The organism is Deltaproteobacteria bacterium (assembly GCA_019310525.1).
Taxonomy (GTDB): Bacteria; Desulfobacterota; DSM-4660; order Desulfatiglandales; family HGW-15; genus JAFDEE01.
On the sequence record JAFDEE010000031.1, the window covers coordinates 1 to 57671 of the forward strand.

The following is a 57671-nucleotide window of genomic DNA, read 5'->3' on the forward strand; positions in this document are numbered from 1 at the left end:
GGAGCACGTCATGGAATCGTCCGACCCAAATGATTACCTTTGGCTTTTCAAAGAGCTATGCGTGATTGTTTATTACCCGACTACGGTCCGGTAACCTCTGTGAACCGCCCCGTGCGGACCCGCATGCGGGGTGGTGTGGGGGCTGGGGGGTTAAGACCCCCGGCTACCCGATTGGACGGTATGATCGCGCCATTGCTGTAGATCGTGATAGTGAGCTTCTACTCTTGGGCTAGTGTTTTGTTGACAGCCCTGAATAGCGATTCGAAGTTGTCGAACGTCTGCTTACTAAAGTTAGGCAGGATGCTGGTCCGGTCACGTAGCAGCACGTCAGCCGGCTTGCCGTGGTCGAACCGATCAATGCCGTCCAGCCGCGCAAGTTGGTGCACGATAGGGTCGGTGCCTGTCAGGTCCGCTACCTTGTGACTTGTTCCAAACGCTTTGTTATAAAGACCCAAGTAGTCGCCGGGCGAAAAGAGGTCTTCAATGTCCGCAGAGCGCTTCCCGAGTACCTGACCGATGGTGATGATGCGTTTCTCGGCCAGATATCCCTGCGCCGCCAATTGAGACAGTCGCTGGTGGCCCTTCCTGCGCGCATCTATGACCACGGTGATGTCGAGATGCTGCCCAAGCAATGCGACAAACGTGGGAACCAAGTCCACGCCACCGACAGGTACCATTGACCAACGCTCGTCAAGCGGTTCGCGATCACCATGTTCCGCGAAAAAATCCGAGATCACTCGGAGGTACGTGTAGTCCGACGTACCCTCGACGACTAGATTGTGGGGCGCGATAAACAGGTGCTGTGCGAGGTCGTATCCGAGAGCACCTTGGAGAGGGAACAGCGTGTCCCGGTCAGTGGACATGATGTCCGCCCATATCTTCGCACCATTTTCGCGGTCTTTGTCTTCTACCATCCGCACACGCTCCAGCTTTCCCGGTTGAATCATGAACGACGAATGCGTTGTGTAGATAACCTGATGCCGTTTGGATAGGCGTTCGTCGATGAAGCGTAGGAAGTCCGCCTGGGCCCGCGCGTGCAGCCCCAAGGCAGGCTCGTCCAACAGAATAACCACGGGCGTTTCAGCGAACTCGTACTCGGAAAAGGCAGCGAGGAAGGAGAAGAACCATCGGAAACCGCTGGAGTGCTCCTCAAACGGCAGCGATAGTTGGTGACGGTTGTCCCATATCCGGATCTTTAACTCGTCGGCGTCGGGGCCTGGCTGCCCTTGCGGAGTGGCTCTTTCAATGTCTGGCAGCACTCGCAACTCGGGATTTTGGCTCCAATACTTAAGTACGTCGTTGGTAAGCGCGTTTGCGACATTCTCTAACTCGCGCTTGCGCCGTTCGTAATCCGGATTCAGCAGGTACTCGTCGGCTGCGGCCGCCATCCGCAGCAGGGAGCGCGCGGTCAGCTCACCGTCCGTCAGCTCCTTGTCCGCCCCCTGCAGAACCCGCTGGATTCCCACGGTATACGGCAGGGTGCTGTACTCGTGGAAATAGAAAAACTTGGGCACCCGAGGCTTCAGAACGTCCCACACGGCCTTGCTTACACTTTCGGTGCCATACACTTCTTGGATCTTACTGGCCAAGACGGCGCCCGCATTGACCGCGTCTTCGTCGTCGGCCGTCCCCGACAGTTCGGTAGCAAGCTCACGCAGTCCAGCGAGGCTCCCGACCGAGCCTGCGCGCTCCGCCTGCGCATCTGGAAGGTCGAGGCTATCGACCAAGTGACGAACTGCGGCGGATTCATCAATATCCACCTTGTGGTACAGGGTTCCGTCGTAGCTCCTTTCCAAGTGGAGTTTGTCACTGGAGAGAATTTCTTTACCAAGCGCGTCGGCGACTGCAGCCATGTCGGCCCCGTCTAACTGGAACGTCGCCTGAACTGGCCGGACATCGTCGAGGTTTATTCCGCGCAGCCGATCACGCTTTTCCAACCAGGCAGGATATTGGTCATGCACAGAGAAAGCGACATTGCCTCGCGCGGGCAGCAGACGATAGAGCGCGTGGAGGAACGCCGTCTTCCCTGACTCGTTCTTACCGACGAGGCACGTGACGTCGGACTGAATCTGTACCAATTCCGAGTCTAGGATGTTCCGAAACTTGGTAATCTGAACTTCAACTAATTTCATCGATTTCTCCATAGCTCAACGCTGAGACGGCGAGGTTTTCACCTCTCTCCGCCCAACGGCAGAGATGACCTGTTGAAAATGCGCTAGCATTTTCAATCAGAGTCCATCTTTTTGTTCGACGATTCAGAGCTCTTTTGACTATCAAGTACCTTTTTTACAGCACTTCTCAATAATATCATGGATTGTGCCCCCATAACGACATGCCAACAGTCGCGTAAGGAGAGGCTAATCATAAAATATAGAAGTACTTCAATAGCATTATATGCAAAATCTAATGGCAGCTTGCCCCTAAGCGGTTCGAAAACATTTAGCCCTGCTAGTCCCCAAGCAATCATGGTAATCAACAAAACCAAAATTGCAGATTGAAATTTGAAAACATATTCTTTAAGCCCCCCCGACCTGTAATTAGCAAGCATATCAATTTCTTCAGATTGCATTAATGAAACTGCATTACCGCCCCAAGCAAATGTTAAACCAATAAATATTCCGGCTAGCGGTAACAGTATTGATTTGGCAGCTTCATTAATTCTTACTGGAACGATAAACATTAGGATTATCCCAACGGACATATGAAAAACTAACCACCAGTCCAGGTATGCTAAAATTCCGGGCCTTTTAGTGGCAGACTGCTCAAAATATTTGGAATTAGGAGCTGTATCACCTTGGAAGAACCATTTCCAAAAATTCATCATTCTTTCTGTTCCGTTCTTATTGCTCTATAGGTTTCACGAATTGCCTCAATAAAACTCTCAGGTGACTCATCTGGATCTTCATCATCGTAATCAAGAGTTACCGCTCGTCCTTTGAGACGTCTTGTCCTAAATCGACTTCGTTCAGTGTCCTTCATACGCGCTGAAACATCGTTACCTGATACTGCACAGGAACGAGTAACTTCTTCAAGAACATCTCTATTAAGGTCTTGTCCCTTAACTGAAGCTTTGCCTTTGTTCCCTTCTGTAGCTCGAACAAAACGTTGGAAAGGTTTTTCAAAATCCTCATTTGAATCAAATGGATTGGGCAGTGTTATTTCTGCAGTAAAGCTTTGAACGATGGCCGCTTCTCTAATGTGAGTCAGAAAATCTCTCGGATCATTTAAAGGGGATATGTCTGCTGTAACATCGAATTTTCGCAAAGCATCCTGCAAATTTAGTAACTTTTCTAGCTGCTTGGCAATAGTCTTTGTATATTGGGATAGACGTGGTTTATATGCAATTGCTAATACCTGGAGGGAAAAATCAATATACGCATGTGTGTATGGGGACTCAGGATGTTCATCTATAATAAAATCCCTAGTTTTTGTATCGTATAGTTCAACAATAGATTTTGTAGTTCTTCCCAGAGCAAAATATGCGCTGTTGTCATCCAAATTTTTTACATTGCCAATATGCCACCAATAGCCGTGACGCACTTCTGCAGAAGGTTTCTCAAAAATCACATCACGCAGGAGCTGGATACGGTCCAAATTTTGATTGAACAAAGTAGGATTTACGAAGAGCCGTAATCTGAAAAGCTGAAAGCGAATCATTATTGCTCCTCCATAATATTAATTTGTACCTCGAACTTGTTATTCTACCCAATCTCCGTTTATCCGAAATGGCTCCTTGTCAATCCACGGAACCTAGTCCCATTATATTGACTGCTTCCCCCATAGTCAATTGAAAATAAAAGGAAAAATCACTTGGCCAGCATGAGGTTGCGAACTACCATAGCATTAGTATTTTGATGTTATGGAGATTGTGTATAATCAGGACGGAATGATGAATCGAGCCGAGGGAGAACTTGAGCGGAAATTTCGTTGTTAAGCTGTGTTTCTGCGGAAACGGCAACTGGCACCGCCCAAGCACCAGCCACACTTGGTTCGCTGGGTGCGGGAGTTCCTGGTCTTTGCGACGTGAAAAAATGGGGACGTGGGCACGGCCATTAAATTATAATCTAAACTGAGCGTTTCAAAATTTTGATGAGACCTTTTATTTAGATATATCTAAAGAGTACATGGGCATTCCTGAATCCTCGCGCGCCTTGCATCTCCAGAAAACTCGAAAATCGCTCAATTTATGTCAATGGCAGTATGTCTTTCCAGCCAAGAAATTGAGTGCCGATCCCCGCAGCGGGATATGGCGGCGGCACCACGTGCTGGAATCAGGATTGCAAAAAGCCGTAAAAACCGCTGTCAAGCGGGCCGGTATCACCAAGCGGGTCAGTTGCCATACATTCAGGCATTCATTTGCCACCCACATGCTGGAAAACGGCGTTAACATCCGTGTAGTGCAGGAACTGATGGGACATGCCGATGTAAAGACAACCGAAATTTACACCCATGTGATGGAAAAAGATTTGACCGCCGTGCAAAGCCCCCTGGACAAACTGGCAGGCAAATACCTAAATTGAGCTTTCAGAATTTCGGTTAGACCCACCCGGGAAGAGAACGGGAAGGATCATGAGATATGAAGGCCCTATCTACAGGCCCCCGAGCGAGGCCGACAGCCTGCTTTCGTCTCCTCTCTCCCCACCAGGTGCTGGAAGAGACCCGTGACCTCCTGGAGAGGCTCTCTTGCCGTTGCAGACTCACAAGCGATCACTACACCAACTACATCAATCTCGATTGGGAGATCCCCCGGGAGAAGGAAAGGCTCCTCGCCGAGATCGACCGGTCCTTGACCTGGAGCGAAGACCAGTTCAGACCCTTCTTTATCGGTACCCAGTAGGCCCTCTCCCGCCTCCCTCCGGCCTCCCTACTTTTTTCATGCAAGAACGAGGGGAACCAGCATTTCCTCGGGGGTGAGTCCTCCGTGAATGCCCTCGTTGTAATACCCGTTTTTCACCGGGGGCCAGGAGCAGAGGGCGGCGGGACCGAGGGCGATGCCGATGAAGGTCCCCAACCTTCGGTTCATGAGGGCCGAGATTCCTTCGGGCCCGAAGAGGCCCAGGGATTCCGTTTCTTCCGGGCTCAAAAGGGCGAAATGTTTCCCGAAGCGATTGCGAAAGGCCTTGCAGAACCTTTCCTCTTTTCCTCTCAGGACATGGAAGATCGGCACGTTGGATTCCCCCGTGGGATGGGTGTGAAGGAGGGTGAGGAGCGGGTCGAGCCTTTCAAGGAGAAATTTGCGTGTCCCGGGCACCAGGCACTGGCCGTGATCCGCGGTGATGATGATCCGCGCCTTGTTTCCGATGGATTCTTGAAGGGAGCGGAGGCTCGTATCGATTTTTTGGAGGAGGTTCGGCACCTTGGGGTGATTCGGCCCTTTTTCGTGGGACAGTGCATCGAGTTGGGGGAGGTACAGGAAAAGGAGTCCGGGTTCCGGGCTCCCGGTGATTGCCCCTTTTACGATCTCCATGGCATGGTCGATGTCCCTGTACCCGGCGGTAGGGGCGCCTCCGCTCACGTAGCGGGAGAAAGGGGTATGGGCGATCTTTTCGGGCAACAGGCTCAGGGATCCCCCCTCCATGGAGGACCAGAAACTCCGGATGGGAAAGAGATCCTCCAGGGTGAGACCGAGGTCTTCAATGGGCTTGCCCGTGAAGCGGCCCTGGAGCCGGACCGTGACGATGCTGATCCTCTTCTCCTCGAGGTATGTCCACCAGCCGGGAACGGCATGGCGGCCGGGCCACCTGCCGGTGGCGAGGGTCGTCATGGCACAGGCCGTGGTGGAAGGGAAAACGGCCTGAAGGGTAAGGGGCTCCATGGACCTCAGGAAACTGTTCCCAGGGAGGCGTTCAAGCAATGGAAGGCCGAGTCCGTCGACCAGGATGAGCACATGGTGATCCGCCGCTCCTATCATCCGGCCGAGTCGCTCCACAGCGGCACCGCCCCCGAGGCCTTTGACTCCCCTTAGGAGCCCGATCGCCCTTACCAGGTCCACGAAATGGAATCTACGGGTCGGGGAGGGTCTTAAAAGGATTCCGGATTCAAATGCCTCCTCGATTCTTTCAAGGTCATCCGATGCCATGATCGACCCCATACAGCACACAGTAAAGGATCCACGGCCCTGCCGGTTCTGCTCGGGATTCTGATTCGCCATGGTCTTCACCCTTTGATGCCTGAAATGGGAGGGAATTGCAAACGGGAATTTCCTGCAATCTTTAAGGAATTTTTTTCTTCTTCCCTTGAACCTAAATTGAGCGATTTCCGAGTTTTCAGGAGATGCAAGGCGCGCAGGCCCGCCAGAAAGCTGGCGGGCAGGGATTCAGGAATGAGACGTACATATCAGTACGCCGCAATGACGGAATCCGAAGCGCCTGTCTGCGTGCCTGCCTGTCCCGTTGGGACGGCAGACAGGCAACGCACAGGCAGGCAACGCAGCAGATCCTGTAAAATCGGAAATCCCGAAGGGTTTCAAAATTTGGTGATTTGAAAAATATACATATGGTATGTTCTTGACCTTACAGGTTATGATACCTTACCGGACACTACCATGTACTCTTTTGATATATTTAATAAAAGGTTTCATCAAAATTTTGAAACGCTCAGTTTAGGTTGAAAATTCTGCGAGGTTTTCCTCCGTCAGGCCCGCTCCCGGCGGATAAGGCCGGGGGGTGTAGGGCATGGGACCTGGAGTGTCGCCGGTATCCCTGAACCGGATAGGGGTGGCTGGAAGATGTGCGGGAAAAGGAGAGAGCAATATGGGTACGACCCTGGACCTTTCGGAACTGAAACAAAAGATCGGTCAGCTTTTCATGATCGGGATTCCAGGACCCCGGCTTGACCGCGATACCGATGCACTTATACGAGAATACAACATCGGGGGCGTCATCCTTTTTTCACGGAATATCCAGGAGCCCCTGCAGTTGACCGCCCTTTGCCGCGATTTGCAGGAAAGGGCCCTGAAATACCACGGAACTCCCCTGTTCCTGGCCGTCGACCAGGAAGGCGGCCCTGTGGCCCGCCTGAAGGAACCATTCACCGTCTTTCCGGGGAATCGGGCGATCGGCTCCGGGGATTATCCCGAGAGGAGGGCCGATGAATTCGGCCGGGTCACGGCCCGGGAGATGAGGCTGGTGGGCCTCAACATGGATCTTGCACCGGTGGTGGACGTGCCGGAAGGAGAGCCGGAAAGACATCTTCGTGGAAGGACCTTCGGGGAGGACCCTGAAAGGGTGGCCCGGCTCGGCCGGATCGTCATCCGGGCCTTACAGAAAAACGGGGTCATGGCTGTTGCCAAGCATTTCCCGGGCCTGGGGAGAGCGGAGAGAGACCCCCACGCCGAACTCCCGCGAATCTCTCAGGACTTGAGCGAAATCAGATCGGTCAACCTCCATCCCTTCCGGGCGGCCATCAAAGAAGGGGTGTGCGGTATCATGACCTCCCACGCCCTTTATCCGGCCCTGGATCCCGTGTGCCCGGCGACCCTTTCCCCGTCCGTATTAACAGGGCTTTTGAGGGAAGAGATGGAGTATGACGGCCTGGTCCTGACCGATGACCTGGAGATGGGCGCCGTTGCGCGCGGTTGGGGGGTCGCGGAAGGGGCTGCGGAGGCCCTGGAGGCCGGTGCGGATATCCTCCTGGTCTGCAAGGACCAGGAACGGGCAAGGGAAGGCCTGGAGCTTGTGTGTAATCGTGTGCTCCAGGGCCGCTTATCCAATGAGCGGCTCGAAATCTCCCGCCGGAGGATCATCCGGGCCAAGGAACGGTTTCTCTCCCGCTGGGAACCTCCGTCTTATTCCCGGGTGAAGCAGTATTTCAGGCTCCAGGGGGCTGGAGCCGGTTGACCTTCGCCGCCCTGCCTGGAATCTCATCCTGCCTCAGGCAGGTCTCCTGAAAACTTGGAAATCGCTCAATTTAGGTCCTAGTAATAGTACCAAATCGAACGATAGTCGCGGACATCCTCTCCGGCGGCCTTCAGCTTCCTGAGGTAATCATAGATCGACACGTCGGTATAAACATAGGTGTCGACCAGAGCGAGTTTCTTTTCCCAGGGGTGGAACTCGTAGACACGCCGCCCGTCGGGCAGGATGGAGATCACGTTGTGATGCTGGGAGGCGTCCAGGTAGTTTTTCCCAAGTCCCGGTACGTTGAAGACCACCTTGTCGGTTCGGACCGTTCCGGGGAGAATACGGGCCTCCTCCTTCTGCTCCTGGAGCAACCGCGCGATGGGAACCCGGAAGTCGTCGGTCTCCTCTTTACCCTTGGTGTTGAAGGTGTAATAGGGGGTGACCCCGATCAACCGTAACATCTGGCGTAAGGCCGCGGCCTCGAACTTGCGGGAGTTGAAGAAGGTATATACCAACTGGTTGTAAACATCGATGCCGTGGCGCCGGAATCTTTGAACCGCCTCCATGGCCTCGGGGGTGATCTCGTAAGGATGCTCGAAATGGGTGACGATGACCACCTCGCGCCGGCCGGGGATATGGTAACGGTCGATGGCCTTGACCAACGCCTCGGTGATGCGCTGGGGAAGGGTTACCGGGGTGCGGGTGCCGATCCGGATGCGGATGATGTTAGGGTTGCGTGCGAGCCGACTCAGCAGGCTTTCTATTTTGCGGTTGGAAAGCAGCAGGGGATCGCCGCCTGTGATCAGAACCTCGTTGATCTCCCGGTTTTTTTCGATCCACCGAAGGGCCCGCTCCAGGACCTTGGGCGGAGTGACGGCGCTTGGCGAATAGACGTCCTCGATCTGCCAGTTACGCTGGCAATAAACGCATATCTGAGGGCATGTGAGGACCGGCTTGAGGATCACGATGTTCGGATAACGCCGGGTGACGGCCTCGATGGGCGAGGTGTCCCGTTCGAGCATGAAATCCATGGAAGCATCGCCGGACCGGCGCTGTATCTTCATGGTTTCGACATAGTGACGGCTCGGGATGACCTGGGCCCGGACGGCGCGGTCGGTGTCGCCGCCAGGCCTTTGGTCGAACAGGGTCAGGTAATAGGGGGTGATTCCAAAAGGGATACCTTCCGCCTTGGCCATCCGTACCGCCTCGAACTGGTCGTTGCTCAGTCCCACCAGGGCGCTCAAGGTCTCGACGTTTCGAATGATGTGGCGGGTATGCCATTGCCAGTGATTCCACTCCAGGTCCGTTGCCCCAAAATATTTCATGATTCTTTGTTTGTTTCGGCTTCGCCTGCGGATCACCTCGGGATCCAGCCCGCTCGGATAGCGTTCCATGAAAAGGCGGGCGCTCTTGGCCAGCCGTGAGAGGTCGGCCGAACGCAATTGGGCCGCCCGGGTGCCGTGGTACTTGAGAAAGGCAGGTACGGCCTGCGGATAGATTCCCGTGTTGCGGGCGATGCCGCGCACCAAGTGGTCCACCTCGGCGAAAAACCCGGGTTCGGGCCGGGGAAGGTCCTTCGGGGGCCGGTTTTTCAGCAGATCGTTCAGGTATCCAAGGAAGCTGAAACGGGCCAAGGACTCGTTTCGTTTGGAACACAGGTTACGCCATGCCTCTACCGCATCGTGGGTGAGGACCCACTCGAGGGATGGAAGGTTGGGATCTTGTTCGTAGCTGGTAACAAGGATATCGGTCAGGGCCCTTCGAATCTTGTCCCTCTTGGTCTCAAGGTCCTCTTCGGTGGTCAGGATCGCCTGAATGCTCGGCACGGGCGAAAGGAATTTCAAAAGTCGATTTCTATAGTTGGCAAAATTTTTCATGGCAAAGTCTCTTCGATCTTTTTGTGTTTTCCCCTCGCATTCATGTTGTTCGACCCCTGGCGGGTCGGATTCCCCCGTGAGAATCTCTGCCTCTGATTTCCGCTGTTTGGGTTGAATATGAATCAAAAAGTGGCTGTTATGCATAGGATCCCCCTTGTCCAAAATAGGATTTGCGGTTTCAGGCAGTGAGCGGCATGTTCTCTTGACCCCTGCTTTTCGCTGGCCTGCAAAGGAACCTGAACTTGATAACAGCCGTTATCTGCGGGTAATTGTCACGTTTTATTAAATACGAAGCGGAAAATGATTCAATTCCGTATACCAGAGGCGGCCCCCTTTTACATTGAAATGGGCCTACAAGTCAAATCGGACAGCCTCCTTGCTGGCGGTGCTCCAGAAATCGTTTCTCATTTCCAGACTCCTTTCCTCGGCCCCTTGAATCCTCAGGCCATTCCGAACCGGAATGGACGTTTACTTCAGGTTTAAGACATGTCTCGGGTTTTCAATCCCGATCTTCCGAGCCAGGCCGGGCGGCAGCAGGTTCATGAGCTGCCTCGTGGTACTCGTCTTCTGGGGGCCGATCCTTCTGGAGCCGGGCGGAACATAGAACTGGTCCGTACCGATCAAGAACCGGTCGGGATAGTCCTGAAACAGGGTAAGCCAAGCCGGTTTGATCGATTTTTGGTCTTTCGTAAGGATGCGGGTCGCTGGAACGCTTTCAGGACTGAGCTTGATAGTCATGAAGAGATTGGGATGTTTCTGGAGCAGCTTTCGGCACAAGGCCGGGGTCCGGTATCCCGTGTTGCACCAGCCGACGTGCGCCCAAATGATTTTGGCCTCCCGGTTGTGGTCAAGCAGCCTTTCAAAAGCGGACAGGTTTTCATGGAGCATTGCCGGATTTCGCCCCGAACGGAGCAATAGGTTTCTTTTTGGAAGCGGCATGTCTTGGGGGATCGCCTCCATGTGGATATCTAAGGGTACATGGTGCCTGGCCGCCAGATCGGCCAGCATCAGGAAGAGTGGATGATCGGCCGGTGCGGATTCGTAAGGATGGTCCCAGTTTAAGGAGAAGTGTTCCACGGAAAGTTCTCCGAATCCGATGGCGCCCCGGGAGAGGATGTTGAGGGCCATTTTCTCGAACTTCCTCTTCGTATCGGCGCCAATTGTTCTTCGAGTTTTGTTTTCGTGGATCATCACGTTCAGGGTCCCGCCGCCCCCCAGACAGGCAAACCGGTTCGGGTATCTCTTGACCACCGGGATCAGGTCAGATACATCGAATGATCCCGGCTGATCAGGAACCCGGGGCGGAGGCATGATGACCATTTTCAGGATTCCGAGTTGGTCCATCTTTTTCAAGGCGACGCGGGCTGCGGTAAGGTAGTCCTTCCCGGGACGGTTAAAGCCGACAAGATGATTGTGAGCGTCAATAAAGGAAGGCCCGCCTGTCTGGGCATCCTGGTTCGCCGTTTGGGTGAACCGGCCTTGACCTGGAGGGGTACCGTCGCTGCGGCATCCCATCAGAGACATAAGAAGGACCAGGGCTATCACCCATCCGATTCGTCTCGCCTTCATGGCCGAATCCTCCATTTCGAAAAATGGGGGTCATTGAAAACATGTGTTTCAAAGACCTCAAACCACGAACAAAGACCCCTGCCAAATGTTTTAATCGGAAACCCGGCAACATACCTTGAATTACCTGTCATAACCGTAATACACAGAGAATTTAAATGGCATTTTATGCCGACATACGCTATTTTTACATGGGATATTCCTCATCTTCCAGGTTTGTTTTTCCCGGGGAGAGAGGACATGCCACTACCCGGAGCGGCTTGTCTCCATATAATGTGGTTCGGGGGATGCTGCGAAACCCGCCGTGGGCAAGGTGTGGTCGGCTTTATCCGGGGAATGGAGGTGATATTCAAGCATGAAAAGGGTATGCGCCTGGTGCCGGAAAAAGATGAAAGGGAAAGAGCCGGAGTCAGTGGATACCGATATGCCCGTTACCCACGGTATCTGTCCTGATTGCTTAAGGGAAATGTTGTCTCATGAGGCGGTGACGTTACGGGAATACCTTGACCGGTTTCCAGGCCCAGTGTTTTTGGTGGACGCCGAAGGCAGGATTGTCACTGCGAACAAGGAGGGCCTGAAGGTTCTTAATAAAAGAGCGGAAGATATAGAGGGGAAGCTCGGGGGTGATGCTTTTGAATGCAAATATGCCCCAACCTGTCGGGTGGGTGCGGCAATACCATTCATTGCAAGACATGCACTATCCGAATAACCGTTACCGATACTTTGGAAACCGGCCAAAGCCATACGAAAATTCCCGCCTATCCGGATCTCCATCACATGAGCGGAGAAAACAGAATACGGTTCCTCATTTCAACCGAGAAGGTGGGAAAGGCCGTTTTGCTCAGGATAGATGAAATCTCCATGGAAAAACGAGAGTTGCGGGATGCATGCCATGATCTCGTTTTTTAATAGGTGAATGCCTTGGGGCCCATCGCCGGATGAAAGGAGTGGAGGATGGAAAAGGAGAAAGAGGAAAGGTCGGGTACCATCAACCTTGTCGTAAACGGAACCTCCTACCGACTGGAAATCGGGGACCGGAAATACCAGGTAGCTCCTTCCCACACCCTGGCTGAAACCCTCAGGGAGACCCTCGGCCTTACGGGCACCAAGGTGGGTTGTGACCAGGGGGGCTGCGGTTCCTGCACGGTTCTCATGGACGGAGAACCCGTACTCTCCTGCATGATGCTTACCGTGGAATGCGACGGCAAGCGCATCACGACGATCGAGGGCCTCGAGGACCGGCGTACGGGCGAGCTGGACCCGCTCCAACAGGCCTTCATCGATCATACAGCATTTCAGTGCGGATTCTGCACTCCGGGGATCATCATGGCCTCGAAGTCATTGCTGGAAAAGAACCCTTCTCCCCGGGTGGAGGAGATCAAGGAGGCCCTTTCGGGGCACTACTGCAGGTGTATCAGTCACTACCACGTGGTAGAGGCGGTGGTGGAGGCCTCCAGGAAGGGGAGGGACTAGGCGTGTCCGAGAAGAAATACCGGTTCATAGGGAAATCCATGCCGCGCAAAGACGCCCTTGAGATCGTTACGGGAAGGGCAAAGTACATCGATGACTTGAGAATGCCGGGCATGCTTCACGGGAGGGTGCTCAGAAGCCCTTATCCCCACGCGGAGATCCGCAGGATCGAGACGGCCGAGGCGGAGAAGCTGCCGGGTGTCGAGGCGGTTTTGACCCACGAGAACGCGCCCGACTGGAAAGCGGGAATGCCGCGCCACATGCCTGTTCTCGATCGCAAGGTGCGATTCGTCGGAGACGCGGTAGCCTTAGTGGCCGCGGAGACCGGGGAGATCGCAAGGGAGGCCCTGGACTTGATCCGGGTGGAATACGCCTCGCTCGATCCGGTTTATGATGTGGAGGAGGCCGTCGGGGAGGAGGCACCGCTCGTCCATGAGGATTTTCCCCGAAATCTGGTCCCGCCCTTTCATGCATTTGGACCGAAGACCATCAGGGAAGTTGTGGCAGGGGATGTGGAAAAGGGATTCAAGGAGGCCGATTTCGTCGTCCAGGGGACGTATCGATATGAAAGTATACCCAATCCCTTGCCTATCGAACCGCCCGGCGTAATTGCCGAATGGGAGGACGATGATCGGCTCGTGGTCTGGTCGGGAACCCAGAGCGCCTCCTGGCACCGCTTTATCATGCAGTCCAAGATGGGTTTTCCCGACATACGCGCCATCAATACCCAGTGCGGAGGGAGTTTCGGTTCAAAGAATTACGCTCCGCTCCCTCTATTTTACGCGGCCGCCCTTGCCAAGGTTACGGGGCGGCCGGTAAAGGTGTGTTACGACAAGGAAGAACATTTCGGCGCCTTCGTCCTGAGGCTGGGATCCAGGTTCCGCGGAAAGATCGGGATCAAGAGAGACGGGACGGTAACGGCCGTATCGGGGGAATGGTTCGTGGATACCGGAGCGTTTTCTGACATGGCCCAGGCGCAGGTAGCGGTGGGTTGCGGCGAGGCTCAACTGATGCTTAAGTGCCGAAATTGGGACCTGAAGACCAAGCTGGTCTGCACCAATCGAAGCGCCTCCGGGGTCGTCCGCGGATTCGGGGGCCAGGAGTTGGAATCCGCACTATATCCGCTCCTTTTAGAAGCCATGGAGAAGGCCGCCATCGATCCGGTCGAATTTTTCAAGAAGAACTTCGTGAAACCGGGCGAGGGATACGTCTGGCGGGAAGGCAATTACTGGATCTGCCGGGGAAAGGACTATTCTGAGGCCCTGGAGAAGGGTGCCGTGGCCTTTGGATGGCGGGAAAAGTGGAAGGGATGGCTTCAGCCGACCGAAGTGCGGGGGCCCCTGCGTAAGGGCGTGGGTGTGGGGGTCCATGGAAATGCCGACGTGGGGGAAGACGAGTCCGAGGCCTACGTGAGGCTGAACCCGGATGCCACGGCTACCATCCACGTAAACATTTCGGAATCGGGAATGGGCCAGAGAAGTAGTCTTTGCAAGATGGCCGCCGAGGTGCTTCAGCTTCCCCTTGAGAAGGTCTCCATCACCCCCGCCGATACCCTGGTCAATCCCTTCGATTTCGGGCTGGTGGGCTCGCGGGGGACCTATGCCGTGGGGTCTGCGGTGATCCAGGCCGCGGAGGAGGCGAGACGGAAACTGCTTGAACTGGCCGCTTCCCGGCTGGGGACGGCCCCTGAGGACCTGGACACCAAGGACGGCAGGATCTACCCCCTGGGGAGACCGAAGGAAGGTATCTCCTGGAGCAGGGCCATGGGCCTCATGCAGACATGCGTGGGCTTCGGGCGATTCGAACCTGACTATTCCGTCCCCAATTTCCTGGCCCTGTTCGTGGAAGTGGAAGTAGACACCGAAACCGGAAAGGTGAACCTCCGGCGGGTCCTCGGGGCAACGGATGTGGGGCAGATCATCGATCCCCGCTCTCTGGAGGGACAACTATACGGGTCCCTGGGCTCAGCGGGAATCGACACGGCCCTGTTCGAGGAATCGATCCTCGACAGGCGGAACGGCCGCATCCTGAACATCAACATGATGGATTACAAGTGGCGCACCTTTCTCGAATTGCCGGAATTCCGGAACGTGATCCTGGAGACTCCTTTCCCGACACACCGGTTCAAGGCCGTCGGGGTCGGAGAGATAGCCACGTCCCCGGGACCCGGGGCCGTTCTCATGGCCCTTTCCAACGCCTTGGGTGTGAGGGTCACGGAGTACCCCATGACGCCCGACAGGATCCTTGAGGCCCTGGAAAAGAAAGGGGGGAGGTAAACCGGAATGAGACCCTTCAAGCATTACAATGCCCGATCCGTGGAAGAGGCACTCTCCCTGTTGAAGCGCTATGAAGGAAGAGCCTGTCTGATAGCCGGAGGAACGGACCTTCTCGGGGTCCTCAAGGGCGAAATCCTGCCGGATTACCCCAAGGCCCTTGTCAACATCAAGACCATTCTCGGCCTGAACGAGATGGGGGAGGACGAGGAGGGATTGAAACTGGGCGCCCTAGTGAGGCTGGTGGAGATTGCCCGTTCCCCCATGATTAAGGGGCGATATGGAGCGCTGGTGAAGTCGGCCGAGTCCGTCGCAACACCCGAAATCCGCAATATGGGGACCGTGGGGGGAAATCTGTGCCAGGACAATCGCTGCTGGTACTACAGGTATCCCCACCATATGGGCGGGCGGATTCTTTGCTACCGGAAGGGAGAGGGACCATGTCACGCGATCAAGGGAGACAACCGCTACCACGCTGTCATCGGAGGCAAGGGGTGCTTCGCCGTCTGCCCCTCGGACATGGCCGTGGCACTGGCAGCCCTGGACGGAAGGGTCAGGATTGCGCAACCCGATGGCGGAAAGAAGGACCTTTCGATCCTGGAGTTCTACACGGCACGGGGGCACGTGCTGAGGTCGGATGAGATTCTGACAGAGATCCGGGTGCCCCGGCCACCGGACAACGCCCGGCAGACATTCCTCAAGTTCCGTTTGCGGGAATCCGTGGACTTCGCCGTAGCCAGCGTGGCATCCCTCATCTCGGTTGAGGATGGGGTCTGCAAGGATGCGAGAATCGTCCTCGGCGCGGTGGCCCCGACACCTTACAGGGCGATGGCCGCTGAAGCCGTGCTCAAAGGGAGACACTTAGAGCAGAGGGTGGCTGAAGAGGCAGCCGAAGCGGCCCTTTCCGATGCCAAGCCCCTCGCGAAAAACGCTTACAAGGTTGAGGTAACCAAAACACTGGTGAAAAGGGCTATCCTCTCATCCTGAACCTACCGAAACGGCAGCCTTTTTCACCTCACCCGGTTGAAGGGGGACGAGATGGAAAAGGAATTGAAACTGCTCGAGGGATTCACTCCTTACAGGAAAGAAGATGCTGAGCGGTATGACCGGCTCAGGTGGTGGTCGGGGTTGACCTTCGGGGATATCCTGGACAGGGCCGCGGCGGTCTATCCCGACAAGGAGGCCTTCGTGGACGGGGAGACGCGTCTCACTTACGCCCGGGCAAAGGATGCCGCCGACAGGCTCGCGGTCAGCCTGATGGACCTGGGTATCGAGCCGCTGGATCGGGTACTCGTCCAACTTCCCAACTGGAACGAGTTTGTTTACACCTATTTCGCACTTCAAAAGATCGGCGCCATCACTGTCCTCCTGATCGACCGTTATCGGCAGTACGAGGTCCATCACCTCCTCCGTTTGACGGACGCCGTTGCCTGGATTCTGCCCGAGAGATATCGCAAGACCGACTACCTCCCCGTGATCCGGGACGTCCTGAGAGAGAATCCCCGGGTCAAACAGGTCATCCTCGCACGAGGGGGGTTCCACGAGGCATACTTGAATCTGGAGGAACTGATTGAGAATGCCGAGCTGTCGCCCCAAAACAAGGTGAGGTTGGAGGCGAGACGGCCCGACCCAAGGCAGGTGGCCCACATGGGACCCACGGGAGGGACAACGGGCCGTCCCAAGATCGTCCCCCGCACCCACAACGACCTGATCTGTGGATCCGAGTACGCTGCCAGGGCGTGGGAGATGAACGTCCACGATACTTGCCTGCTTGCCGGCCCTATCGGCCATGACTTGACTTTTTCCAAAGGGCTTCTGGCCAGCATATTGACTTACGGGAAGACCGTCTTCCTGGATTCCACCGATCCTGAGGATATTTGCCGGACGATCGAGAAGGAGAGGGTGACCGCGGTGGTATGGGTGCCCACTCTGGCCAGGAGGCTGGTGGATTTCGAGGACTTGAAAAAATACGATCTCGGGTCCCTGCAGAAGATGCATTGCGGGGGCGGGGCCAGCCACCCCGACCTGATCACGGCGGTCAGGGAAAGGCTCAAGTGCGAGTACTTCAACGCATACGGAGCCACAGAGGGACAGAGCACCATGACGCGACCCGGCGATGATCTCGATACCCGGTTCAAGACCGTGGGAAGGCCCACATGCCCTTACGATACTTACAAGGTCGTGGATCCCAATGGAAAAGAACAGCCCCCCAACACCCCCGGAGAACTGCTGGTCAAGGGCCCCGGGGTGTTCACGGGTTATTTCCGGAACCCGGAGGAGAATGAGAAGGCGATCGACAAGGACGGTTTTTTCAAGACGGGGGACGTGGCCAAGATCGATGAGCGGGGATACATTACGCTTACGGGCAGGATCAAGGAGATGATCAACCGGGGAGGAGAGAGTATAAGTGCCGTGGAGATCGAAAAACTGATCAGCGGGCACCCCGGTGTGGCCCTGTGCGCCGTCGTTCCCATGCCCGACCCCGAGATGCACGAGAAGGTCTGCGCCTATGTCCAGCCCGAGGCGGGGGCCGATCTGAGTTTCGAAGGGATCATCTCCTTCCTGAAGGGGAAGAAGGTCTCTGTGCTTCATCTTCCTGAAAGAATCGAGTTTGTCGATTCCATGCCCTTCACCAAGGCGGAAAAGATCGACAAGAGGGCACTGAGGGCGGATATCGAGAAGAAGCTGGAAGCGGCCCGCCGGCGCTCGCCCCGGGGGGGTGCAGAGGTGGGGCGCAAGTGAGAACACCCGGGCCCGGGGTCAGGAATGGGGTCGTCCGGTCCCGCGATCGGTACCTTTTCTCCCGGCCGCACCGCCCAGGAGCAAGGGAGCCAGCAGGAAGATCGAGGTGAGGAAACAGAGGCCGATCCCTAGAACAGCCAGATATCCCATGCTCCTCAGGCCGGGGTAGTGGGACAGGGAGATGGAACCGAAACCCACCAGGGTCGTAAGGGAGGTGAGGAGCACGGCGCGGCCGGTGACGGCGAAGGCCCCGGGCAATTCCCCGGCAGGGTGCTGGAGGTAGGTGTTGGTGAGATGGACTCCGTCGTCGATTCCGATCCCCACCAGCATGGGGAGGACGATCAGGTTGAAGAAGTTGAAGTCCATCCCCAGCAGGGCCATGAGGCCGGTCAGGAGCAGGAGACCCGTCCCGAGGGGCAGGACCGAGAGAAAGACCCATTGCGGTCGGCGGTAGTAGAGGAGCAGAACGATCAGGATGACCCCTCCAGCCAGCCAAAGGGATGATTCCAGGTTCTTGAGGATCAGGACCTTAAGATCGCTGGCGAGGATGGCGGCTCCTGTGAAATGGTAACGGCCCTCGGGAATTCCGGCCTCCTTCAAACGGTTCCTCACCAGGATTTCGAAATCCCTCGTATCGGAGCGGGACCATAGGTCCTTCAAGGGCATGAGATAGGTGACGGTCTTGAAGGCGTTGTCCTTCTTGATCAGGAAGGGCCTCAGGAGGTCCCGGAGTCCGGTCTTATCAAGAGATGAGGGAAGCAGGATCTCCCTGGAGGAGAAGGCCTTCTCCATACGGTCCAGGTAGACATCGTAGGCGGGCATCCACCTGAACCCGGATTCCTTGAGTGCCGATCGAAAATCCGAGCGGATCCGTTTCATGTCGAAGAGGTCCGGGTGGGCGTGGAGGTATTCCAGGATCCGTCTTTGCCGATCCGGGGGAGGGAACCATCGGCAGAGGCTCCTGACCCCTCCGATCTTTCCGGATTCCCGGAGCTTTTTCATGGCCCGGTACAGGGCCGAGGTGGTTTCCAGGACCTCGGCTTCCGAAGGCCCCTCGGTGACCAGGAGCACTTCCGCCGCGGACCCCCCCAGCCACTCCGTGATGTGCTCCTGGAGCTTGAAGAGGCCCTGATCCGGCGGGCGGAAGTTTCGGAGGTTGTCGTCGAAACGGACACGGGTCCCTGGAATGGCCAGGAGACAGGCCGCAAGGAGGACCGTGGCGATTACACTCTTCCTGTGCCTCTTCATGAAGAAAAACAATGGGTCGAGCCCGAAATCCCTGACCTGCTCGGGCAGGTGACCTCGCCCCTTGCGGGAGAAGGCCACAAGGAGGGCGGGCAGCACGAAGAGCATCGCGAGCAGGCAGAAGAGAATCCCCGTCCCGGTCAAGGTCCCCAATTGCCGAAATCCCCCGAAATCCGAAATGCCGATGGAGAAGAAGGCGGCGGACGTGGTCAATCCCCCCATCAGGATCCCCTTGCCACTCTCCTGGAAGGTCCTTTTGAGTCGTTCCTCCACTCCGGCGGAATCATCCGACGCCCCGCAAAAACGGTTCAGGATATGAATGGCGAAGTCCACCCCGAGGCCCACCAGAACGCAGGAGAAAACGCCGCTCAGGATATTGATGGAATGGAAGGCGAAGCCGGCGAATCCCAGGGTCCACAGCAGGCTTAGGGCCAGGGGGAGGCCCATGTACCATAGCGACCAGAGACTCCTGAAGGCCAGGGCGAACAGGACCATGATTCCCAGTAGAGAGGTTAGGAGGGTGTTCCGGATGTCCCTTTTGGTGGCGGCCTCGTCCCTTAGGGCGATGGGGTAACCCCCGGCGTAAGTCACCAGGGGAGAAGGGATTCCAAGGTCCCTGCCCTCCTTCTCAAACCGGTTCCGGACCCTTTGTTCGGCCTGCCGGATCTCGGTCATCAGGCGCCGGCTGTAGTCCACGTCCTGGGGTGGACCGGTCGGTTCCAGGAAGAGGAAGTAGATTCTTCCATCCCTGGTTCTGAAATACCCCCCGGGGGAAACAAAACCCTGCCCGGGCAAGGTGAGCGGGCCGTCGCCCTTCCAGAAATCCCGGAGACCCAAGGGGTCATGCAGGATCAGCTCTTTGCCCGCGAATCCGATGGGAGAGGCAAGAAGGGCGCGGTTTTTTTGTGTCTGCTCCCGGATCCCCTCACTTGAAAGTCTCCTGGTAAGGCGGGGGAGGTCCCCCGGCCGGAGAAAGACAGGGAAGTGTTCCATGAGGCGGGAGAGCAAGGACGAGAGCTTCTTTTGGTCTGCCTTGTACCGGACCGCCCGCACCTGGGGAAGGGACAGGTATTCACCGGCCAGCATGTCCACGAAGTTCCGTATTTTTTCTGGATCCGCTCCTGCAGGGATCTCCACAAGGACCACCAGGAGGGACTGAACCCCGATCTCCTCTGTGACTTCGAGAAAGGACCGCGTGCCTGGATGATTCGATGGAAGGAGCGAAAAGAGATCGGTATTGAGCTTGAGCCGGGCAAGACCGAAGATCGCACCGAGGCTCAAGGCCAGGGCGAGGACCAGAACGGCCCTGTAATGACGGAACAGGATCCGGTGAAAAGGGTACATGTCTTGAACCCTGGAGGGTTTGTCAACCCCGGTTGAGCATCTTGTTTGCAAAATACTTCCGCCACAGGGAGTCGGCTATCTCTGCGTATTGCTCCGCGTAAGCGTCCATGGCCGGGGCCAGGTGCTCGTAGACGATTTCGGCCCCCTCGTGGGTGAAGTAGGCATTGTGCTCGAAGATGGCGTTTCGGCCGATTTCGGGCCTGTCGATGATGGTGCATGGCCGCAGGAGATTGTCGTAAGCAGGAAGGCAGGATCGGATATGCCGGAAAAGCGGGGAGTCGATGGCTTCCTGCAGGGAGCTTGTGCGGATGTTGTGGGTGGCATAATGGCAGAACACACAGGGCTCCACGTCCCCGTTGGCGTTGACGTGAAAATACTTTCTTCCCCCGGCGATGCAGCCCCCCACTACCGGGCCGTCGTTCCAGAAATCCGCCAGGAGAATGGGCTTGGCCGCCCTGAGGGCCGTCAGGCGCTCGAATTGACGGCCCCTTTGTTCCGGCGTGGGCATGAGATCCAGGTTGGGTTCCCGGCCGATGGGGACGTACATGAAATACCAGCCCAGGATGCAGCCCTTCTCGATCATGAAATCTACGAATTCGTCGCTGCTGAGAAGATCCGCATTTTCACGGGTCAGGGTGGCTGAAAAACCGAAAAGGACCCGGGCCTCCCGCAGGAGGTCCATGGCCTTCATGACCCGGGCGAACTGGCCCTTACCGCGCCGCCTGTCTGTCTCCTCCTCGTATCCTTCCACGCTGATGGCAGGGATCACATTTCCCACCTCGGCCAGCCGCCTGCAAGCGGCCTCGTCGATCAGGCTCCCGTTGGTGTACATATGGAAGATCACGTCATTGTGCTTCTCGAAGAGTTCAAAGATCCTCGGATAGAAAAGGGGTTCGCCCCCCGAAACAACGCAGAAATGGATCCCCATCTCCTTGGCCTGGCGGAAGACCCAGTCCACCTCTTCGAAGCGAAGCTCCGCTGACTTCTCATAGGAACCGGCATAGCACCCGTAGCAGTTGAGGTTGCATTTCATGCTGGGACTGATCACGAAAAATCCGGGGGGATAGAAACCGCCGTTGTTTTCCGCGAAGGCCTTCCTGCGGTTGGTGCCCACCAGCAACTGGTTGATGATGAAGGCCCGGATGATGGTCCTGCGGTGATGAGGGTTGGTGCCCCTTAGAATTCGCCGCGTGACCGCCAGGCTGGGGTGGTTCCTGTCGAACAGGTCCCGGATCCACCGGATCTTGGCCACATAGTAATCTTTCCTGACGAGCCTTTCGGCCAGCAGGGCGAGGAGGTGGTAAGCCCACCGGAAGAGTTGGTCGTTCCTGATATGGGCCAGGAGGGCGAAGAGCAGATCCAGGGCGTGAACCAGGATTCTCTGCTTTAAATTAAGAATCATTGGGAGTGTCCTCCTTATAGGGTTCATGCACCTTCGTCGGGATACCCTGTAGCTTGGCTGCAGGGAGGAGTGGCGGGTGCTTCATTCTTTTCGCATCAGAACAGTGCCCACAACTGCTTCATGGTTTCTCCTATTCCGTAAATAAAAATGCAGCCCAAGGCGCTTCCCAGGACCAGGAGAGGATAACTGGCCGTTTTGGGTAGTTTAAGGAGATGGGATAGGAGCACTCCGCTCCACATGCCGCATCCCTTCAAGGGAGTCATGGTTACGGCAACCACCCCCGGCATTCCCAGGAGGCGCATCCACCCGAAGATCTTGGAATCCAGAAGTTTCTGTTCTTTCTTCTCCGCCCTCCCCTTGAGTCTCTTGAAAAGTGCACTGTCCGAAACCGCTCCGTAGAGATGGTATAGGAACGGGACCTGGATGGTGTCGAGCAGCACGACCACCGGGAGGAGAAAGGAGATCCGGTATCCGAGAAACTGGGCGCTCAGGACGGCGGCGGGCCTTCCCCCCAGGATATAGAGGGGTATGAAGTAGATCACGAAGTGATCCGACAGGTTCTGCTTCAGGTAAGTGAGGGTGTCGAGCATGGTGATATCGATGGGTTGTCCGGGCCCAGTTTTTTTGAGACGAGACTTTATCCGAGTCGGGGCTTCATTTCAAGGCCTTCCAGGTATCCCTCGACCGAGGTGAAGGAAAAGTCCTCAAGAAGGCGGCGCATCCTTTCCGGCGTGCTTTTCACCCGGGCATTCAACACAAAGCGTCTTGAGAGGGGGAGGGGGATCCTCGGCGGACGGGGATCGAACTCACGAGGATGCAGGAAGATCACCGCCGGATAGCCGCGCCGGTTCAACCCGCGGATCGCGGCCCGGATGAGGGAATACGGAAAGACCCGTAACCCCCATCCCCCGCCGATGGGGAGGTTGAGAAATGGGGTTTCCCGGACTAGGGGGGGAAACTCCCACAGAGCTCCCACCCGGGTCATCCGCCGATGGGGTGAAGTGGGGTAGCTTGGATTCCCGATGACAGGCAGTGGAGCCATGCTGGAATCGTACCGGATCCCTTCGCCGGCAAGGATCTCCAGGGCCCAGAGGGAATCATCCCTGATGGACCACTCCGGGGCCCGGAATCCCTCTGCGGGGGAACCGGTGATCTCCGAGAGGACCTCAAGCGCTCTCACCAGGTCTTCCCTGAATTGATCCGGGCTCTGGGTGTAGACCCGGCGGTGGTGGAACCCGTGGGTGGCGATCTCGTGTCCCCTAGCCTTGATCTCGCGGATGAGGTCGGGCTCTCTTTCGGCCACGTATCCCAGGACGAAGAAGGTGGCCCTTGCCCGGAACTCGTGAAGGAGATCCAGGATCTTCCGGGTGTTCGGGAGAACCCTGGCCTCCAGCCGGTTCCAGGCGCTCTCGGGGAGCTGGTTTTCGATGCCGCAGATGTGAAACCAGTCTTCCACGTCGATGGTCAGGATATTTGGTATGCTCATATTCTTCTCTGTCTCAATCGGGCCTTCATGTCCCTGTCGTAGAGAAAAGTGAGGGGAGTCAGGAGTCGTCCCAGGGTCGGGAGGGGATCCTTCAGGGACAGGATGTCATAGGAAGTTTTTCGGTCGAAAAAACGAAAGAAGGAGGGATTCAATTTCATGCGCCGGGGATTGTGAAGAAAGTGAAGGATGTCACCGGGGAGGAGCCACCGGCACCGCACCCCGACCTTGTATCGATCCACGGGCGGAAAGTTCTCTCCCAGGGACATGCGGTAAAGAAGGTAGGGGAAATTGACGCCCGATGCGATAGCAAGGGCCAGGGAGCCCCAGAACCTCGGGTTGATTTCCATGAGCTTGCATATCCCGTCCCGTGGATCCAGTTTGAATTCCACCATGGCCACGCCGGTCCATTCAAGGGCCTCAAGCAGGGTTCGGGCCATTTCAAGAAGATCGTCCCTCCTGACACTTTCCCTGAGGGTGCTGGCGCCCCCCGAAACGGGGTACTCCCTCAGCCTCTTGTGGACGAAGGAGGCCCTGACCCGGTGGTTCTCGTCCATCAGGATACTGGCCCCGAAACCCGCTCCTTCCCTCGGTATGTATTCCTGGATCAAGGGAAAAGGAAAGATCCTATGGATCGCCCGGTACTGCCCGGCCAGGGCCTCCGGGCCGTGCACGTAAGAGACCCCGAGGGCCCCTGAGGAGATCCTGGGCTTGATGACCAGAGGGTAGGGAAGTTTTCGGGCGACTCTCTCGACCTCTGCAGGGTCCCTGAACCGCCAGGTCTTTGGCGAGGGAATTCCAAGCCGACCGGCCAATCTAAGGACCGATCCCTTGTCCCGGGCGGCGGCAAGCTTCTCAGGGGGGACGATGGGGAGGTAGGTCCATTGAGAGAAATCCTTGAGGTGCCGGGAAACGAGTTCGAGAGTGGCATCCTCCATGGGCAGCAGCAATCGATAGCGGTTCCGGGAGAACAGGCTGAGCAGTCGATCCACGAACCCCTCAGGGTCCAGGAGAGGAGAGGGGTACCGGACCCTGCGGCAACAGTACCGTGAAAAGGCAGCCGTGGCCAACCACGTGGTCTCACCCACCGTGACCCCCACCCCCTTCTTTCCGAGGGCACGGACAGCGGCCAGGGTTTTTCTCCAGTGACCATCCGTGATGAAAACTTCGCCTTGTCTTTGCTCCATCATGTCCGCCGGGGGACTCTTCGTCCCTTCAAATGCTTTGTCACGACCCGGAAAAAATGCTATAGAATGCCCCTGAAATTGGCAACCGATTATTCCTGTCTTGGGGATTTAGTTAGTGTCCATCCATGAATGAGAAAATTTGGGCAAGGTCAAGGAAGGCGAAAATTTTAACCGCCCCGCTTGGGACGACAAGCGGGACAAGCATCCATACATTGAAGTATTTCAAGGATTAAAATTTGAGCCTGACGCAGAGATTGCGGAAATTAGCCATTTATGGATGGGCACTAGTCAAGGACGAATTCTCCGGGGAACCCCCGGGGTGAAGGAGAGGTTGGGACCTGGGCGGCGGAGCATTCAAGGACAAGATTATCATCGTAACGGGCGGAACCCGCGGCATCGGGAAGGCCATTGCTCTGGCTTTCGCCGGTGAGGGTGCCCGGGTGTGCGTGAACTATTTTTCCGACAAGGACAGTGCGGGCCACATGGAAAGGGCGTTGTCCGAGAAGGGCAACCCATGGATGGTCCTGCAGGCGGACGTCTCTTCCCGGATCGAGGTGGAGGAGATGGTCCGCCAGGTCCTGACCCGCTGGGGACACGTGGACGTTCTGGTAAACAATGCGGGCATTATTCGGGACAAGATGCTTCTTTTTCTCAAGGAGGAGGACTGGGACCACGTCATCGACACGAACTTGAAGGGCACTTACCTGGTTTCCAGGGCCGTGCTCAGGAGCATGGTGGCCCGCCGCTTCGGGCGGATCATCAACATCACCTCCCCAAGCGCCTTAACGGGACGGGCGGGACAGACCAATTACTCGGCCTCCAAAGGGGGAATCATTTCCTTCACCAAGTCCCTGGCAAGGGAGGTGGCCAGGCTGGGTATAACGGTCAATGCCGTGTGTCCGGGGCTGATATCCCGCTCCATGACGGACAGGCTGGACGCGAAGACCCGGGAAGAGTTCCTGGAAATCATCCCCATGGGGCGATTCGGGGACCCGTGGGAGGTGGCAAGCGCAGCCCTCTATCTGGCCTCGGAACGGGCGGGGTATGTCACCGGGCAGGTCCTGAGCGTGGATGGAGGCCTGACCTAGCCTCCCCACCTTCCGGGGCAGGCTATTGAAAAACTACTGCGCTTGCTGATGCTCGGGTTAAAATGAGGCTCAAAATGCTCATTTACTAAATGTGAATTCCGCTTTTTCGCTTACGTTTGCCTTGCCTCAGCAGCGCTCGCTACTGTTTCAACAGCCTGTTAGAAAAAGGGTGAAAATGACGGAGAGAACTGCTTTGGAAGATCTCATTCGCGACGAGAAGTCACTGGTTGAATACCTTAAGAAATGGATCATTGAAACCCTCAAACTGGAGGACGTGAAGGCCGATCAGATCGACGCCGGTGCGCCCCTTTTCCGCGAGGGACTGGGCCTTGATTCCATCGACGCCCTGGAGCTCGTTGTGGCCCTTGAAAGGGAATTCAAGGTCGTCATCGAGGACGAGGACGTGGGCAAGAAGGCCTTTGCTTCCATCGACGCCCTGGCGGCCTTCATCCGCGAAGAACGCGGACTTGGAGCCTGATCCATGAGGTGGATGGAAACGGAGGAAACGGTCCGTTTCAACGAGGTGGATGAATGGGGAATGGCCTGGTATGGTCATTATCTGGCCTGGTTTGAGGTCGGACGAATGTTTTTGCTGAGACGGTTCGACCTGCTTCCCCGACAAATGGTGGAGCTTGGGTATATCGCCCCCGTCGTTCGCCTGGAATGCCATTACAAGCACCCTGCCGCCTCCGGGGATCGGATCATCATTCGCACCACCGTGGAAAGACCCGAGATCGCTGCCTTGAACTTTCGCTTCCAGGTTCTTCGCAAGAAGGACAGGAGACTCCTGGCCCGAGGGGCCACGACCCAGGTACTCCTGACCACCGAGAGGAAGATGATCTACTGGTTGAGGGGCGAATTAAAAGAACGGGTCCTCCGGATGGTGGATTTCTGCAACCGGGACCAGGGCGCCGCCCGGTGATTTCCGTCTTTTTTCCATCGTAACCCATGCGAATCTGTGCTGTCATCCCGGCTTACAACAATGAGAAGACTATCTCCAGTGTCGTGGAGGGAACCCGGGCCCATATCCGAAATGTCATCGTAGTGGATGACGGTTCAACGGACGGGACCGGGGAACTCGCCATGAGGGCCGGTGCCCGGGTCATCGCTGTCGGCAGGAACCGGGGAAAGGGACACGCTCTCAAAATTTCCTTCCGCAGGGCCTTGGTCAGGGGATTCGACGGGGTCCTCACCCTGGACGCGGATCTGCAGCACGACCCCGGGGAGATTCCAAAGTTTGTCGAGTACTACTCGGCCCACAGACCGGGGATCGTGGTGGGGGACAGGATGCACGGCCGGGAGCGCATTCCCCGGGGACGGTACGTCCCCAACCGGGTGGGGACCTATGCCTTCTCCTGGCTCACGGGACAACCCATCCCGGATTCCCAGTGCGGCTTCAGGCTTTACGACCGGCGGGTCCTGGAAGAAGTTCCCATCCTGCACGACGGTTTCGAGGCGGAGACCGACCTGCTCCTCAGGGCCGCAAAACGAGGGTACCATATCGGTTTTGTTCCCATTCGAACGATTTATTTTGAAAAATCCGGGGGCCGCTCCGCCTATCGGCCCGTCAGGGATACGTTTCGGATCAGCATCGTCTTTTTGATGAACCTCTTCTGGAAGGACCGATGAAAGAAAGGATTCCCAGGCGAGTGGTTGTTACGGGGATGGGGGTGGTCTGCTCCATCGGGTGTTCCCTCGCAGCCTTCGAGGAGGGGCTGTTCCGGGGCCGTTGCGGGATCGGACACCTGTCCCTTTTCGACACGCGGGACTATCCCTGCCGGGCGGCCGCCGAGGTAAGGGGGGGAGATTTCGCCCTTCGAATGGGGAGGCGTCTCCCGAAGCGGGTTTCCCGCTGCGATCTCCTGGGGCTGGCCGCCGCCGAGGAGGCCTTCTCGAATTCAGGGCTGGACCTGGCCGCACAGGACCGGGAGCGCATCGGCGTTGTCCTGGGAGGAGGCGCAGGAGGTATGCTTTCCTGGGAAGGGTACCGGCGGGCCCGCTGGGCGGGCCGAAAGGCCATCAGGGCCTCCAGGCTCCTGGCTTCTTCCCCTTGCACCTTGGCGGACCTCCTGGGTTCCCGGTGGGATCTGGGAGGGTTCAGGACCACGATCACCACGGCCTGCTCTTCGAGCGCCACCGCCATCGGTCATGGGTTCGACCTGATCCGGCAAGGGATTCAGGACGTGGTCCTGACAGGGGGAAGCGAATCCCTGTCGGAGCTGACCTTTGCGGGGTTCAATGCATTGAGGCTCATGGATCCGCTACATTGCAGACCCTTTGACCGGAACCGGCAAGGTCTCTCACTAGGGGAGGGGGCGGCGATTCTCGTCCTGGAGGAGCGGGAGCAGGCGCTTTCCAGGGGGGCGAGGATTTACGGTGAGGTCCTGGGATATGCTATTAACTCGGATGCCTATCACATGACCTCACCAGATCCCGGGGCACGGGGAATGCGTCGAGTCATGGAGGCTGCCCTTGCCACGGCCGGGCTCCTACCGGACCAGGTGGACTACATCAACGCCCACGGAACCGGCACCAAGATTAACGACGCGGCCGAGACCCGGGCAGTCAAGGCCGTTTTCGGCGTGAAGAGGCGACAATCTCCCGCCGTCAGCTCCACCAAGTCCATGGTGGGACATTGCCTCGGGGCGGCGGGGGCCCTGGAGGCGGCAGCGACCCTTCTTGCCCTTTACAGGCAGCTCCTGCCGCCGACCGTACACCTCGAGTCACCGGACGAGGAGTGTGACCTGGACCATGTCCCCAACCAGGCGAGACCGACGGATGTCCGTTTCGCCCTGAGCAACTCCTTCGCCTTCGGGGGGAACAATACCTGCCTGGTTTTCGGCAGGGAAGGGGCCGGGGCCCCGAGTCATCTAAGGGAGCGCAACGTTGTGCGGTAAAATGAGTGAAATCGTCATTACAGGTATAGGGGTGATCAGTTCCCTGGGCGTGGGGCGGGAGGCCTTCTGGAGCGGATGCCGGGAAGCCCGATCGGGGATCAAGAGGGTATCGATCCCGGAGGCGGATTCCATGGGATGCAATGTCGCTGGCTGGATCGACGATTTCGATCCGCGGCGCTTCCTGTCCCCGAGGGTCTATCGCCGAATGAGCCGGGTCTCCCGGATGGCGGTGGCCGCCAGTTGCGAGGCCCTGGAGGACAGCGGGGTACCCCTGGATTCAGGCAGGGACCGCATAGCGGTGATCCTGGGAACGGCTTACGGGAGCAGTTCCCACGTAGAGGATTTTTATATGAGTCTCCTCGAGGGAGGTCCCCGCGGGGCACAGCCCTTTTTATTCCCAGAGACCGTTCCGAATGCCCCGGCGAGCCACGTAGCCATCGTCAACGGGATCACGGGACCCAACACCACCTTTTCCCAGAACGAGATCTCCGCCGAATGCGCCATTCTTTTTGGGGCGGATCTGCTGCGCCATCACCGGGCGGATGTGGTCCTTGCGGGAGGTGCGGAAGAACTCTCAGAAATGCTGTTTTTCTGCTATCAAGCCGTGGGCGCCTTGTGGAAGTTCAAGACGGAAAAGGAGGGCCCAGTGCCTTTTGAGCCCGGAGGAGGCATTGTCCTGGGGGAGGGGGCGGCAGTCCTGGTGATGGAGCGGGGAGAAGATGCCCTGGCCCGCGGCGCCAGGATTTACGGCCGCCTCCGTTCCTGCGTGATCCGGGGAGGTGAGGCGGACCTCGGGCACTATGAAACGAAAGGAACCCGGATGGCAAGGGCCATGGAAGAGGCGCTGGATGCAGCCGCCATGGGGACGGGAGATATCGACCGGATCCATGTCTCGGCCAATGGTACGGGGGAACTCGACCGGATGGAGCATGACCGGATCAAAGAAATGTTTGATAGAGGCGGGGAAGACTTGGAAGTCACGCCCCTGAAGTATCTCCTGGGAGATTTCGGCGCTGCAGGGGCCCTCCGTGCGGCCGCTGCGCTCTTGAGCCTGTATCACCGTCAGCCTCTACCCACGGTTCGGATCGGCACTCTCCTGGGCGACCCTCACGTTCCGGTATGGACGTTTCACCCGCCCGGCAGGTCCACGGGAATCCTCATGACCACTTCCACCTTCGGGGGTGGCTCCGCAACCCTGGTTTTCACCGAGGCCTCGGGTGCAGGCAGCCCATGAAGGTCCTCCTCATCTCCCCGAACATCGAATCCCTCCCGGACCCGGTCTTCCCCATCGGCGTGGCTTGCATCGCCGGGGCCTTGAAGGAGCGGGGAATCACCTTCAGAATCCTGGACCTTTGTTTTGTTCAAGATTTCGAGAAGGCCCTCGAGGATGAGTTGACATCCTACCCGCCTGATCTCATCGGCCTGTCCATCAGGAATCTGGACAACGTCAGTTGGCCCCACTACGTCTCCTACGTGCCTTTTTACCGCCGGGTGGTCGAGAGTGTGAGGCGTTATACCCGTGCACCGATATTCCTCGGAGGTAGCGGCTTTTCCCTGATGCCTGGGAAAGTGCTCGAGGTCCTCGGAGCGGATGGAGGCATCATCGGCGAGGGCGAGCGGGCCTTCACCCGGTTGGTTCAAGGCATTCAGGAGGCAGGGAAATGGCCCCTTGAGCCTGAAAAGAGAATCCTGTCTCCTGGCCCGATCCAAGACCTCGACGCCCTTCCCCTGCCCGACCGCTCCGGGTTCGACAATGAAGCCTACCTCATGAAGGGAGGCATGGGGAATATTCAGACGAAGAGGGGGTGTCCCTTCCGCTGCATCTACTGCACCTACCCCCTGATCGAGGGGACCCGTATGAGGTTGCGCAGCCCTTCACGGGTTTGCGACGAGATAGCCGATCTCCTGGATCAAGGAATCGACAATCTCTTTGTGGTGGACAGTGCCTTCAACTATCCTCCGGAACACGCCGAGGCCGTCTGCCGGGAAATGGTTCGTCGAAAGTTGCCGGTTCGGTGGAGCTGCTACCTCAATCCGGCCTTTGTCACGCCGCGTCTGATGGAGCTCATGGGGGAGGCGGGTTGCAGCGGGGTGGAATTCGGGACCGACGCAGCCCATCCCGAAATGCTCCGGAACCTGGGAAAGGGGTTCGGGATGGAAGATGTCCGGCGGGCGTCTGAAATCTGCCGACACTCCGGGATGCCTTTTTGCCATTCCCTCTTGCTGGGAGGTCCGGGAGAGAACCTGGATACGGCCCGGCGATCCCTGGAAACCGTAAGGACCATGGAACCTACGGCGGTTATCTGCATGGTGGGTATCCGGGTCTTTCCCGGAACCCGGCTCGCCCGTCTGGGTGAAAGGGAGGGAATTCCGGACCCCGCTTCAGATCTCCTCAATCCGGTATTCTACCTTGCTCCAGGTCTTGAGGAAGAAATCCTCTCCCTGGTGGAGGAGTTTTCCCGGGATAATCCCACCTGGATTTTCCCTGGCCTGAACATCAACATGAACCACGACTTGCAACGGAAATTGCGCCGCTTTGGGCTCAAGGGCCCCCTTTGGGAGTACATGGCAAGGGGGCGGCGGCGCCTTCCCACTGGTTCCCCCCGAAACGAGGGCTGATTCGCACCGGGAACCGGGCGGGAATACAAAGCAATGATTGAAGAAGATTTTTTAAACTCCCTCTATGGCATTTTTTGCCTTTCTTCACGCGTCCCGTCCGGTTGATAAAGATTCGAGACCTTTGAAAAACGCTCCCTTTTGCCCAATCCCGGCGTCAGGCTCAAATTTTAATCCTCGAAATACTTCAATGTATTCCTGTGGTTAAAATTTTCACCTTCCTTGACCTTGAACAAAATTGAACGTTTTTCAAAGGTCTCGATTCGTTGTTTCGTGTGGCCACATTTCTGGAAAAAGACTACATTTTATTATTATAATTTTCTGCTCGGTGCCGAATAGATAAAAAGAAGGAGAAGGCAAATACAGGACTGCCTGATCCTGCTTCCCGGGAATGGTAAAGCGGACACCCGCACTCCAGATGGGAAAGACTGTAAAGTGTTTCTTCCCGTTTGCTAGAAATTTCCTGAGAAGCGGTGATGAGGGAGGAGTATATGGGCCTTTCATGCCAATCACCGATTGCGTCTTCAAACAATGCCTCTCGCAGCCTCTCCTGGCTGGATGCCATACAAAAACCCGAATGGAAAAATGTCACTTTTGACAAGGGGGTAAGTGTCTCCTGGAGTCTCCTGGGCGAGAGAATTCTCTTGGCGCGGACCAAAGGGTACTCGACCCTGGTCCACGTAAGCCATGCCCTTGAAATGATGGAGGAGATTATTACAAGGGAGATACCGGGAGGTCCCTTTGTCTTCATTGAGGATTATTCCGATCTTCAGGGCTCTTCCAACGATTCAAGGCGTTATTACATAGATTTCATGAAAAGACAAAGGCGGCTTGCCGGACTGGTTTTTTTCGGCCTCTCATCTTCCATGAGCATCAGCATCAGGCTTGCACGTAGACTTCATATAGTCCCCTTTGATGTGCTTATCGCCAGAGATTACTCGGATGCTGTCGGCCTTGCCCTGGAAATCCTGCAACGGGCCGGAATCAGAACAGGACTCAGATACGAGGACGGCTGGGAGCTGGAAGTTGAAGGTTTCAGGGCAAGATTTGAGATGCTCGACAAGAACGTCCTGCATGTGGTTGCAAAAGGGTTCATGGGGGATAGGGCGGTGGAGCCTTTTTTCAGGGCATGTGAGAAGGCGGTTGAATCGATAGGATTTTTTGGAAACGAGTATCATCTTGTGATCTGTCTCTCGGAATTCAGCGGGATAAGTTATCACGGTAAAAAGAGGTTCATGCAAGGTCTTCTGAAATACCATGAAAAACATCCATTTGTTGAAAACATTTACTATGGGATGAATAGACGGCTGCGGACGACCATAAACCTTTATAAATCGATTGCCCCTTTCAAGGTAAGGACATGCCAGGACCTGGAAAGAGCTTTGGGCTCCCTAAAAGAAAATAGAGGCAGGACACGGCCTATAGTTCGAAAGGGTGTTGACCGTTGCTTGCAGAGGTACGTGGATGAACTGCTTGCATTCATCGGGAGCATAGATTGGGAGGCGGATGGGATCGAAGATACCGTGTCAATAGACCCTTCTGACCCCTTCAGGCCTGTAGTAGACGCAATTATGCTTGTAAAGACCGACCTGGATTATCTTTTCAAGGAACAAAAGAAGGCAAGGGAAGCCCTGGAGGAAAGCGAAAAGAAATATCGTGATATTTATAACAATATTTCTGATTTTCTCTATTTTCATGATCTGGAAGGAAACTTTACGGACACGAACGATGCATGGAAAAGAGAATACGGATTTTCTGACGAAGACCTGGCGGGATTACACCTCAGGGATATCCTTCCCAAACGGTATCATGCCCGGATCGGGAAGTATCTCGAACGAATAAAGAAGACCGGCAGGGATGAAGGCCTGATGACGGTGGTAAGCAAGGATGGCCGTGAACATGTAGTTGAGTATAGAAACTCCCTGGTTTACGGTCCGCATGGGCCTATCGGGGTCAGAGGATCAGCCAGGGACATTACAAAACGCATCGAGACGGAGAAGGCCCTCCGGGAAAGCGAGGAGAAATACCGTACCATCCTTCAGAATACACAGGAAGGTTATTATGAAACCGATCTTGCCGGGAACCTGGTCTTTTTCAATAATTCCATGTGTAGGATCCTCGGGTATGAAAGGGATGAATTGCTCAAAATGAATTTTCGGGATTACATGGATGGTGCCAATGCAAAAAAGGTATATCAGGTCTTCAACCAGGTTTTTCGGTCAGGGCAACCGGATAAGGGGTTCGGCTGGGAACTTGTCAGAAAAGATGGAAAGACGGTGTACGTTGAGTCATCCGTCACTCCCATTACGGACAAGAACGGAAAGGTGACGGGATTCAGGGGTGTCCTTCGTGATATCACGGAAAGAAAAAGGGCCGAGGAGGAGATCAAACGATACAGCGAACACCTCGAAGAGATGGTGCAGCAGAGGACCGCTGATCTTCAGGCCTCAGAGGAGAAATACCGAACCATCCTGGCAAGTATTGAGGATGGTTACTATGAGGTCGACCTTGCCGGAAACCTCGTGTTCTGCAATGACGCGCTCTGTAAGATTACGGGATATTCCAGAGATGAGATGATAGGGCTGAACAACCGGGACTATATGGAACCCCGGAACGCCCATAAACTTTACCTGAGTTACCATCAGGTCTATGAAACCGGGGTGCCGGTCCGAAGCGTGGAATGGGAGATGATCTCGAAGGACGGTACAAGAAAACACATGGAAAATTCCATTTCTCTCATCCGTGATGCTGAGGGCAGGCCGATCGGGTTCCGTGGTATTGTGAGGGATGTTACGGAAAGAAAAAGGCTGGAAAATGAGCTTGTAAAGAAGACAGAACTTGCAAATGCGGCAAGCAAGGCGAAAAGTGATTTCTTGGCCAATATGAGCCATGAAATCAGGACACCCCTTAACGGGATACTTGGCATGATTGAATTGCTCAAGGAAACCCGGCTTGAAGATCAGCAGAAGAAGATCGTTGATTCCATCAATTCCGAGGCCAGTTCCCTTTATGGCCTGATAAACAATATCCTGGACTTTTCAAAGATAGAAGCACGAAAACTGGAACTCGAGGAAGTGCTGTTCGATCTCAGCCTGATGATAGATGATATCGCTGCGGTCATGAGCATCAGGGCTTCACAGAAAAACCTCAGTTTTAAGATCACCATGGATCCGGCTATCCCGTCATGGGTGATTGGAGATCCAGGGAGGCTCCGTCAAATCCTTAATAATCTACTCAGCAACGCCCTGAAATTCACCCAAAAGGGTGAAATTGCGCTTAGTGGAGAAGTTGTCGAGGAGTTCGGGAAAAAGGTGAAGGTCCGTTTTTCCGTGAGGGATACCGGCATTGGTATTGCTGAACACAAGCAAAAGATCATTTTTGAGAGTTTCACTCAGGCTGATACGTCTACCACAAGGCGGTTTGGGGGGACCGGACTGGGCATTTCCATTGCAAAGCAGTTAGCCGAATTGATGGGGGGTGAAATAGGGGTTGAAAGCCGGGAGGGCAAGGGCAGCACATTTTGGTTCACTGCGGTTTTTAAAAGAGAAAAAGTCCGACCTGCCCTTTCTTCACAACAGGTGCCAAATCTCAAAAATCTGCGGGTGATGGTGGTGGACCCAAATCAATCCGGGTTGGTCCGGACATCTACGTGCCTTCGTTCTTGGGGCTGCAATCCCCTTGGCGTCTCCAGGGGGGCTGATGCGCTTAGAATGCTTGAGGAGGCAAGAAAAAAGGGAGAGCCTTTTGATCTGATCCTTACTGAGGTCCACATGCCGCAAATGAATGGGTTTGCCCTGGCCGAAGAGATCAGGGCCATGGGTCCGTTCGCCAAAATACCCATCATCGCCTTGACATCTGCAGGGGCTGTCGGGGAAGGAGACAAGTGCAGGGAGATAGGGATCCAGGGCTACCTGACAAGACCCATAAATGATGATGATCTACGCAGGGCCATAGAGCTTGTCCTTGCCTTGCCCATGAAGGGCGGAAAAAAAGGTTACAAGCTGATCACCAGGTATACCGTCTCCGAGATGAAAAAGAGGGCATTCCGAATTCTGCTGGTGGAGGACTATCCCACCAACCAGGAAGTTGCCATGAGACACCTGGAGGCGGCAGGGTACCAGGTGGAACTGGCGGAAAACGGCCGGGAGGCCGTCGAAATGTTTAAAAAGGGTAATTTCGATCTCATCCTTATGGATATTCAGATGCCTGTCATGGACGGCTGGCAGGCAACCGCCGCCATAAGGGAGCATGAAAAAAACAGTGTGAAAAAACCTATGGGCCATGTTCCGATTATCGCCATGACGGCCCATGCCCTTAAGGACGACAGGGACAAATGCCTTGAAGTGGGGATGGATGATTACATTACAAAACCGGTCAGGAGAAAGGAATTGCTGAGTGTTGTAGCCGCATGGCTTAACTCAGGACATAACCCGACAACTTCGGCCATGGGTCCGGACATTATTCGCCCGGAGGCATCCCATGAGGGACTCAGTCCGACGCATAGGCCGAGGTCGACTGAGGCGATGGACTTTCAAAAGGCACTTGCGGAATTTGAAGGAGACCGCGAATTCCTGATGGAGGTGGTGGAGGGTTTTTTACGAAACGCCGATACCCAGATCGAGACTATGCGACGTGCAATCGCCGATGGGGATGCCGAAACGCTCAGGAAAGAGGCCCATGCAATGAAGGGCGGGGCGGCCAACCTGACTGCCGAAAAAGTGGCACGGTATGCGTTGCGCCTCGAAAACTTGGGTAAGTCCGGGAAATTGGAAGAAAGCACTCCTGTGCTGAAAATGCTCTGTGAGGAACTGGATTGCCTTAAAAAATATATTAAGGAGAACATTATTGTTCCATGAAGAGAAACACCGTATCCGTCCTGAGCCCTCGTATGAGAAGTAGTTTGTCTTTAAAAGGGCCGTATGTGATGGCAAAAGAAACAAGGGTTGGGAGAGTGTGTCCCCTCCTGGGCTGGCTGTTGAATGCGATGAACCTTCCCCGGGATTTGAGCTGATACGGGGACATGCCCTGAACCAAAATCCGCGGGAGATGAGATGATGAGGATCCTTGTTGTCGACGATGAGCTTGTCAGCAGGAAAAAGATGCAGAAGATCCTGAGTAATTTCGGTGAATGTAGGTCGGTGCAGAGTGGAAGGCTTGCGATTGAGGAGGTAGAAGAGGCGTGGAGAAGTCACAGGCCGTTCGATCTTATCACCATGGATATCTCGATGCCTGATATGGATGGGATAGAGGCCGTGTATGAGATCAGGGAAAGAGAAAAGGACCTGATAAGACCTAATGGGGTAAGAACGAAGATCATTATGGTGACATCCCACGCTGACAAGGACAACCTGATTACCGCTATCCAGGCCGGGTGTGACGATTATGTGGTGAAACCTTTTGACCGCAAAATACTGGATGCCAAGATAGCGAAGCTCTTTCCCCATTCCATGACGTCCCCGTACATTTCCGCTCCTCGACCTCAACGAAGCAGGGAGGAGATCATCGCGGAGATCAGCGAGGAGTTCAGGCGGGGAGAGATTGATTTGCCATCGTTTCCGCGTATCGGGATGCGATTCAAGGAATTGGTAGAAAAAGGGGCGGGTTTTCAGGAGATGGCCGACCTTTTGAAACAGGACGTGGCTATCTCCGCCAAGCTTATCAGTATGTCAAACTCCCCGTTTTACCGTGGGGTAAAAAAGAATATTTCCTTGGAACAGGCGATAAACCGTTTGGGGGTTTCCATTACGAAGCAATATGTATATGCGATCTGCAGCAAGGAGTTCTTTGAAACGGGAAACCGGCTCTTCTCGCCCTTTGTGGAAAAATTGTGGCGGCACAGTCTCGCCTGTGCCTATGCCTCGGAAGTGTTGTCCGGTGTCCTTGGGGTATGGGTACCAGAGGATGCTTTCACGGCCGGCCTTTTGCACGACATCGGAAAACTGATCCTGCTGGATGTCATCAGCAAACTGGAGGAACATGGGCAGGCAGGAATAATGCTCGAAGACAATACGATATCAGTACTTCTCGAGAAATTCCATGGTGAATTCGGTGCAGGCCTGCTCAAAAAGTGGGCCTTTTCGCCATTGCTTGTTGAAATTGCGCGGTACCATAATGATCTTTCCGGGTTAGGCAATTCCTCCGGGGAGTTGCTCGTTGTTCATCTCGCCAACATGCTGGTAAAGAGCATGGGATATGATGTTTCGGGGGCAAACGTGGAAAACGTGCTGGAAACGGATTCCGCCCGCCTTCTGAATATAGGACATGAAGGGATCTTAGAGGTGAAGAGGCTCGTGCAGGAACGTATGGAAGAACTGGGTGATATCCTCAAATGAACATGCATGACAGTGATAGGGGGAACGTTCCTGCTTGCTCATAACTTTTTTGGGAGGAGGGGGTTATCATGAAAAAGTGGGGGAAGGTTGTCTTATTCGTGGCCTTTATCCTTCTTGCGGTCGGGTGCGCCGGATCGAGCCCTTACATGCGGCAGTCTTCTCCACCGGGCGACAATCCACCCGCGGACAAGGCACGGGTCTATTTCATGAGACCTTCGGGTTTCGGGTTCGCGGTCCATTTCCAGATATGGGATCGGGAGAACCTCATCGGGTTGGCCCAGGCGAAATCCTACTTCGTTTATGAATGTGATCCCGGGAAGCACCTTTTCATCGGCATCGCCGAGAATAAGCGTGCCGTCGAGGCCGATCTGAAGGCAGGAAAGAGTTATTATATCCTGACCCAGGTAAAGATGGGTGGATGGAAGGCCCGAATGGGCTTCATCCCGGTCAGGAGGAATTCGGAATACTGGGACCAGGTGGAGCGATACAGGCGGGATCTTCTCTTCACCTCTCCGGACAGGGCTCAGTTAGAAAGGTGGCTGGCCGCCAATGGATCTAAGGCCACGGCCGTAATCCGCCACACCATCCAATTCCTGGAGACCCCCGAGGGGCGGAAATATGTTGAGTACCTTGGAGAAGGGGACGGCAGATGACAGGACCTGGGGCACCTCAACCGTTGAGAGATCCTGGGGAGGGTTGATTACACGAGCTTTCCCTTTTTATTCTCTTTAAGCGGTGGTGGAAATAGCGGATGAGGCCGCGGATGGATTTCCAGCTTCGAAGGTAAAAGGAGAGGTTTGCCCAGATTAGCCAAAACTGCAATTCAAGGCGCGGGATCCTGGGATGATCGAAAACCGCGTGAACGGCATCGAACTTGCTCCAGTCTCTCTCCGTGATCCTTTCCTTCAATTGCTCATAGAGCGCCGTTCCCGGGTAGGGTGTAAGGAGAGTGAACTGAGCCGTCTGCGTGTTCAGTTTCCTGGCGAAGCGGATAGTGGCCAGAAGATCCCTTCTACTCTCTTCCGGCGCCCCCAGGATATATGCCGCGAGGACTTCGATACGGTTTTTGCGGAAGATTTCTACCGCCTCCCGGACCTGCTCCGGGCCGATTCCCTTGTGGAAACGCTTTAGCTGGGCCGGGCTGGGGGACTCGACCCCCACGAAGACGTTCCTCGCTCCGGCCTCGGCCATGTGCTGTATCAAGTGGGGATTTCGAACGGCGGTGTCCGCCCTGCAGAAGCACCACCAGTGAACATCCAGGTCTTTTTGAAGGATTCCCTCGCACAATTGGTGGATCCTTTCCGGTGAGCCAAGGAAGTTGTCGTCCAGGAAGGCAACGGCCCTGTATCCCAGGTCCTTAACGAGGTATTCCAACTCCGAGAGGATGTTTTCGGAACTCCTGGCCCGCCACTTAGGGCCGTCGAAGCTGGTGGAGGAGCAGAAGCGGCACCCGTAAGGACACCCACGGCTGGTGTGAAGGGACATCAGGGGACGGGTTCCCAGGCGGGAAGGGGCATAGAGGGATAGGTCCACCAGATCCCTGGCCGGAAAGGGAAGGGAATCCAGGTCATGGATGCGTTCGGGGGGGGCGGTATCCTGGGGCCCGCCTGGAGCAGGAAAGATCAGGCCGGGGATGGAGCCGGGGTCTCCACCATTTTCCCAGCAATCGAGGAGATCAGGGAAAACCTTTTCCCCTTCCCCCTTGACGACGGCATCAACATGGCCCGATGAGAGGATTTCTTCCGCACAGAACCATGGATGGGGTCCTCCCATGACCACCCTGGCACCGGCCCCTTTGGCCAGCCGGGCCAGTTCGCGGGCCCAGGGGTAGCGGCTGGTATCGCAATATATGCCGACGACATCTGAGGAAGAAAAGTCGGGCCGTCGGCGTTCGACCGCCAGATCCGCGACCCGAACGAGGTGCCTTCTGGCTCGAGCCGCGGCGGCCACGTAAAGGAGGCCCAAAGGTGGGAGAAGGATCCCGGCACGACGAAAGGTGTCCCGGGACGGAGGGTTCAGGAGAAGGACTCGCATGTCAGGTCGGGATTAGATGAAGCAAGGGTTTAAGGGTTTTCAGCCTACCGGAAAGAGCCAGTGTGCAAACCTTTCGTCCTTCCCGGCCACGATGTCGTTCAACAAGGCCGAGATCCTGCCGGTGACGGCACCTGGGATGGGGGAGAGAATTCTCTCCTCGCATCTCTTTACAGGTAGGACTTTCATGGGGGTGCAGGAGAAAAAGATTTCTTCTGCGTTTTGGAGGAGTTCCGGCGGAAACCTCCCTTCCCTCACTTCAATTCCAAGGGTCTTTCCCGCCTCTATGATGGACTTGCGGGTGATACTCTTCAGGACAGTGCCTTCGGACGGGGTCAGCAGGACACCATCCTTGACCAGGAAGATGGATTCGGTGCCCCCCTCTGCCAGGAATCCTTGGGTATCCAGCATGACGGTAAAGTCAAAGCCCTTTTCCAGGGCCTCTTTTCGGGCCATCATTCCGTTGAGATAATTTGCGGCTGCTTTGGCCTCGATGGGAACGGTTTGGGGATCCAGCTTGCGCCACTTTGAAACACAAAGGGTGGAGCCCTCTGAGTGCGGGGCCTTGAAGCCTCCCAGATCCTCCGAGGGAACAACGACAAATACTGCAATGTCCAGTTCCTGGGGGGGCGGCAGTATCTCGAAAGCCACCTGGGAATAATATCCAAGGACCTTGATGGTCCCTTCCCGCACCCCGTTCTTCCTGACCGTTTCGGAGATGGCTTCACCGAGGACACCCTTGGAGTACGGAATAGTCATGCCCAGCAGTTCTGCGCTTCGAAAGAAACGGTCAAGGTGTTCATCGAGCCGGAAGACGGCAGGTCCGGAGGGGGTTTCATGCAAACTCAGCACCTCAAAAATGGCGGAGCCACGGGAGAAGCTGTGGCTCATCATGTGGACGGTTGCCTGGCCCCAAGGCAGGAATTCTCCGTTCAGGTAAACGATACGGTCTTCCAGCATTTCAAGAACCTCCCCTTTTGTTCGTGTCGTTACAAATAACAGGGCCCCGGAAGACCCTGTGTGGTGTCCTTGGTAAACGGCAGGCAGTATAGGGAAAAGTGGAAAGCGGGTCAAGGGCGTCCCGATCTGTATGACGGCGGCGGATCGGTTCCGGGAGGTCACCTGAGGAATGGAAACGCCCAAAAACTTTATTCCTCATGGGCCCCGGCTTGCCGTCTCAATGTGTGGAGGATTTCCAAGATTTCGGATCTGTGGGATTCCTGGCCCAGCACGGCGCCCCAGCCCATTTGGGTCTGGAAGAGGCCGTCATAGGCCGTGTCGTGATAGGATCGAATGAGGTGGGGAACGCCGCGTTCCTGGAGGACGGATCGGAGGAGCATCGCTTCGATCTGGTTTTCAAGGATGGCGATTTCAACGTATCCGTCCATGGGGAAATAGGGGCCGGGTGATTGGTTTTAGAATCCATCCGCCCGAAAGGGGCGGGAAGGACATCCTGACTTTACTTTTTTACAGGAAATTCGAAAGATTGGCAATGGCTTAAAGTCCCGGGGCCGGGAATATAGTGAAATATTTTTACCTGCATGATTCCCGCAAAAGAGTGCTGCCTGTTCATTGTTTTTTCGCTCTTGCCATCGCTGATTCCTTTGGATATGTTGATCCGGTGAAATAGGCTGCAAAGCCTCGGGCGGAAGGATTCCTATCCCACAACCGGTGTGTCCGGAAGGGATTGGTTTGTCTTTCTATCGCCTCATTCGGGCAGTGAGAGAAACCTGTGCCTTCCTATCCGGGGCAATAGCCTTGATCTCGAATAAATTTGCTTGCTTTTAAGGGGGAGGGAGGCGACCCTAACTGACAGTGCACATGAATGCCAAGAATCCTTATCTTGACGAACTCCTAAAACGTATGGATGGAGGTGAGCGCAGCCTTCATATTTCCGGTCTTCGAGGCGCTTCCAGGGAATTTTTCATCTCCCACCTCCTCCAGAGGGTGACTAGACCCTGCCTTATCGTCCTTCCCCGGGGGAGAGATGCAAAACGATTCTATGGAGAGATGGAGTTTTTTCTTCCCCCTTCCTTTACCCGGGAAGAGGTCAACGCAAGGCGACTTTACGATTTCCCTGTCTACGACATTTCTCCCCTCTCCGGATTGAGTCCCCACCGTGAGATCATCACCCGGCGACTCCAGTCCCTTTACGCCCTGACGGCCCGGGAGGATTCCATTGTTGTCACTTCGGCCGATGCGCTCCTTTTGAAGATCCTTCCCAGGGAGGCCCTTGTCGATGCCCTGGAATTTTTCGAGGTCGGAAAAGAGTTCGAGAGGGAGGCCCTGATCTCGAAGTTCCATGCCCTGGGTTATTTTCGGACATCCTTGGTGGAGGAGCGGGGTGACTTTTCTATCCGGGGCAGCGTAGTAGACATCTATCCCCCCCTCTACCCGGAGCCCGTAAGGCTGGAGTTCTGGGGGGATCGTCTCGAGTCCATCCGTCACTTTGATCCCCTTACTCAGCGCTCCACGACCCAACTGAAAGATCTGGTCCTTTTGCCCGCGAATGAAATCATCATGGACGAGAAGGGGATCAAGAGGGCCCGGTCCATGGGCAGGCTCCCGAAGGCCTTCCAGGAAACGGGAAGTTTTCCGGGACAGGAAGGGTGGATGAACCATTTCTATTCCCGCCTGGATACCTTTTTCGATTACTTCCCGGAAGAGGGGCTGCTCCTTCTCATCGAACCCCGCCGCATCGAGATTGAAATGGAGCGGTTTGTTGAACGGTTTAGCCGGGACGAGGAACGGTTCAGGCGGGAGGCTGAGAAACGCCAGGCCCCGTTCCCGGACGTGGATGGAATCTTGGTGCCGGTAGAGGAGGCTGGAAGGTTTTTCCAGGGCAGAAGGAACGTCCGTTTCAGCGAGTTGCCTGTCGAACGTAAGGAAGAAAGGGCGCACTCCCTTGCCGTCCCAGGCGTTCGGGACGAGGTTGCGGCTTCCGGTTTCAAGTTGTCGAGACGGGACCGGGTGACCATGGCCCCCCTGGCCGAACAGATCAGCGCATGGTTGAAACAGGGCTTCAAGGTGGTCCTGGTGTCAAGGACCAAGCAGCAAGCGGGCCGGCTTAGGGAGATCCTGGGCCATTATGACGTTGTGGTGGAGTGTACGGCGGAGTCCTGGAGCGAGATTCCCCGGGAAAACCGGCTCATCATCTGCCTAGGGCGTCTTTCCCGGGGATTCGCCTGGCCGGAGATCAGTCTCTGTGTCATCAGCGAAGACGAGATCTTTGGGACCAAGAAATCCCTGGCCAGGCCCGGGAAGGAAATAACGAAGGGGGGATTGAACTGGACCGCCTTCAGTCAGCTCAGGGTGGGGGATCCGGTGGTCCACCAGGATCACGGGATCGGGCGGTACGGAGGCCTTCAGAAGATGGAGGTCCAGGGTCAGGTCAATGATTTTGTGATCGTCGAATACGCCAACAACGACAAGCTCTATATCCCGGCGGACCGGATCAGCATCCTTCAGAAATACGTGGGTGCGGATGATTCAGAGCCGAAATTGGACCGTCTGGGAGGACATGCCTGGGAGAAGGCCAAAAGTCGGGCCAAGCGCTCCATCCAGGAGATCGCCAAGCAACTGGTTGAGATCTATGCCCTTCGAAAATATCGTAAGGGCTTCGCCTTTTCCAGGCCGGACCATACTTACAGGGAATTTGAAGCGACCTTTGAACACGAGGAGACACCCGACCAGATAAAGGCCATCGATGCCGTGCTTACCGACATGGAATCGGACCGGCCCATGGACAGGCTGATATGCGGGGACGTTGGTTTCGGGAAGACAGAGGTGGCCATTCGGGCGGCCTTCAAGGCCGTGATGGACGGGAAACAGGTGGCCATGCTGGTTCCAACCACCGTCCTGGCCGAGCAGCACTACGAGACCTTCCGGAGGCGGATGGCCCCTTACAACATCAGGGTGGGTGTGCTCAGCCGTTTCAAATCCCGTGCCCAGCAAAAGGAAATCATTGCCGAGCTTCGTTCCGGGCGGTTGGACATCGTGATCGGGACCCACCGGATCCTGCAGAAGGATATGGGCTTTAAGGACCTGGGGCTTCTCATAGTGGACGAAGAACAGCGCTTCGGTGTCAAACAGAAGGAGGCCCTGAAGAGGTTCAGGGCCCTGGTGGATGTGCTGGCCCTGACCGCGACTCCCATTCCCAGGACCCTCCATCTTTCCCTCATGGGAATTCGGGACCTTAGCATCATCGAGACGCCGCCGGAGGACCGCTTGGCCATTCAGACCTATCTTTCCCCTTATGATGAACCCACCATCGTTCATGCCATCGAATTCGAGTTGGAGCGGGGCGGGCAGGTCTTCTTCGTGCACAACCGGGTCCAGACCATTGATCACATGGCGCAGCGGCTCAAGGAACTGGTGCCGGGGGCAAGATTCGCAGTGGCCCACGGGCAGATGAAGGGGAAGGACCTGGAAGAGACCATGATCCGGTTCCTTCGGAGGGAAACGGACGTATTGGTCTGCACGGCCATCATCGAGTCGGGGCTCGACATCCCGTCGGTAAATACCATTATTATTAATGAAATCGATCGCTTCGGCCTCTCCCAGATCTATCAGCTAAGGGGCAGGGTGGGCCGTGGAAAAGAGAATGCCTATGCCTACCTCCTGATCTCAAAGGATGGGAGAATGACCCGGGAAGCGGAGAAGAGGATCCGGGCCCTCATGGATTTTTCCCAGTTGGGGGCCGGGATCCATCTCGCCCTGCATGATCTCAAGATCCGGGGCGGCGGGAACATCCTGGGCTTTTCCCAGTCCGGCCACATCTCGGCAATCGGATATGAGCTGTACCTCAAGCTGGTGGAGCAAAGCATCGCGGAACTCAAGGGTGAAGAGTGGCACGAAGAGGTGAACCCCGAGATCCACGTGGGCATTCCCGCCTACTTGCCAGGCACCTACGTGGCGGACACGGACGTGAGGTTGAATCTGTACCGCCGGCTTTCGAGTCTCAGGGAAGAAGCGGATCTTGAAGTGATGGCAGGTGAGATGAGGGATAGATTCGGCCCCTTCCCGGAGGAGGTACGCAATCTGCTGAAAGTGATGTCTGTTCGGTTGCTTATGAAGAGGGCAGGAATCACCCGTCTCGATGTAAAAGGCGGAGCCCTGGTCCTCACCTTTTCCGAGGCCTCAAAGGTGGATCCTGCCAGGGTGATCGGGACTGTGCGGGGAAGGCCTTTCACCTTCCTGTCGGACAGGAAACTCCGGATCAGCGGCATCAATCTCTCTCCCCTGGAGTGTCTGGAGGAGGCCGGGGAGTTTATACGGGCCGTTTTACCGGACAAAGGAAAAGAAAGAGGTGGGGATCCAGAGGCCTTTACCGGGGATGAAAGGGGGACCGCCATCTTGGGATAGGGATGGATAAAAGGAGAACGCTCATGTTTCCGGGTCGTTGCAAAAGGCCTGAGTTTGCCCAATCTCATATGTTTGCAAGAGAAAAGGAGAACGCTCATGTTTCCGGGTCGTTGCAAAAGGCCTGAGTTTGCCCAATCTCATATGTTTGCAAGAGACTTCAGGTTCAAGGACCTCGTGTCTGGATGAGGGCAAGAGGCTGAATTGTTCTTGCTTTTTCATTATTTAGTGTTATTCTAAAAATTTCAATGGCTTCTTCAGTTTGTACCATTCTTTGAAGTGTGCAGATTTCCCGGGGGAATTCATGCGGTATAGTCGAATCTTTGGGCTCCTCCTAGTAATTGCAGCCTTACTATCGGGATGTGACCTAGTAATTGCAGCCTTACTATCGGGATGTGACTTTTTCGGGCCCTCGGGTGGCGGGGTCGTTATCAGGGTGGGGAAAAGCAGCATTTCCCCTGAGGCCTTCAAGGAGGAGATGCAGCGGTTCGCTTTGGATCTGGACCTTGATTCCGCTGGATTGAAGCAGGTCATGGACTCCCTTGTGGACTCCCTCGTTGAGCGGCTTACCATCCAGGAATATGCACGCAAAAACGGCATCGAGGTTTCGGAAGCGGAGCTGGAGACGGCCATCGGGGAGATCAAGAAGGGGCAGGGAGAAAAGGATTTCCAGGAGTCCCTGCTTCGGGCCTGTGTGGATTTCGATGAATGGAAAGAGGGCCTCAGACGCCGCCTTCTCTTCGAGAAGATCATGGAGAGGATCGGTGAGCAGATCTCTCCTGTGGGTTTCCAGGAGATCAAGGAATATTACGATTCCCACCAGGATGAATTCAAACGGCCCGCCATGCTCAAATTCCGGCAGATCGTGACCCGGACTGGAAAAGAGGCCAAGGAAGTCCTCAAAAGGCTGAAGGCGGGAGAAAAGATGTCGGACTTGGCCGCCGAGTATTCCATCCTGCCTTACATTGAGGATGAAACCCAGGTGAGTTGGGTGACGCAGGAAGACCTGGAGGATCCCATGGGAAAGGTCCTTTTTTCGCTTCCCCTCGGGAAGCCGAGTGCCGTCACAAAGACTTCCTATGGTTACCATATCTTTGTGGTGTTCAGGAAAAGGGGCCCTGGTATAGTCGGTCTTCCTGATGCAACGGCTGAAATAGAAGCGAAACTCTTAAGGGCGAAGAGGGAGACCTTCTACCGCAACTGGATGGAGGGTTTGAAGAAAAAATATTCGGTTTACGTGAACCGGGAATTGATCACCAAATTGGAGCGCGGATAGAGATGAGATACAAAAAGCTGGTCTGGGCAGGGGTAGTGCTGGCGGTCGTGACCGCTGGATTTTTTCGCCCGGCTGGGGCTGAAACCTGTAACCGGGTGGTGGCTATTGTGAACGATGATGTTATCACCCTCTATGAACTTAACAAAAAGATCAAGCAGGTTACCGGGTTTTCACCCGCCGATCTTCGCAGCCGTGATGAGGAAGGATTTCTCGAAGCTCGCCGCAGGGTGTTGGACCTTCTTATCAACGAGAAGATTTCCCAGAAAAAGATCGCCGAACTTGGAATCCGCGTGACACAAAAACAGGTGGACCGCGCGATCGAAAGGGTAAAGGAACTGAACCATTGGACCCAGGAAGACTTGATGCGTCAACTGGAGAAGGACGGCCTCACATACGAGCAGTATGCGGCCAGGATGAAAACCAACCTCGAGAGGATGAAACTCATTGATTACGAGGTCAAGTCCAAGATCATCATCAGGGAGGAAATGGTCCGGGACTTTTACAAGAAACACCTTGAAGATTTCATGTCGGATCAGGAGGTACATCTTGCGGGCATCTTTCTCGCACGGAAGAATCCCGGAGACCAGGAAGAGATGAAGGCGCTGATCCGAAAGGGCAGGGAGATCCTGGATGAATTGAGAAGGGGAAAAGATTTCCAGGCCCTGGCCAGGGAGATTTCCGAGGGACCCACGGCGGGGGACGGTGGAGACTTGGGTACCTTCAAGATGTCCCATTTGGGTCCGGAGATTCGCAAGGCCCTGCGATCCGTGCCGGTTGGGGGTGTTTCGGATATCATCGTCCAGCCCGGCGGGATTCAGATCATAAAGGTGCTTTCGAGAAAGGGTGGGAAACAGAAATCCTTCGAGGAGGTCAGGGACGCGATCTATGAGACCCTTTATCAAATGGAGGTCAACAGACGGTATATTTCCTGGATCAAGAAACTCCGTGAAAAATCTTACACCAAGATCATCTTCTAGGTCTTCCGAAATGGGCGGCCATGGCCGATAGGGAAACGAGAGAAAATTCCGGGAGGGAAGGAGAAGAGGCGCGGACGGAAAAGCCGGGCCTGGGAGCCCTTTTAAGGGACGCAAGAGAGAAGAAAGGGCTTACCATCGAACAGGTGGCGGAGATCACCCGGGTCCGACGGCGGAACATCGAGGCGATTGAACGAGAGGACTGGGAGGCCTTACCTCCACCGGTTTTCGTCAAAGGGTTTCTCCGGGCCTATGCCAGGGCCCTGGGCGTGGAAGCGGAAGAGTTGCTGGATACGAGCGGTGAGGCCGAAGCCCTCAGGATGGAACCCCTAAGGCCACTTATCGAAGTGCCGAAGGGGAGGAGATGGCGGAACGTCCTGATCGTCTTGATTCTTTGTGCAGTTGCAGGGGGGCTCTATTTCTGGAAGGAGGGGTATTGGTCCGTTCAATGGCCCGGGGTTTTGGGGCGCGTAAATCGGCTGGAAAAACAACTCCCGAAGGAAACTCCTTCCCAGGAGGCGGAAACCTTTGCCCCTGCTCCCGGGGGCGCCCCGAAGAAAGCCTCAGCCGGAAAGCCCGAAGTCCCCACCGCCGGGATCCCCGAGGGCCGGCAGGAGGGGGAATCCATCGACGCAACTTCGCTTGAGGAGGAGGAGATTGCCCTTAAGGAGCACGTGCTCGAAGCCATTGTCACCCAGAAGACCTGGATGAAGATCTACATCGACGATAAAGATCCCAGGGTGTACATTTTGCAATCCGGAACCCGGCCACAGTGGAAGGCCGAGAAGGGATTCAACTTGGTCATCGGGAATGCGGCCGGAATCGAACTTGAGTTTGACGGGATAAAGCTTGAAAATCTAGGAAAAACGGGGCAGGTGGTGAAACTTTCTCTTCCCGAGGGGTTTCACTCCAAGAAATACGAGGAATGAAGTGGACAGTACTTTCGATATCTTCAAGGAACGCGGATTCGTTGAACAAGTGACCGATGAAAACCAGGTCCGGGAACTTCTGGCGACTCCTCCCGTCACCTGCTATATCGGTTTCGACCCCACGGCGAGCAGCCTTCACGTGGGGAGTTTGGTCCCCATCATGGCCCTGGCCCATATGCAACGGGAAGGCCATCGGCCCATTGCGGTGGTGGGAGGTGGAACGACCCTGGTCGGGGACCCCAGCGGGAAAACGGAAATGCGCCGGATCATGAGCCGGGAGAAAATCGAGGAGAACGCCGTGGGGATCAAAAAACAGCTTTCCCGGTTCCTCGATTTCAGCGGGGGCAAGGCCCTTATGGTGAACAATGCGGATTGGCTCGTGGACTTGAACTACATAGAGTTCCTGCGGGACATCGGGCGGCATTTCAGTGTCAACCGGATGCTCGCAGCTGAGAGTTACAGGGCCAGGTTGAAGACGGGCCTGAGTTTTATCGAATTCAACTACATGCTCCTCCAGGCCTATGATTTTTGGCACCTTTTCAAGCACTATGACTGCCGGCTCCAGATGGGTGGGAACGACCAGTGGGGGAATATCCTGGCGGGTGTGGATCTGACGAGACGGCTTGAAGGGGAGGTGATTCACGGCCTTACCTTTCCATTGATCACGACCTCCTCCGGCACCAAGATGGGAAAAACCCACAAGGGAGCCGTATGGTTGGACCCGGAACGCACGTCTCCTTATGAGTATTACCAGTACTGGATCAACCAAAGCGACCAGGACGTTGAACGATTCCTGCGGCTTTTCACCTTTCTCCCGATAGACGAGATCCGCCGGTTGGCGGCCCTCGAGGGGGATGAGATACGGTACGCCAAGGAGATACTGGCATACGAGGCGACCAAACTGTGCCACGGGGAAGAAGAGGCGGAGAAATGCAGGACAGCGGCCAGGCAACTTTTCGGGGGAGAGAGGGCCAGCCTTTCGGATTCGGTCCCTAGCCTTGAACTGGGCGAGCCGGAACTCGAGCAAGGGATCCCCGCCTATATCCTTTTCGAGAAGGCGGGGCTCTGTAAAACGAGGGGTGAGGCCCGGCGTTTGATCGCCCAGGGTGGAGGTTATGTCAACGGTAAACGAATCGATTCCTTTGATCGTATCATCGACGTCCGGGATTTTGATCAGGACGTCCTATTGCTGAGAGCGGGGAAAAAACGCTATGTCCGGATCATCGCCCGCTGATCCCACCAAGGGGCCCGGAGTTACGGACACCGAGGGGGACAAGAAAGAAAAAAAAGGCATCCTCGAGGAGGGTAACCTGGTGGAGGGTGACCTGGATTTCGAACAGGTCTTCCAGGGTGATCTGCGGCCCGTCCTCCAGGATGACCAGAGGGCGCTTGTACCCTATGATCCTCTCCAGCTCTACCTGCTGGAGATCAAGAACTACCGGTTGCTCACGCGGGAAGAAGAACGTGAGCTGGCGATACGGTTCCGGGAAAAGAACGATCAAAGGGCGGCTTACATACTTGTCACCTCCAACTTGCGCCTGGTGGTGAAGATCGCCATGGATTTTCATCGTTACTGGACCCGGAGCCTGATGGACCTGATTCAGGAGGGGAACGTCGGGCTCTTGCAGGCCGTGCGAAAGTTTGATCCCTATCGCGGGATCAAATTCTCCTATTACGCCTCCTTCTGGATCAAGGCCTATATGCTGAAATTCATCATGGAAAACTGGAAACTGGTGAAGATCGGCACGACCCAGACCCAGAGAAAACTGTTCTTCAACCTGGCCAAGGAAAGGGACAAGCTGATTTCTCAAGGGTTCAATCCCGAACCCCGGCTGCTTGCCGAACGCCTTGATGTAAAAGAAAAAGAAGTAGAAGAGATGAGCCAGCGCCTGGGGTCGGGGGATGTATCCCTGAGCGCGCCGGTGGGTGAAAACGGACGGGAGGTTTACGGCTCCTTTCTACCCGACCCGGGGGAGGCCGTGGATGAAAAGATAGCCGAGGAAGAGAGCCGCCGATTGCTCCTGGAGAAGCTGGAGGAATACCGCAAGAGGCTCTCAGGAAAGGAACTGGATATCTTCGATAACCGTATCATGGCCGAAAATCCCATGACCCTCCAGGAACTGGGGGACAAGTACCACATCTCCCGGGAACGTGTCCGGCAGATCCAGGAAAAGATCGTAAAGGACATCAAGAAATGGCTGACGGATGAAATCCCTGATTTCGAGGAAAATTATGCAAACTTTATCAAGTGACGGGGGGCGCCCCGAACACTGGAAAGCGGCGGCAAAGTGAGAACTCCGGTCAAATACCTGCTGGTCCTTTTTTCCCTTTTATTTGCGGTCCTGGCCCTTTCCTGCGCCGGGCTCCGATCTCCCCTTGATGGAGAGCAGGCAAAGGGGCCTGGTCCAGGAAAAACAGCCCCTTCCTTGCCGGAGGACAAACTCCAGCGGGCTTACGGCAACTACCTCATGGCTTCTCTTTGTCTGGCCTCCGGGCAGTTGAAGGAGGCGAAACCCTATCTCGCCGAGGCCGTTCGGAATGATCCCGACTCCCTTTTTCTAAACAGGAAGATGGCCATCCTGCTCAAGGAGCTTGAGGAATTCGACGAGGCGGTTGCCTATGCCCAAAAGGCCCTCTCCCTAGATCCGGACGGCCTCTCCAACCGGATCCTGCTTGCGGAAATTTACTCCCTCGGCGAGGAGGATGACAAGGCCCTCGAACAATTCAGGAAAATCCTGGAGATCGATCCTGATCAGAGGAAGATCCGGCTCCACTTGATCACGATTTTGATCAAGAAGGGGGAATTCAAGGAGGCGAAGACGCAACTGACGTTGCTTCTCAGAGAAGACCCCTCCCAGATCATCGCCCACTATTACCTGGGTCGGATCAACCTCGAGATGCGCGAGTACAAAGCGGCGGAGAAGGCCTACCTGGATGCCCTCAGCCTGAACCCCCGGATGGAGCCGGCCCTTTTCGACTTGGGAAGCCTCTACCAGATGACGGACCGTCCGGAGAAGGCGGCAAAGATCTATGAAAAGTTCCTCTCCTATTATCCGACAAACGCCGTGATCAGGGAGAGGTTGATCAATATTTACTTCCAGACGGGCCGCGAAGCAGAGGCCGAGAAGCACGTGGCGGTGCTTCGAAAGCTGTCAAAGCCCGGGGACCCGGGCCGTCGAGCCCTCGGTCTGATTTATCTTCGGCACGGCCGGCTGGAAAAGTCTATCGAAGAACTGAGTATGATCGTCTCCGCCTGGCCCAAGGACGACAAGGCCAGGTACTACCTTGCAGCGGCTTATGAGGAGAAGGGAGACCTGAATAAGGCGCTGTTTCATTTTAAGCAGATTCCGGATGATTCCGGATACTTCGTAAAGGCCAGAATGCACATGGCCTATATTTTCGAGGACCAAGGGAAGCAGGAGGAGGCCATTCATCTCCTGGAAAAGACCATCGAAATCAAAAAGGATCAGGCTGAAATCTACCTGGTGCTTTCCTCCTTCTGGGAGTCCAATAAGGAATACGACAAGGCCTTGGATGTCCTTAGAAAGGGAATCGCCGTAAAACCCGGGAACGTGGAATTGATCTTTCGGTTAGGTGTCATATTGGACAAGGCGGGCAAGAATGAAGAATGCATCCGGGAGATGCGCAGGGTCCTGGAGATCGACCCGGATAATGCCGATGCACTCAACTACATAGGTTATACCTATGCGGAGAAAGGGATCCGACTGGATGAGGCCAGGAGGTTGATTGAACGGGCCCTGAAGATCAAACCCAACAGCGGGTACATCGTGGACAGCCTGGGCTGGGTTTTCTACCAGGAAGGACGATATAATGAGGCCCTGAAATATCTGGAGCGGGCTGCTTCCCTGGTACCCAACGACCCGACCATCGCTGAGCACCTGGGAGACGTGTTCTCCAAAAAAGGGAGGTATCGGGAATCCATCGAGATGTACGAAAAGGCCCTCTCCTTGGAGCATCCCCAAAGGGAGAAATTGAAGGTCAAGATCGAAGAGGTCAGAAAACGTCTGGAAGAAGACAAAGAAAAGTGAACCGGACGGATCTCAGGTCGCCCGGCCCTCCCGCCGCTCGGAAAGTATCCGCCTGGATAAAGGGCGGAATCCTTCTCCTATCCCTCTTTGCCCTTCAAGTCTTTCTCTTCGGTTGCGCCGCCCTCCACCCCTATCCTTCCGGCAAACCGTTCAGCCGCGAGCTGATTCAGTCCGTCATCACAAGGAGCCGGGTCCAGCAAGACCTTGTTTCTTCCTTCTATTGCGCCGGGAAGGTGTTCTTCAAGGACGGCCTTTTGAAGGGCGAATCAGAGGCCCTGGTGGTCGGTACGCGCGATCCCTTTCGGATTAAGATCGAACTCACCCATTCCTGGGGGAAACCCCTGCTGCATATCCTCCTGGACGAGGATCACTTGGCGATCCTCTCCTTCAGGGATCGGAAGTTTTACGAGGGGCCGTTCAGCCCCACCGCCTTCTCCAGGTTCCTCCCAGGCGGGAAGATTGACCAAAATACGATCTGGGGCGTCATGAGGGGGTATCCGATCTTGCCGGTCCCGGGTAAGGCGGTTTCTTCGCGGGGCGGCCGTATTCTTTTCCTCGATGAAAAGGGAGAGGTGACGCAGATCGCGGAGCAAATAGGGGATGGGCTTGCTCCCGGGCGAATTCGCCTGCCCCGGCAGGGAATCAATGTCACCTTCAAGGACTACCAATCAAAGGGGGAGGTTCGGTTTGCCCGGGTGGTGCGCATCGACTGCCCTGGAGATGACAGGGCCTTGATCTTCCGGAGGGAGAAGGGCGTATTCAATAAGACCATCCCGGAAGGGATTTTCCGGCTGGAACCTCCTCCCTTTTTTCAGCATGAACCGCTCGAGGAGGCCCGGTAGGAGGGCGGGGTCCGATGGGTTGTGGACGGATCCTCGGTTTGAGTCTGACTCAGCTTGTCACGCCGTAGCCGTGTCGAAGGCGGAAGATTGGGTGGAAGAGGACGTTTTGCAAAGGTCTTGAAAAAACGGCCTAGCCCCCGATGCTGGACATATGGCGGACGCATTTTCGGGGTTCAGGGAATGCGATGCCGTGTCCGGCCGGCTTTCTCCGGATCGTTTCCAAAATCAACTTCAGGATTTCACCCTCTCTTTTACCTTGCCTGAGGGGGGTCTTTAGATCACACTCCTGGTCCGAGAAAAGGCAGCCGCGCAGATGCCCCTCGGCGGTCAGGCGAAGGCGGTTGCACCTGTCGCAGAAATGGTTGCTGAGGGCCCCGATGAATCCCACCTCGCCCTTTGCGCCCCGCAGGATATACCTCTGGGCGGGTCCGTCCAGGGTTTCGTGCGGGACGGGGTCAAGGGGTCCAAGGGCGCGGATCCTGTCCCGGATATCGTCCACGGAGATGAAACGCTCGTTGCACCAGCCGTTTCGGTCCCCGACCGGCATGAACTCGATGAACCGGACATGGTAGGGGTTTTTCAGGGTCAATCGGGCAAAATCCGTAATCTCATCGTCATTGATCCCCTTGAGGGCGACAACGTTGATCTTGATCGGATCGAAACCTACGCGCTCGGCCTCGTGAATCCCCTCCCAGACTCGATCGAAATAATCACGCCCCGTGATGCGGCGGAACCGGTCAGGCCGTAAGGTGTCCATGCTGATGTTTATCCTGCAGATCCCGCATTCTTTGAGACCCTGAGCGAATTCCTTAAGCAGGACCCCGTTGGTAGTCAGCGTGATCTCCTCCAGTCCCGGAACCTCACTCAGTTTTTTGATAAACGGGAGGACATCCTTTCTAACTAAGGGTTCTCCGCCCGTAAGCCTCACCTTTCGAATGCCGGCCAGGACAGCAATACTTACTAGCCGGAGCATTTCCTCGTAAGAGAGGATTTCCTCATGAGGAATGAATCGCACCCCTTCTTCCGGCATGCAATATATGCATCTGAGGTTGCAGCGGTCTGTCAGAGAAAGACGAAGGTAGTTGATGATGCGGTGGTTTTCCTTTTCCAACAGTGGCTTCTCCCTTTTTAGGTAAACAAGGAAAGATCGGATAATGGAATAGGTGTTACCTTATGTGAAAATAGACATAATATAATCGCCCCTAACGGAAAAGGCAAACATAATTTTCCGGTCCTTAAGTGATAAAATCCCTCCTCGCCCTTCGTCCGTTTTTTTCGGTTTGGGGATCCCGGGAGGAAGCTCCTTTGCATGGGGTGTTGTCCCGGTAAGGAGAAGGCCTGTCCCGAACACCGGCTCATGGTTCAGGAGGGGCGGGGGGGTGGGGAATGGGAAGCTTTTTCTTTCCGCTTTCGCATCACCCGACGGACCAGTAGGAATAAAACCACCAGGGTGAGGGCCAGAAGTATGCCCAGGTTGTAACGGGTTGTGAAATGCAAAATTCGCTCCTTGGCGACCTCCCATTCCGATCCCAGGGAGAAACCCGCCAGAATCCAGATGAAATTCCAGACGCCGCAACTGATGGCAGCCAGCAGGATCACCGGCATGGTCTTGAGCCGGGTGATCCCGCCTGCGACGGCAATGGCCGAGCGGATGCCGGGGAGGAAGCGGTTTGCGGCCACGAGCAAGTAGCCGTATCGGTTGAACCAACTCTCCGCCTTGAGGATGTCACGGGATCTCAGGAACCGGAAGTCTTTCCGGGTGAAGAAGGTCCGCCCCAGGATTTTTCCAAGCTGAAATAGGGTCATGAATCCTGTAAGGCTCCCCACAGTGGTCGAAAGGAAGACACCAAAGAACTGCAACCTTCCCAGTCCAACCAGGAAGGCCCCGAAGGCCGTGATGGTGTCACCGGGGATAGGGGGAAAGATGTTTTCCACGAAAGCGCTCAATCCAAGGAGAAAATAGACCAGCAGATCGGGAAGGGTCTCCAGATATTGAAGAAAGGTATCGACGAAGGTCATGGTCATCTCCAAAAAGATACACCGGGAAAGGACTGATCCTAATGGCCCCCGGCGGCGTCTTTAGGGTCTTTATTGAGGCACCCGGGCCCTCACGCCTCTTATAGCCGGACCGGGGTGTTTTCACAAAGGGAAAAACGGCGGGTTTTTACCTTGACTGTACCCCTTGGTTTTGCTACAGGAATGAGCCACTTCCCAGCAATTCCAAAGGCATTGCCAATGGCCAAGAAAAAAATATCCAGGAAAGACCTTCTGAAAAAACCGGATGAATTCCTGACTTTCAGTGAAAGGGCGGTTATTTTCGCCAGGGACCATGCCAAGACCCTGAAGGCGGTCGGGGTGGTGCTCGCGGCCGCTGTCCTGATCTACCTGGCCCTTTGGGGGTATTTCAGGTACACTAACAAGAAGGGGTTGGAGACATACAATCTTGCCTATTATGCCCTTTTAAAGGGCAAAGGCGCCGAACCTGGCAAGGAGGAAAGGAAGCAGGCGGAGGAATACTTCCGTAAGGTCATGGAAGACTACGGGCTTTCAAAGGCCCGAAGGCTTGCCACAGCGGAGCTTGCCTCTATCAGGTTTCAGGAAGGGAAATACAAAGAGGCAGCCGCCCTCTACTGGGAATTCCTGGAAAGGGTTCCGGAAGGAAGCCCTTATCAAGCCATGGCGCGTTTGGCCCTGGCGGCCTGCCAGGAGGCCGAGGGAGATGTTCAGGGGGCCGTTGAGACCTTGAAAATGATCCTTTCCGGCCCGGATGATTTCTTCAAAGAACAAGCCTACCTGGGCTTGGCCCGGGCCTACCGGCTCTCCAAGCAGGAAGACAAGGCCAGGGAAATCCTTAAAAAATACGTGGAGACCTTCACAGACTCCCCCTTCCTTCCCATGGCCAAGGCCTACCTGGAAAAATAGCATTGTCGGGAAATGTATTCCGGCCCGGAACCGAAAAGAGCGATTACCCGGAACCATGAAAAAGGGATTTCGCCCTGACTCGACCCCCATGAAATCCTGCCTCCCGGCCGCCTTTCTTTCGAACCTGTAACTGATTGGAAACAAGACCTTTTCTCGTATACCATGTGTATGGGTTTTTGCTTGACAATCCCTTCGGGCCTCATATATGGTGACGACGTAGCTAAAATATAGCTTGAGAGGAGGGGGGAAGATGATTATTACCGAAATTTTGGCGAGGAATGCCAGAATGTACGGTGATGAAGTCGCCCTTGTCGAAAGGGATGCGGCGAGCGGGCAAAGGAGAGAGATCACCTGGAAAGAGTTTGACCAACAGGCCAACAGGGTCGCCAACGCCCTTATTTCAAAGGGGGTTGGTAAGGGGGACAAGGTGATCCACCTGATGATGAATTGTCTGGAATGGCTTCCCGCCTATTTCGGTATCCTCAGGACAGGGGCCTGGGCGGTTCCCCTCAACTTCCGATTTTCCGCGGAAGATATTAAATACTGCGCGGACATCGCCGAGGGGAAGGCCATGATATTCGGTGAGGAATTTATCGACCGAATTGAGGAGATCCGGGGCGACCTCAATACGATCGATGACTTTATCTTTGTTGGCCCGGCCGACAGGAAACCGGATTTCGCCGAACAGTACGAGACGTTCCTGGACGGCCACTCATCCGAAGATCCCAGGGTGGAGATCGGCCTCCTGGACGATGCTGCCCTCTATTTCACCTCAGGCACCACGGGTCAACCCAAGCCCATCCTTCTTACTCACCGCAACCTGGAACATGCCTGTATAGTCGAGAACCGACATCACAACCAAACCCACAAGGACAATTTCCTGCTCATTCCTCCCCTCTACCATACTGGAGCCAAGATGCACTGGTTCGGGAATTTCATCGTCGGGGCCAAGGCGGTGATCCTGAAGGGAGTAAAACCCGAGTGGATCATTGAGGCCGTATCCGAGGAGCAGTGCACCATTGTATGGATGCTGGTCCCCTGGGCACAGGACATCCTGATCGCCATCGAGAGCGGTAAGATCAAGTTGGAAGATTACAAGCTGGACCAATGGCGCTTGATGCACATCGGGGCCCAGCCGGTTCCGCCCAGCCTGGTCAAGAACTGGAAAAAGGTGTTCCCCAACCACGACTATGACACCAACTTCGGGCTGAGCGAATCCACCGGACCCGGATGCATTCATCTTGGGATCGAGAACGATCATAAGGTGGGGGCCATCGGGGTCCCCGGCTTTGATTGGGAATACCGGATCGTGGACGAACAGTTCCGGGATGTCCCCAAAGGACAACCAGGAGAATTGGCCGTCCGGGGACCGGGCGTCATGAAGGAGTACTACAAGAACCCGGAGGCCACGAAGCGGACGCTGGTAGACGGCTGGCTCATGACCGGGGATATCGCCCGGGTGGATGAAGACGGGTTCATCTGGCTCGTGGACAGGAAAAAGGATGTCATCATTACGGGAGGGGAGAATATCTTCCCTGTTGAAATCGAAGATTTTCTCATGGCCAATCCCAATATCCAAGATGCAGGGGTCATCGGGATCCCGGACGAGCGCCTGGGGGAGATCGTGGCAGCCATCATCCAGCTCAAGCCGGGGAAGAGCATGAGCGAGGAAGATGTAGCCGCTTATTGTGAGGCGCTTCCCCGTTACAAGAGACCAAGAAAGATTTTTTTCGGGGATGTGCCCAGGAATCCCACGGGAAAGATCGAGAAGCCGAAGTTGAGAAAACAGTACGGGGGCATTGCCGAAAGTTTCAAGGCTTAGGGTGACGGAGATCCGGGGCCGCCGCTTTTCGCGGCATTGAGAAGTCTCGGGCCGGTCACGGATGGTCCCGATCGAGAGCAAACCGAAAATTATCGAGGGGGA

The 57671-nt window shown here is 55.6% G+C and carries 44 protein-coding genes and 1 pseudogene; 29 read left to right on the top strand and 16 right to left on the bottom strand.

The window, feature by feature from the left end; translation table 11 throughout:
• Positions 1-218 precede the first annotated feature (218 nt).
• The 3 genes from JRF57_07355 to JRF57_07365 all read right to left on the bottom strand — a co-directional run bounded on the left by JRF57_07355 (position 219) and on the right by JRF57_07365 (position 3657).
• Positions 219-2132: an AAA family ATPase gene (locus tag JRF57_07355; GenBank protein ID MBW2303517.1), complete on the bottom strand. Its 1914-nt coding sequence runs from the start codon at positions 2130-2132 to the stop codon at positions 219-221.
• A 92-nt stretch (positions 2133-2224) separates the two neighbouring features.
• Positions 2225-2824: a hypothetical protein gene (locus JRF57_07360; GenBank protein ID MBW2303518.1), complete on the bottom strand. Its 600-nt coding sequence runs from the start codon at positions 2822-2824 to the stop codon at positions 2225-2227.
• The gene (locus JRF57_07365) at positions 2821-3657 is read right to left on the bottom strand and encodes a hypothetical protein (protein MBW2303519.1); all 837 of its coding nucleotides are present in this window, start codon (positions 3655-3657) and stop codon (positions 2821-2823) included. The genes JRF57_07360 and JRF57_07365 overlap by 4 nt, the downstream gene beginning before the upstream one ends.
• A 536-nt stretch (positions 3658-4193) precedes the next feature.
• Here JRF57_07365 and JRF57_07370 point away from each other — a divergent pair.
• Both JRF57_07370 and JRF57_07375 read left to right on the top strand, forming a co-directional pair.
• Positions 4194-4520: pseudogene (locus JRF57_07370) on the top strand (tyrosine-type recombinase/integrase).
• Between the two features lie 56 nt (positions 4521-4576).
• On the top strand, positions 4577-4837 hold the full coding sequence (locus JRF57_07375; GenBank protein ID MBW2303520.1) for a hypothetical protein: 261 nt from the start codon (positions 4577-4579) through the stop codon (positions 4835-4837).
• Positions 4838-4873: 36 nt separating this feature from the next.
• Here the strand turns inward: JRF57_07375 and JRF57_07380 are convergent, their stop codons facing one another.
• Complete coding sequence (locus tag JRF57_07380; GenBank protein ID MBW2303521.1) at positions 4874-6151, bottom strand: alkaline phosphatase family protein; 1278 nt, start codon at positions 6149-6151, stop codon at positions 4874-4876.
• 523 nt (positions 6152-6674) lie between these two features.
• Between JRF57_07380 and nagZ the strand changes: the two genes are divergently transcribed.
• On the top strand, positions 6675-7838 hold the full coding sequence (gene nagZ, locus JRF57_07385; GenBank protein ID MBW2303522.1) for a beta-N-acetylhexosaminidase: 1164 nt from the start codon (positions 6675-6677) through the stop codon (positions 7836-7838).
• A 77-nt stretch (positions 7839-7915) separates the two neighbouring features.
• Here the strand turns inward: nagZ and JRF57_07390 are convergent, their stop codons facing one another.
• Together JRF57_07390 and JRF57_07395 are read right to left on the bottom strand one after the other, a co-directional pair.
• A complete protein-coding gene (locus JRF57_07390; protein ID MBW2303523.1) occupies positions 7916-9718 on the bottom strand; it encodes a KamA family radical SAM protein in 1803 nt (600 codons plus the stop codon).
• 468 nt (positions 9719-10186) lie between these two features.
• The gene (locus JRF57_07395) at positions 10187-11287 is read right to left on the bottom strand and encodes an amidohydrolase family protein (protein ID MBW2303524.1); all 1101 of its coding nucleotides are present in this window, start codon (positions 11285-11287) and stop codon (positions 10187-10189) included.
• A 237-nt stretch (positions 11288-11524) separates the two neighbouring features.
• On the opposite strand from JRF57_07395, the gene JRF57_07400 reads away from it, so the two are divergent.
• The 6 genes from JRF57_07400 to JRF57_07425 all read left to right on the top strand — a co-directional run bounded on the left by JRF57_07400 (position 11525) and on the right by JRF57_07425 (position 17769).
• On the top strand, positions 11525-11737 hold the full coding sequence (locus JRF57_07400; GenBank protein ID MBW2303525.1) for a hypothetical protein: 213 nt from the start codon (positions 11525-11527) through the stop codon (positions 11735-11737).
• Between the two features lie 183 nt (positions 11738-11920).
• A complete protein-coding gene (locus tag JRF57_07405) occupies positions 11921-12193 on the top strand; it encodes a hypothetical protein (GenBank protein MBW2303526.1) in 273 nt (90 codons plus the stop codon).
• A 45-nt stretch (positions 12194-12238) separates the two neighbouring features.
• The gene (locus JRF57_07410) at positions 12239-12757 is read left to right on the top strand and encodes a (2Fe-2S)-binding protein (GenBank protein MBW2303527.1); all 519 of its coding nucleotides are present in this window, start codon (positions 12239-12241) and stop codon (positions 12755-12757) included.
• 38 nt (positions 12758-12795) lie between these two features.
• Positions 12796-15030 (top strand): xanthine dehydrogenase family protein molybdopterin-binding subunit, encoded by a 2235-nt coding sequence (locus JRF57_07415; GenBank protein ID MBW2303528.1) that lies wholly within the window; start codon positions 12796-12798, stop codon positions 15028-15030.
• Between the two features lie 6 nt (positions 15031-15036).
• Positions 15037-16014 carry a xanthine dehydrogenase family protein subunit M gene (locus tag JRF57_07420; protein ID MBW2303529.1) on the top strand — a complete coding sequence of 326 codons (978 nt, stop codon included), beginning with the start codon at positions 15037-15039 and terminating at the stop codon, positions 16012-16014.
• A 51-nt stretch (positions 16015-16065) separates the two neighbouring features.
• The gene (locus JRF57_07425) at positions 16066-17769 is read left to right on the top strand and encodes an AMP-binding protein (GenBank protein ID MBW2303530.1); all 1704 of its coding nucleotides are present in this window, start codon (positions 16066-16068) and stop codon (positions 17767-17769) included.
• 18 nt (positions 17770-17787) lie between these two features.
• Here the strand turns inward: JRF57_07425 and JRF57_07430 are convergent, their stop codons facing one another.
• From JRF57_07430 to JRF57_07450, 5 genes are all read right to left on the bottom strand, one after another.
• Entirely contained in the window at positions 17788-20358 is a 2571-nt protein-coding gene (locus tag JRF57_07430; protein ID MBW2303531.1) for an MMPL family transporter, read from the bottom strand.
• 22 nt (positions 20359-20380) lie between these two features.
• Positions 20381-21760 carry a radical SAM protein gene (locus JRF57_07435; GenBank protein ID MBW2303532.1) on the bottom strand — a complete coding sequence of 460 codons (1380 nt, stop codon included), beginning with the start codon at positions 21758-21760 and terminating at the stop codon, positions 20381-20383.
• A 95-nt stretch (positions 21761-21855) separates the two neighbouring features.
• On the bottom strand, positions 21856-22350 hold the full coding sequence (locus JRF57_07440; GenBank protein MBW2303533.1) for a small multi-drug export protein: 495 nt from the start codon (positions 22348-22350) through the stop codon (positions 21856-21858).
• Between the two features lie 47 nt (positions 22351-22397).
• Positions 22398-23246, bottom strand: a complete 849-nt coding sequence (locus JRF57_07445; protein ID MBW2303534.1) for a polysaccharide deacetylase family protein — start codon at positions 23244-23246, stop codon at positions 22398-22400.
• Entirely contained in the window at positions 23243-24433 is a 1191-nt protein-coding gene (locus JRF57_07450; GenBank protein MBW2303535.1) for an ATP-grasp domain-containing protein, read from the bottom strand. Before JRF57_07450 ends, JRF57_07445 begins: the two co-directional genes overlap by 4 nt.
• 335 nt (positions 24434-24768) lie before the next feature.
• Here JRF57_07450 and fabG point away from each other — a divergent pair, with 335 nt between their 5' ends.
• The 10 genes from fabG (at position 24769) to JRF57_07500 (ending at position 38016) form a co-directional block, all read left to right on the top strand.
• Entirely contained in the window at positions 24769-25518 is a 750-nt protein-coding gene (gene fabG / locus JRF57_07455; GenBank protein MBW2303536.1) for a 3-oxoacyl-[acyl-carrier-protein] reductase, read from the top strand.
• A 175-nt stretch (positions 25519-25693) separates the two neighbouring features.
• Positions 25694-25996 carry an acyl carrier protein gene (locus JRF57_07460; protein ID MBW2303537.1) on the top strand — a complete coding sequence of 101 codons (303 nt, stop codon included), beginning with the start codon at positions 25694-25696 and terminating at the stop codon, positions 25994-25996.
• 3 nt (positions 25997-25999) lie between these two features.
• On the top strand, positions 26000-26440 hold the full coding sequence (locus tag JRF57_07465; GenBank protein ID MBW2303538.1) for an acyl-CoA thioesterase: 441 nt from the start codon (positions 26000-26002) through the stop codon (positions 26438-26440).
• A 26-nt stretch (positions 26441-26466) separates the two neighbouring features.
• Positions 26467-27147, top strand: coding sequence for a glycosyltransferase family 2 protein (locus tag JRF57_07470; GenBank protein MBW2303539.1), 681 nt, complete (start codon positions 26467-26469; stop codon positions 27145-27147).
• Positions 27144-28415: a beta-ketoacyl-[acyl-carrier-protein] synthase family protein gene (locus JRF57_07475; protein MBW2303540.1), complete on the top strand. Its 1272-nt coding sequence runs from the start codon at positions 27144-27146 to the stop codon at positions 28413-28415. Before JRF57_07470 ends, JRF57_07475 begins: the two co-directional genes overlap by 4 nt.
• Before the next feature lies 1 nt (position 28416).
• Entirely contained in the window at positions 28417-29649 is a 1233-nt protein-coding gene (locus JRF57_07480) for a hypothetical protein (GenBank protein ID MBW2303541.1), read from the top strand.
• Complete coding sequence (locus JRF57_07485) at positions 29646-31034, top strand: cobalamin-dependent protein (protein MBW2303542.1); 1389 nt, start codon at positions 29646-29648, stop codon at positions 31032-31034. Before JRF57_07480 ends, JRF57_07485 begins: the two co-directional genes overlap by 4 nt.
• Before the next feature lie 488 nt (positions 31035-31522).
• On the top strand, positions 31523-35887 hold the full coding sequence (locus JRF57_07490) for a PAS domain S-box protein (GenBank protein ID MBW2303543.1): 4365 nt from the start codon (positions 31523-31525) through the stop codon (positions 35885-35887).
• A gap of 195 nt (positions 35888-36082) precedes the next feature.
• Positions 36083-37363, top strand: a complete 1281-nt coding sequence (locus JRF57_07495) for an HDOD domain-containing protein (protein ID MBW2303544.1) — start codon at positions 36083-36085, stop codon at positions 37361-37363.
• Between the two features lie 68 nt (positions 37364-37431).
• Positions 37432-38016: a hypothetical protein gene (locus JRF57_07500; GenBank protein ID MBW2303545.1), complete on the top strand. Its 585-nt coding sequence runs from the start codon at positions 37432-37434 to the stop codon at positions 38014-38016.
• Between the two features lie 16 nt (positions 38017-38032).
• On the opposite strand, the gene JRF57_07505 is transcribed toward JRF57_07500, so the two are convergent.
• The 3 genes from JRF57_07505 to JRF57_07515 form a co-directional block, all read right to left on the bottom strand.
• Positions 38033-39328: a B12-binding domain-containing radical SAM protein gene (locus tag JRF57_07505; GenBank protein MBW2303546.1), complete on the bottom strand. Its 1296-nt coding sequence runs from the start codon at positions 39326-39328 to the stop codon at positions 38033-38035.
• Positions 39329-39436: 108 nt separating this feature from the next.
• Positions 39437-40354 carry an aminotransferase class IV gene (locus JRF57_07510; GenBank protein MBW2303547.1) on the bottom strand — a complete coding sequence of 306 codons (918 nt, stop codon included), beginning with the start codon at positions 40352-40354 and terminating at the stop codon, positions 39437-39439.
• A 188-nt stretch (positions 40355-40542) separates the two neighbouring features.
• On the bottom strand, positions 40543-40782 hold the full coding sequence (locus JRF57_07515; protein ID MBW2303548.1) for a hypothetical protein: 240 nt from the start codon (positions 40780-40782) through the stop codon (positions 40543-40545).
• A 433-nt stretch (positions 40783-41215) separates the two neighbouring features.
• Here JRF57_07515 and mfd point away from each other — a divergent pair, with 433 nt between their 5' ends.
• The 8 genes from mfd (at position 41216) to JRF57_07555 (ending at position 52825) form a co-directional block, all read left to right on the top strand.
• Positions 41216-44758 (top strand): transcription-repair coupling factor, encoded by a 3543-nt coding sequence (mfd, locus tag JRF57_07520; protein MBW2303549.1) that lies wholly within the window; start codon positions 41216-41218, stop codon positions 44756-44758.
• A gap of 301 nt (positions 44759-45059) precedes the next feature.
• Positions 45060-46031: a peptidyl-prolyl cis-trans isomerase gene (locus JRF57_07525; protein MBW2303550.1), complete on the top strand. Its 972-nt coding sequence runs from the start codon at positions 45060-45062 to the stop codon at positions 46029-46031.
• Between the two features lie 2 nt (positions 46032-46033).
• Positions 46034-47008 (top strand): SurA N-terminal domain-containing protein, encoded by a 975-nt coding sequence (locus JRF57_07530; protein MBW2303551.1) that lies wholly within the window; start codon positions 46034-46036, stop codon positions 47006-47008.
• A 20-nt stretch (positions 47009-47028) separates the two neighbouring features.
• Complete coding sequence (locus tag JRF57_07535; GenBank protein ID MBW2303552.1) at positions 47029-47934, top strand: helix-turn-helix domain-containing protein; 906 nt, start codon at positions 47029-47031, stop codon at positions 47932-47934.
• A 1-nt stretch (position 47935) separates the two neighbouring features.
• Positions 47936-49168 carry a tyrosine--tRNA ligase gene (locus JRF57_07540; GenBank protein MBW2303553.1) on the top strand — a complete coding sequence of 411 codons (1233 nt, stop codon included), beginning with the start codon at positions 47936-47938 and terminating at the stop codon, positions 49166-49168.
• Complete coding sequence (locus JRF57_07545; protein ID MBW2303554.1) at positions 49146-50186, top strand: RNA polymerase factor sigma-32; 1041 nt, start codon at positions 49146-49148, stop codon at positions 50184-50186. The genes JRF57_07540 and JRF57_07545 overlap by 23 nt, the downstream gene beginning before the upstream one ends.
• 36 nt (positions 50187-50222) lie before the next feature.
• Positions 50223-51983 carry a tetratricopeptide repeat protein gene (locus JRF57_07550; GenBank protein MBW2303555.1) on the top strand — a complete coding sequence of 587 codons (1761 nt, stop codon included), beginning with the start codon at positions 50223-50225 and terminating at the stop codon, positions 51981-51983.
• The gene (locus JRF57_07555; protein MBW2303556.1) at positions 51980-52825 is read left to right on the top strand and encodes a hypothetical protein; all 846 of its coding nucleotides are present in this window, start codon (positions 51980-51982) and stop codon (positions 52823-52825) included. Before JRF57_07550 ends, JRF57_07555 begins: the two co-directional genes overlap by 4 nt.
• Positions 52826-52955: 130 nt before the next feature.
• Here JRF57_07555 and moaA read toward each other — a convergent pair whose 3' ends face one another.
• Together moaA and JRF57_07565 are read right to left on the bottom strand one after the other, a co-directional pair.
• The gene (gene moaA / locus JRF57_07560; protein MBW2303557.1) at positions 52956-53939 is read right to left on the bottom strand and encodes a GTP 3',8-cyclase MoaA; all 984 of its coding nucleotides are present in this window, start codon (positions 53937-53939) and stop codon (positions 52956-52958) included.
• Positions 53940-54187: 248 nt separating this feature from the next.
• Positions 54188-54844 carry a DedA family protein gene (locus tag JRF57_07565; GenBank protein ID MBW2303558.1) on the bottom strand — a complete coding sequence of 219 codons (657 nt, stop codon included), beginning with the start codon at positions 54842-54844 and terminating at the stop codon, positions 54188-54190.
• A gap of 216 nt (positions 54845-55060) precedes the next feature.
• Here JRF57_07565 and JRF57_07570 point away from each other — a divergent pair, with 216 nt between their 5' ends.
• Positions 55061-55747 carry a tetratricopeptide repeat protein gene (locus tag JRF57_07570; GenBank protein ID MBW2303559.1) on the top strand — a complete coding sequence of 229 codons (687 nt, stop codon included), beginning with the start codon at positions 55061-55063 and terminating at the stop codon, positions 55745-55747.
• A gap of 250 nt (positions 55748-55997) precedes the next feature.
• Positions 55998-57569, top strand: a complete 1572-nt coding sequence (locus JRF57_07575) for an AMP-binding protein (GenBank protein MBW2303560.1) — start codon at positions 55998-56000, stop codon at positions 57567-57569.
• The last annotated feature ends 102 nt before the right edge of the window (positions 57570-57671 follow it).

Excerpts from the sequence above, each read along its gene's own strand:
- JRF57_07355 (MBW2303517.1), bottom strand. The coding sequence starts at position 2,132 with ATGAAATTAGTTGAAGTTCAGATTACCAAGTTTCGGAACATCCTAGAC.
- JRF57_07360 (MBW2303518.1), bottom strand. The coding sequence starts at position 2,824 with ATGATGAATTTTTGGAAATGGTTCTTCCAAGGTGATACAGCTCCTAAT.
- JRF57_07365 (MBW2303519.1), bottom strand. The coding sequence starts at position 3,657 with ATGATTCGCTTTCAGCTTTTCAGATTACGGCTCTTCGTAAATCCTACT.
- JRF57_07375 (MBW2303520.1), top strand. The coding sequence starts at position 4,577 with ATGAAGGCCCTATCTACAGGCCCCCGAGCGAGGCCGACAGCCTGCTTT.
- JRF57_07380 (MBW2303521.1), bottom strand. The coding sequence starts at position 6,151 with ATGGCGAATCAGAATCCCGAGCAGAACCGGCAGGGCCGTGGATCCTTT.
- nagZ (MBW2303522.1), top strand. The coding sequence starts at position 6,675 with ATGGGACCTGGAGTGTCGCCGGTATCCCTGAACCGGATAGGGGTGGCT.
- JRF57_07390 (MBW2303523.1), bottom strand. The coding sequence starts at position 9,718 with ATGAAAAATTTTGCCAACTATAGAAATCGACTTTTGAAATTCCTTTCG.
- JRF57_07395 (MBW2303524.1), bottom strand. The coding sequence starts at position 11,287 with ATGAAGGCGAGACGAATCGGATGGGTGATAGCCCTGGTCCTTCTTATG.
- JRF57_07400 (MBW2303525.1), top strand. The coding sequence starts at position 11,525 with ATGCCACTACCCGGAGCGGCTTGTCTCCATATAATGTGGTTCGGGGGA.
- JRF57_07405 (MBW2303526.1), top strand. The coding sequence starts at position 11,921 with ATGCAAATATGCCCCAACCTGTCGGGTGGGTGCGGCAATACCATTCAT.
- JRF57_07410 (MBW2303527.1), top strand. The coding sequence starts at position 12,239 with ATGGAAAAGGAGAAAGAGGAAAGGTCGGGTACCATCAACCTTGTCGTA.
- JRF57_07415 (MBW2303528.1), top strand. The coding sequence starts at position 12,796 with ATGCCGCGCAAAGACGCCCTTGAGATCGTTACGGGAAGGGCAAAGTAC.
- JRF57_07420 (MBW2303529.1), top strand. The coding sequence starts at position 15,037 with ATGAGACCCTTCAAGCATTACAATGCCCGATCCGTGGAAGAGGCACTC.
- JRF57_07425 (MBW2303530.1), top strand. The coding sequence starts at position 16,066 with ATGGAAAAGGAATTGAAACTGCTCGAGGGATTCACTCCTTACAGGAAA.
- JRF57_07430 (MBW2303531.1), bottom strand. The coding sequence starts at position 20,358 with ATGTACCCTTTTCACCGGATCCTGTTCCGTCATTACAGGGCCGTTCTG.
- JRF57_07435 (MBW2303532.1), bottom strand. The coding sequence starts at position 21,760 with ATGATTCTTAATTTAAAGCAGAGAATCCTGGTTCACGCCCTGGATCTG.
- JRF57_07440 (MBW2303533.1), bottom strand. The coding sequence starts at position 22,350 with ATGCTCGACACCCTCACTTACCTGAAGCAGAACCTGTCGGATCACTTC.
- JRF57_07445 (MBW2303534.1), bottom strand. The coding sequence starts at position 23,246 with ATGAGCATACCAAATATCCTGACCATCGACGTGGAAGACTGGTTTCAC.
- JRF57_07450 (MBW2303535.1), bottom strand. The coding sequence starts at position 24,433 with ATGATGGAGCAAAGACAAGGCGAAGTTTTCATCACGGATGGTCACTGG.
- JRF57_07460 (MBW2303537.1), top strand. The coding sequence starts at position 25,694 with ATGACGGAGAGAACTGCTTTGGAAGATCTCATTCGCGACGAGAAGTCA.
- JRF57_07465 (MBW2303538.1), top strand. The coding sequence starts at position 26,000 with ATGAGGTGGATGGAAACGGAGGAAACGGTCCGTTTCAACGAGGTGGAT.
- JRF57_07470 (MBW2303539.1), top strand. The coding sequence starts at position 26,467 with ATGCGAATCTGTGCTGTCATCCCGGCTTACAACAATGAGAAGACTATC.
- JRF57_07475 (MBW2303540.1), top strand. The coding sequence starts at position 27,144 with ATGAAAGAAAGGATTCCCAGGCGAGTGGTTGTTACGGGGATGGGGGTG.
- JRF57_07480 (MBW2303541.1), top strand. The coding sequence starts at position 28,417 with ATGAGTGAAATCGTCATTACAGGTATAGGGGTGATCAGTTCCCTGGGC.
- JRF57_07485 (MBW2303542.1), top strand. The coding sequence starts at position 29,646 with ATGAAGGTCCTCCTCATCTCCCCGAACATCGAATCCCTCCCGGACCCG.
- JRF57_07490 (MBW2303543.1), top strand. The coding sequence starts at position 31,523 with ATGGGCCTTTCATGCCAATCACCGATTGCGTCTTCAAACAATGCCTCT.
- JRF57_07495 (MBW2303544.1), top strand. The coding sequence starts at position 36,083 with ATGATGAGGATCCTTGTTGTCGACGATGAGCTTGTCAGCAGGAAAAAG.
- JRF57_07500 (MBW2303545.1), top strand. The coding sequence starts at position 37,432 with ATGAAAAAGTGGGGGAAGGTTGTCTTATTCGTGGCCTTTATCCTTCTT.
- JRF57_07510 (MBW2303547.1), bottom strand. The coding sequence starts at position 40,354 with ATGCTGGAAGACCGTATCGTTTACCTGAACGGAGAATTCCTGCCTTGG.
- JRF57_07515 (MBW2303548.1), bottom strand. The coding sequence starts at position 40,782 with ATGGACGGATACGTTGAAATCGCCATCCTTGAAAACCAGATCGAAGCG.
- mfd (MBW2303549.1), top strand. The coding sequence starts at position 41,216 with ATGAATGCCAAGAATCCTTATCTTGACGAACTCCTAAAACGTATGGAT.
- JRF57_07525 (MBW2303550.1), top strand. The coding sequence starts at position 45,060 with ATGCGGTATAGTCGAATCTTTGGGCTCCTCCTAGTAATTGCAGCCTTA.
- JRF57_07530 (MBW2303551.1), top strand. The coding sequence starts at position 46,034 with ATGAGATACAAAAAGCTGGTCTGGGCAGGGGTAGTGCTGGCGGTCGTG.
- JRF57_07535 (MBW2303552.1), top strand. The coding sequence starts at position 47,029 with ATGGCCGATAGGGAAACGAGAGAAAATTCCGGGAGGGAAGGAGAAGAG.
- JRF57_07545 (MBW2303554.1), top strand. The coding sequence starts at position 49,146 with ATGTCCGGATCATCGCCCGCTGATCCCACCAAGGGGCCCGGAGTTACG.
- JRF57_07565 (MBW2303558.1), bottom strand. The coding sequence starts at position 54,844 with ATGACCTTCGTCGATACCTTTCTTCAATATCTGGAGACCCTTCCCGAT.
- JRF57_07570 (MBW2303559.1), top strand. The coding sequence starts at position 55,061 with ATGGCCAAGAAAAAAATATCCAGGAAAGACCTTCTGAAAAAACCGGAT.
- JRF57_07575 (MBW2303560.1), top strand. The coding sequence starts at position 55,998 with ATGATTATTACCGAAATTTTGGCGAGGAATGCCAGAATGTACGGTGAT.